At 52.5% G+C, this 57,671-nt stretch carries 47 protein-coding genes (2 of these 47 running past the window's edge); 16 read left to right on the forward strand and 31 right to left on the reverse strand.

Going from position 1 to position 57,671, the window contains the following annotated elements; translation table 11 throughout:
- From DES37_RS06460 to DES37_RS06480, 5 genes are all read right to left on the reverse strand, one after another.
- On the reverse strand, positions 1-549 hold the 5' portion of the coding sequence (locus tag DES37_RS06460; RefSeq protein WP_110025259.1) for a GntR family transcriptional regulator. 144 nt of this gene lie to the left of the window's left edge; the window shows 549 of its 693 coding nt (coding positions 1-549); its start codon is at positions 547-549; the stop codon falls past the left edge of the window.
- A 55-nt stretch (positions 550-604) separates the two neighbouring features.
- Positions 605-4,228, reverse strand: a complete 3,624-nt coding sequence (gene uca, locus DES37_RS06465) for an urea carboxylase (protein ID WP_110025260.1) — start codon at positions 4,226-4,228, stop codon at positions 605-607.
- Positions 4,229-4,237: 9 nt separating this feature from the next.
- Positions 4,238-6,052 (reverse strand): allophanate hydrolase, encoded by a 1,815-nt coding sequence (gene atzF / locus DES37_RS06470; protein ID WP_110025261.1) that lies wholly within the window; start codon positions 6,050-6,052, stop codon positions 4,238-4,240.
- A gap of 340 nt (positions 6,053-6,392) precedes the next feature.
- Positions 6,393-7,496, reverse strand: coding sequence for a cobalamin-independent methionine synthase II family protein (locus tag DES37_RS06475; RefSeq protein WP_110025262.1), 1,104 nt, complete (start codon positions 7,494-7,496; stop codon positions 6,393-6,395).
- A 140-nt stretch (positions 7,497-7,636) separates the two neighbouring features.
- Complete coding sequence (locus DES37_RS06480) at positions 7,637-8,056, reverse strand: rhodanese-like domain-containing protein (protein WP_110025263.1); 420 nt, start codon at positions 8,054-8,056, stop codon at positions 7,637-7,639.
- A gap of 68 nt (positions 8,057-8,124) precedes the next feature.
- Between DES37_RS06480 and ftrA the strand changes: the two genes are divergently transcribed.
- From ftrA to ydfZ, 3 genes are all read left to right on the forward strand, one after another.
- Positions 8,125-9,138, forward strand: a complete 1,014-nt coding sequence (gene ftrA, locus DES37_RS06485; RefSeq protein WP_110025264.1) for a transcriptional regulator FtrA — start codon at positions 8,125-8,127, stop codon at positions 9,136-9,138.
- A 546-nt stretch (positions 9,139-9,684) separates the two neighbouring features.
- Positions 9,685-9,834: a hypothetical protein gene (locus tag DES37_RS25615; protein WP_160173983.1), complete on the forward strand. Its 150-nt coding sequence runs from the start codon at positions 9,685-9,687 to the stop codon at positions 9,832-9,834.
- A gap of 534 nt (positions 9,835-10,368) precedes the next feature.
- On the forward strand, positions 10,369-10,572 hold the full coding sequence (gene ydfZ / locus DES37_RS06490; protein ID WP_036113392.1) for a putative selenium delivery protein YdfZ: 204 nt from the start codon (positions 10,369-10,371) through the stop codon (positions 10,570-10,572).
- A gap of 227 nt (positions 10,573-10,799) precedes the next feature.
- Here ydfZ and DES37_RS06495 read toward each other — a convergent pair whose 3' ends face one another.
- The 19 genes from DES37_RS06495 to guaD all read right to left on the reverse strand — a co-directional run bounded on the left by DES37_RS06495 (position 10,800) and on the right by guaD (position 34,077).
- Positions 10,800-11,441 carry a glutathione S-transferase family protein gene (locus tag DES37_RS06495; RefSeq protein WP_110025265.1) on the reverse strand — a complete coding sequence of 214 codons (642 nt, stop codon included), beginning with the start codon at positions 11,439-11,441 and terminating at the stop codon, positions 10,800-10,802.
- A 211-nt stretch (positions 11,442-11,652) separates the two neighbouring features.
- A complete protein-coding gene (locus DES37_RS06500) occupies positions 11,653-11,871 on the reverse strand; it encodes a hypothetical protein (protein WP_110025266.1) in 219 nt (72 codons plus the stop codon).
- Positions 11,872-11,897: 26 nt separating this feature from the next.
- Positions 11,898-15,287, reverse strand: a complete 3,390-nt coding sequence (locus tag DES37_RS06505; RefSeq protein WP_110025267.1) for an ImcF-related family protein — start codon at positions 15,285-15,287, stop codon at positions 11,898-11,900.
- Positions 15,280-16,398, reverse strand: a complete 1,119-nt coding sequence (locus tag DES37_RS06510; protein WP_110025268.1) for a hypothetical protein — start codon at positions 16,396-16,398, stop codon at positions 15,280-15,282. Before DES37_RS06510 ends, DES37_RS06505 begins: the two co-directional genes overlap by 8 nt.
- Entirely contained in the window at positions 16,395-16,652 is a 258-nt protein-coding gene (locus DES37_RS06515) for a PAAR domain-containing protein (RefSeq protein ID WP_064593479.1), read from the reverse strand. Before DES37_RS06515 ends, DES37_RS06510 begins: the two co-directional genes overlap by 4 nt.
- 51 nt (positions 16,653-16,703) lie before the next feature.
- Complete coding sequence (locus DES37_RS06520; protein ID WP_110025269.1) at positions 16,704-19,025, reverse strand: T6SS phospholipase effector Tle1-like catalytic domain-containing protein; 2,322 nt, start codon at positions 19,023-19,025, stop codon at positions 16,704-16,706.
- Positions 19,013-19,516 (reverse strand): Tli1a family immunity protein, encoded by a 504-nt coding sequence (gene tli1a / locus DES37_RS06525; protein ID WP_110025270.1) that lies wholly within the window; start codon positions 19,514-19,516, stop codon positions 19,013-19,015. Before tli1a (DES37_RS06525) ends, DES37_RS06520 begins: the two co-directional genes overlap by 13 nt.
- A gap of 68 nt (positions 19,517-19,584) precedes the next feature.
- The gene (gene tli1a / locus DES37_RS06530; protein WP_110025271.1) at positions 19,585-20,118 is read right to left on the reverse strand and encodes a Tli1a family immunity protein; all 534 of its coding nucleotides are present in this window, start codon (positions 20,116-20,118) and stop codon (positions 19,585-19,587) included.
- Between the two features lie 69 nt (positions 20,119-20,187).
- Positions 20,188-20,724: a Tli1a family immunity protein gene (gene tli1a, locus DES37_RS06535; RefSeq protein ID WP_110025272.1), complete on the reverse strand. Its 537-nt coding sequence runs from the start codon at positions 20,722-20,724 to the stop codon at positions 20,188-20,190.
- A gap of 69 nt (positions 20,725-20,793) precedes the next feature.
- Entirely contained in the window at positions 20,794-21,324 is a 531-nt protein-coding gene (tli1a, locus tag DES37_RS06540; protein WP_110025273.1) for a Tli1a family immunity protein, read from the reverse strand.
- A 69-nt stretch (positions 21,325-21,393) separates the two neighbouring features.
- Entirely contained in the window at positions 21,394-21,939 is a 546-nt protein-coding gene (tli1a, locus tag DES37_RS06545) for a Tli1a family immunity protein (protein WP_110025274.1), read from the reverse strand.
- 69 nt (positions 21,940-22,008) lie between these two features.
- Complete coding sequence (tli1a, locus tag DES37_RS06550) at positions 22,009-22,542, reverse strand: Tli1a family immunity protein (protein ID WP_110025275.1); 534 nt, start codon at positions 22,540-22,542, stop codon at positions 22,009-22,011.
- A 43-nt stretch (positions 22,543-22,585) separates the two neighbouring features.
- Complete coding sequence (tla1, locus tag DES37_RS06555) at positions 22,586-23,377, reverse strand: toxin Tle1 chaperone Tla1 (RefSeq protein ID WP_170123739.1); 792 nt, start codon at positions 23,375-23,377, stop codon at positions 22,586-22,588.
- Positions 23,370-25,769 (reverse strand): type VI secretion system Vgr family protein, encoded by a 2,400-nt coding sequence (locus DES37_RS06560; RefSeq protein WP_110025277.1) that lies wholly within the window; start codon positions 25,767-25,769, stop codon positions 23,370-23,372. Before DES37_RS06560 ends, tla1 begins: the two co-directional genes overlap by 8 nt.
- A gap of 335 nt (positions 25,770-26,104) precedes the next feature.
- Positions 26,105-28,141 carry a peptidyl-dipeptidase Dcp gene (dcp, locus tag DES37_RS06565; protein WP_110025278.1) on the reverse strand — a complete coding sequence of 679 codons (2,037 nt, stop codon included), beginning with the start codon at positions 28,139-28,141 and terminating at the stop codon, positions 26,105-26,107.
- A 37-nt stretch (positions 28,142-28,178) separates the two neighbouring features.
- The gene (gene xdhC / locus DES37_RS06570; protein ID WP_110025279.1) at positions 28,179-28,955 is read right to left on the reverse strand and encodes a xanthine dehydrogenase accessory protein XdhC; all 777 of its coding nucleotides are present in this window, start codon (positions 28,953-28,955) and stop codon (positions 28,179-28,181) included.
- The gene (xdhB, locus tag DES37_RS06575) at positions 28,939-31,308 is read right to left on the reverse strand and encodes a xanthine dehydrogenase molybdopterin binding subunit (protein ID WP_110025280.1); all 2,370 of its coding nucleotides are present in this window, start codon (positions 31,306-31,308) and stop codon (positions 28,939-28,941) included. Before xdhB ends, xdhC begins: the two co-directional genes overlap by 17 nt.
- Entirely contained in the window at positions 31,298-32,749 is a 1,452-nt protein-coding gene (xdhA, locus tag DES37_RS06580) for a xanthine dehydrogenase small subunit (protein ID WP_110025281.1), read from the reverse strand. Before xdhA ends, xdhB begins: the two co-directional genes overlap by 11 nt.
- Positions 32,746-34,077, reverse strand: coding sequence for a guanine deaminase (gene guaD / locus DES37_RS06585; RefSeq protein ID WP_110025282.1), 1,332 nt, complete (start codon positions 34,075-34,077; stop codon positions 32,746-32,748). The genes xdhA and guaD overlap by 4 nt, the downstream gene beginning before the upstream one ends.
- A 534-nt stretch (positions 34,078-34,611) precedes the next feature.
- Here guaD and ydfG point away from each other — a divergent pair.
- Both ydfG and DES37_RS06595 read left to right on the forward strand, forming a co-directional pair.
- Positions 34,612-35,361, forward strand: a complete 750-nt coding sequence (gene ydfG / locus DES37_RS06590) for a bifunctional NADP-dependent 3-hydroxy acid dehydrogenase/3-hydroxypropionate dehydrogenase YdfG (RefSeq protein ID WP_036113424.1) — start codon at positions 34,612-34,614, stop codon at positions 35,359-35,361.
- A gap of 88 nt (positions 35,362-35,449) precedes the next feature.
- Positions 35,450-36,139: a GntR family transcriptional regulator gene (locus tag DES37_RS06595; protein ID WP_036113427.1), complete on the forward strand. Its 690-nt coding sequence runs from the start codon at positions 35,450-35,452 to the stop codon at positions 36,137-36,139.
- Positions 36,140-36,278: 139 nt separating this feature from the next.
- On the opposite strand, the gene DES37_RS06600 is transcribed toward DES37_RS06595, so the two are convergent.
- Complete coding sequence (locus DES37_RS06600) at positions 36,279-37,745, reverse strand: mannitol dehydrogenase family protein (protein WP_110025325.1); 1,467 nt, start codon at positions 37,743-37,745, stop codon at positions 36,279-36,281.
- Positions 37,746-38,128: 383 nt separating this feature from the next.
- Here DES37_RS06600 and DES37_RS06605 point away from each other — a divergent pair, with 383 nt between their 5' ends.
- The gene (locus DES37_RS06605; RefSeq protein ID WP_110025283.1) at positions 38,129-38,473 is read left to right on the forward strand and encodes a DUF1283 family protein; all 345 of its coding nucleotides are present in this window, start codon (positions 38,129-38,131) and stop codon (positions 38,471-38,473) included.
- A 53-nt stretch (positions 38,474-38,526) separates the two neighbouring features.
- Positions 38,527-39,087 (forward strand): spermidine N1-acetyltransferase, encoded by a 561-nt coding sequence (gene speG / locus DES37_RS06610; protein ID WP_110025284.1) that lies wholly within the window; start codon positions 38,527-38,529, stop codon positions 39,085-39,087.
- Positions 39,088-39,120: 33 nt separating this feature from the next.
- On the opposite strand, the gene DES37_RS06615 is transcribed toward speG, so the two are convergent.
- Positions 39,121-39,831: a YnfC family lipoprotein gene (locus DES37_RS06615; RefSeq protein WP_072006993.1), complete on the reverse strand. Its 711-nt coding sequence runs from the start codon at positions 39,829-39,831 to the stop codon at positions 39,121-39,123.
- Positions 39,832-39,942: 111 nt separating this feature from the next.
- On the opposite strand from DES37_RS06615, the gene DES37_RS06620 reads away from it, so the two are divergent.
- The 6 genes from DES37_RS06620 to clcB all read left to right on the forward strand — a co-directional run bounded on the left by DES37_RS06620 (position 39,943) and on the right by clcB (position 46,569).
- Positions 39,943-40,230 (forward strand): DUF1161 domain-containing protein, encoded by a 288-nt coding sequence (locus DES37_RS06620; protein ID WP_036113439.1) that lies wholly within the window; start codon positions 39,943-39,945, stop codon positions 40,228-40,230.
- Between the two features lie 299 nt (positions 40,231-40,529).
- Positions 40,530-42,965 (forward strand): selenate/tellurate reductase subunit YnfE, encoded by a 2,436-nt coding sequence (gene ynfE, locus DES37_RS06625; protein ID WP_110025285.1) that lies wholly within the window; start codon positions 40,530-40,532, stop codon positions 42,963-42,965.
- Between the two features lie 12 nt (positions 42,966-42,977).
- The gene (locus DES37_RS06630) at positions 42,978-43,595 is read left to right on the forward strand and encodes a DMSO/selenate family reductase complex B subunit (RefSeq protein ID WP_036113445.1); all 618 of its coding nucleotides are present in this window, start codon (positions 42,978-42,980) and stop codon (positions 43,593-43,595) included.
- Between the two features lies 1 nt (position 43,596).
- Positions 43,597-44,454 (forward strand): DmsC/YnfH family molybdoenzyme membrane anchor subunit, encoded by an 858-nt coding sequence (locus tag DES37_RS06635; protein WP_110025286.1) that lies wholly within the window; start codon positions 43,597-43,599, stop codon positions 44,452-44,454.
- A gap of 51 nt (positions 44,455-44,505) precedes the next feature.
- Entirely contained in the window at positions 44,506-45,117 is a 612-nt protein-coding gene (gene dmsD, locus DES37_RS06640) for a Tat proofreading chaperone DmsD (protein WP_110025287.1), read from the forward strand.
- Between the two features lie 165 nt (positions 45,118-45,282).
- Positions 45,283-46,569, forward strand: a complete 1,287-nt coding sequence (gene clcB, locus DES37_RS06645) for a voltage-gated ClC-type chloride channel ClcB (protein ID WP_110025288.1) — start codon at positions 45,283-45,285, stop codon at positions 46,567-46,569.
- Here clcB and bioD read toward each other — a convergent pair.
- The 3 genes from bioD to DES37_RS06660 form a co-directional block, all read right to left on the reverse strand.
- On the reverse strand, positions 46,519-47,217 hold the full coding sequence (gene bioD / locus DES37_RS06650) for a dethiobiotin synthase (RefSeq protein WP_036113475.1): 699 nt from the start codon (positions 47,215-47,217) through the stop codon (positions 46,519-46,521). The two genes, clcB and bioD, sit on opposite strands and share 51 nt — an antisense overlap.
- 245 nt (positions 47,218-47,462) lie before the next feature.
- Positions 47,463-48,683, reverse strand: a complete 1,221-nt coding sequence (mlc, locus tag DES37_RS06655; protein WP_036113482.1) for a sugar metabolism global transcriptional regulator Mlc — start codon at positions 48,681-48,683, stop codon at positions 47,463-47,465.
- Positions 48,684-48,825: 142 nt separating this feature from the next.
- The gene (locus tag DES37_RS06660) at positions 48,826-49,722 is read right to left on the reverse strand and encodes a LysR family transcriptional regulator (RefSeq protein WP_110025289.1); all 897 of its coding nucleotides are present in this window, start codon (positions 49,720-49,722) and stop codon (positions 48,826-48,828) included.
- Positions 49,723-49,846: 124 nt separating this feature from the next.
- On the opposite strand from DES37_RS06660, the gene DES37_RS06665 reads away from it, so the two are divergent.
- A complete protein-coding gene (locus DES37_RS06665; protein ID WP_245930002.1) occupies positions 49,847-51,103 on the forward strand; it encodes an MFS transporter in 1,257 nt (418 codons plus the stop codon).
- A gap of 210 nt (positions 51,104-51,313) precedes the next feature.
- Entirely contained in the window at positions 51,314-52,792 is a 1,479-nt protein-coding gene (locus tag DES37_RS06670) for a carboxypeptidase M32 (RefSeq protein ID WP_110025291.1), read from the forward strand.
- Between the two features lie 201 nt (positions 52,793-52,993).
- On the opposite strand, the gene DES37_RS06675 is transcribed toward DES37_RS06670, so the two are convergent.
- Together DES37_RS06675 and DES37_RS06680 are read right to left on the reverse strand one after the other, a co-directional pair.
- Positions 52,994-53,470 (reverse strand): GNAT family N-acetyltransferase, encoded by a 477-nt coding sequence (locus tag DES37_RS06675; protein WP_110025292.1) that lies wholly within the window; start codon positions 53,468-53,470, stop codon positions 52,994-52,996.
- Between the two features lie 218 nt (positions 53,471-53,688).
- Complete coding sequence (locus DES37_RS06680) at positions 53,689-54,891, reverse strand: ROK family protein (RefSeq protein ID WP_110025293.1); 1,203 nt, start codon at positions 54,889-54,891, stop codon at positions 53,689-53,691.
- Positions 54,892-55,005: 114 nt separating this feature from the next.
- Here DES37_RS06680 and DES37_RS06685 point away from each other — a divergent pair, with 114 nt between their 5' ends.
- A protein-coding gene (locus tag DES37_RS06685; RefSeq protein ID WP_110025294.1) for a DUF5107 domain-containing protein crosses the window boundary here: on the forward strand, positions 55,006-57,671 show its 5' portion. The gene runs 610 nt beyond the window's last position; only the first 2,666 of its 3,276 coding nucleotides appear in the window; the start codon lies at positions 55,006-55,008; the stop codon falls past the right edge of the window.

Here is a 57,671-nt window from a genome sequence, read left to right on the forward strand (position 1 = left end):
CTCAGCGTAAGTTGCCTCCACACGGGGTGTCTTGGTGAAGTCCATACGCCGGACTATGCGAATCTTCTCTGTGACATCCCGGTGTACCCGGGCCATCTCCGGGTTCCCGGCGGCCATGACCAGATCCATATGGAACTGCTCGTCATAGCGAGCCACTTCCTGGCCGTCAGGGAGTGGCGGGGAATCCGTCCAGAATGTTTTCAGTGCCAGCAGAATATCTGGCTGGCTACCGGGCGGCAGTGCGCATAAACGCTTCACTGCCTCCAGTTCCAGCACGACTCGCAGGTCGTAAAGCGATTCCAGGTAATCAAAATCAATGTGTTTTACCTGCCAGCCACTGCGCGGCTGGACTGCGACATACCCTTCCTGCTCCAGTGCGTACAAAGCCTGGCGGACCGGTGTGCGGCTCGCGCCCATCCGCGCAGCGATTTCACTTTCGCTGAAGCGGTCACCGGGAAGCAGGCGGAAATCAAAAATATCCTGCTTCAGTTGGTGATAAATCCGTTCCGCCTGCCCCTGGGTTCGCGGGGCTTTGTTGATAGTTGTCATGTGGGTACAGTTCTCTTTTTTACCGCGGTGCCACCAGTGCCCGCGGCGTCTTCACTTAACTGGCGTTATCCAGCCAGAGTAATGCATCGCCTGGTGCCACAGGCCGCCCTTGCTGGCAACTGATACGGATAACTTCGCCGTCACAAGGTGCTTCCACCATCAGTTCCATCTTCATGGCTTCCACCACAATCAGCGGTTCACCCTGTTTCACTTTCTGGCCCGGTTCGACCAGAATTTTCCAGATATTGCCATTGAGGTCTGCGCTCACCAGGTGGCCGTCAACTTCCTCATCATCCACTGGGACGGCCAGGGTTTCCGCCACTGTTTCGTCTTCCATCTGGTTTTGCCAGTGCACCACTTCAGAGGCGAAAGCCGCCTGCTGGCGAGTGCGGAAATCCGCGATATCCACGGCGTTATCCGCCAGGAACCGGGTGTATTCAGCAAAATCAAAGGTGCTCTCTTCTACTCGCACGGTGGCAAGGCCTTCACGGAAGGCATCGCGGAATTCGGTAAGCTCGGTTTCGCTTACCGGGTAGAAGCGCACCTGGTCGAAGAATTTCAGTAACCAGGGCTCATCACCAAACTGACTGTTTTTGAGGAACTTGTTCCAGATAGGCACGGTACGCCCGACCAGTTGATAGCCCCCCGGGGAATCCATGCCGTAGATGCACATATACATGCCACCGATCCCCACAGTGCCCTCAGCCGTCCAGGTACGTGCAGGGTTATATTTGGAACTCAACAGGCGGTGGCGCGGGTCTACAGGTACTGCGCAAGGGGCTCCGAGGTAAACATCCCCCAGGCCAAGCACCAGGTAGCTGGCGTCAAAAATAATGTTTTTGACTTCATCGCGGTGCGCCAGACCGTTGGCGCGCTGAATAAAGTCCACGTTATTTGGCAACCAGGGAGCCTGCTGGCGAACTGTTTGCTGATAGCGCTCAACCGCACCCAGCGTGGCGCTGTCTTCGAAGGCCATAGGCAGATAAACAATACGCGACGGAATACGCAGTTTACTGACATCGCCCAGTTGCGCTTCCAGCTCCAGTAGCAAGGCCATTAGCTGGCTTTGTGATATGCGCTGGGCGTCGTAACGCACCTGCAGTGAACGCACTCCTGGTGAAAGCTCTTCGATACCCGGCTGGCCGCTGGCGCGCAGGGCTTCCATCAGCAAGTGCACCCGCAGGCGCAAAGCCAGGTCGAGAACGTTGTCGCCATACTCAATCAGGATGTAGTTATCACCGGCCTGGCGCCAGACGGCTGCCGGGATATCGCCCTGTGCCGGTTGTTCAGCAAGGATTGCCGCACTGCTGGTTTTCCCCGGGCTGATTGCCGGGTGCCGGTCCGGCAAGGTGCTGGCGGCACACAAATTAGTGACTGCCACCTGGCGGGCGATGTCCAGAGACTGGGCATGTTCAAAATTGATGGCGTGAAAGCGAATTTTATCGCCGGGTTTCACCTGACCCACTTTCCACAACTCAGCCCGGGCGATGGTGACCGGGCACACAAACCCACCAAGGCTTGGTCCGTCCCGGGTGAGGATCACCGGGAAGTCGCCGGTGAAGTTAATCGCGCCAATGGCATATTCGCAGTCATGTACGTTGGAAGGATGCAGTCCAGCCTCACCGCCATCGGCACGCGTCCATTCTGGTTTGGGGCCCATCAGGCGGACACCCAGCCGGTTGGAGTTGTAATGGACTTCCCACTCACTGCTGAAAAAGGTTTCCATCGATTCCGGTGTAAAGAAATCGGGTGCACCATGAGGGCCATACAGCACGCCGATATCCCACACGGTATCGTACTCGGGAATAAGCGCAGGCTCCGGAACCTGAGGTAAACCGATGGGCGCAGGCGTTGTACATGCCGGTAAATCCGGCTGGGAAATCGCCAGCGTATCTGCAACGCGCAGGGTGCGCCCGCCATGGCCACCAAACTGGCCCAGGGCAAATGTTGAACGGCTGCCCAGATAAACCGGCACATCCAGGCCATTACGCACAGCCAGATAGGTACGGCACCCTGTGCTGGCGCGGCCCAGTGACAGAACCTGGCCTGCTTTCACCACGATGGGTTGCCATAAAGCAACGGGTTTGTCATCCAGCGTCGCCGGGCAATTTGCTCCGGTAAGGGCAATGACTGCATCACAATGGAAACGCAGCGTTGGCCCCAACAAAGTAAATTCCAGACCTGCGGCTGACGGGTGGTTACCCACAATACGGTTGGCTAACTGGAAAGCGTAATCATCCATTGGGCCTGACGGCGGAACACCAATATCCCAGTAGCCAGTCCTTCCCGGGTAATCCTGTACACTGCTCCAGGTGCCAGGTTGCAGCACTTCAATAACATGCGGCTGCCACTCAACGCTGTCCAGCAAACGGGTCCACATCACACCGGCAGTAAACTCCGGCAGAGTAATAATCTGGCGCAGCCAGTCCAGGTTGGTGGCGATACCCTGTAACCGGGTCGCGTCCAGCGCGTTCTGGAGTTTTGCCAGCGCCTGGTGGCGATCTGCCCCATGCACAATGATTTTGGCGATCATCGGGTCATAGAAGGCACTGACTTCGCTACCCGAAGATACCCAGCCATCAACCCGAATCCCTTCAGGGAAAAAGACATCTGTCAGCACGCCCGGTGAGGGCTGGAAGTTTTTTAAGGCATCTTCTGCATAGACACGGACTTCAATAGCCGCGCCTTGCGGTGCCCGGGCCATAGCCTGCCAGTCTGGCGCTTTCCCCGCAGCCAGCGTAACCATCGCGTCTACCAGATCCACCCCGGTAACCATTTCAGTTATTGGGTGTTCTACCTGCAGACGGGTGTTTACTTCCAGGAACCAGAAAGCATCAGTAGCAGCATCGTAGATAAACTCAACCGTACCGGCACTGCGGTAATTAACCTGCTGGCCCAGAGCAACAGCGGCGGCATGCAATGCTTCCCGGGTGCGTTGCGGCAGGTTCGGGGCGGGTGTTTCTTCAACCACTTTTTGGTTACGGCGTTGCAGCGAGCAATCGCGCTCGCCCAGCGCTACAACATGGCCTTTACCATCGCCAAAGATTTGCACTTCAATATGGCGTGCCTTTGCAATAAAACGCTCCAGAAACACGCCGTCATCACCAAAAAATTGCGCCCCCATGCGTTTCACGCTGGCCCAGGTTTCGCTCAGGGCTTCAGGGGTTTCACAGCAACTCAGGCCAATCCCGCCGCCACCTGCGGTAGTTTTGAGCATAACCGGGTAGCCAATCTCTTGTGCGGCGACCAGGGCACTGTCGAGGGTTTGTAGCAGGCCGGTACCGGGAGTCATGGGCAAACCCGCAGCCTGTGCCAGTTCACGTGCCCGGTGTTTCAGGCCGAAGTCGGCAATTTGTTGTGCTGTCGGGCCGATAAATACCAGGCCTGCTTCGTCGCAGGCAGTGGCGAATTCTGCCCGCTCAGACAAGAAGCCATAGCCCGGGAAAATAGCCTGCGCACCGGTTGCTTTTGCCGCTGCCACTATTTTGTCAATGTTCAGGTAGGTATCACTGGCTTTCTCGCCAGTCAACGCGACAGCTTCGTCCGCTTCATGCACATGCGGCGCATTGCGGTCAGCTTCGGAATACACAGCAACACTGCGTACGCCCATCTTTTTTAATGTGCGGATCGCCCGGCAGGCGATCTCACCCCGATTCGCTATCAGTACCGTGTTAAACATGCGTCCTCCTCAGGCACGATTTTGGTGAGCAAGCCAGGCTTTCCAGCCACCCCATTGCGTAATATCTGTGGCGGCGCCAAGCGCCTGAGGCTCACAGATAAACCCTTTCACGACCCGGCCATCTGCAAGCGTGACACTGCCGATGCCCAGCGGGGCCGGAACTTCAGCCACAAACTCGCCAAAACGCGCCAGCGGCACATCCCATAACTCAACAATAATGGCGTTGCCCTGCTCTGCCCGCGCCAGCCCGGGCTTAGCCGGAACCTGGCCTGCCAGCGCATACAGGCGGTAATCACCCGCAGTGACAGTCTCTTCAACAAACACCGCATCGCGGGTGGTGAGTTGGTGGTTAAGCGGCATACCACGCAGGTGTGCGCCAACAACGGCCAGGCGCACATAGCTGCCCGGCAAGGTGGGCGCAATGGGTGCTGCAGCCGTTAATGGGCGGCCAGTTGCGCCGAGAGTGAGCGCCTGTTGTTGCTGCCACTGGCGGGCGAATGCAACCAGTGCAAGGTCATACCAGGCAGGCGCGATAAGCGTGATGCCGAAGGGTAAACCGTCCTGACGGAACCCGGCGGGTACGGCCAGCGCACTCAGGTCTGCCAGGTTGGTGAAATTGGTGTAAGTACCAAACTGCGAGTTGTAATGAACCGGCTCTTCAGCCATTTCCGCCAGCGTGTGAATGGTTGGTGAAGTGGGTACCACCAGCGCGTCCACTGTTGCTAATACTTGCTGGATTTTGCGTGCCAGCTCTGCTCGGGTGTATTCCGCCTGCCAGGCGTCACAGGCGGTGTAGTCTTTGCCATTTGCCACAATCTGGCGCACGGTTGGGTCCATAGTTTCTGGCCCCTGGTCTAACATGCTCCCTACCGCAACGGTGCGTTCTGCCACCCAGGCACCGTAATAGAGTTGCTCTGCAAGTTGGCGGAACAGCGTAAAATCAATGGGAACCAGTTCCACACCCTGGGCAACCAGTTGTTCCAGGGCCTGTTGCCAGGCCTGTTCACTTTGGCTGTCGCCATAAAACTCACACTGTTCAGGAACGGCAAGACGCGGAGCCGGGCTCAGTTGTGCCGGGGCTGTTCCCGGGTGCGCCCGGGAGTAGGCATCAGCGGCATCATAACCGCCCGCGGCCTGTGCCACTTGCCAGGCATCATCAACAGTCAGAGCAAATACAGAAATGGTGTCATTCAGGCGGCAGGCTGGCACTACCCCCTGCGCGGAGAACCAGCCTTTGGTGGGCTTCAGGCCGACAATATTATTGAAACCGGCTGGTACCCGGCCAGAACCGGCGGTGTCGGTACCCAGCGAAAATGCCGCCAGCCCACGCGCCACAACGGATGCTGAACCTGAGCTGGAGCCCCCGCTGACATAGTCCGGGTTAAATGTGTTCACCACCGCGCCAAAAGGTGAACGGGTACCCACCAGCCCGGTGGCGAACTGGTCCAGATTGGTTTTGCCAATCACCACTGCACCCGCACGCTTCAGGCGGGCAACAACCGTGGCATCAACTTCAGGGTGGTAAAGGAATGCCGGGCAAGCTGCAGTGGTTGGCATCCCCGCTACATCAATATTGTCTTTTACCGCAAATGGCACGCCAAACAGTGGCATATCAACCAGTGTCTTTGAGCCATCCGCCAGTGCATCCAGTAAAACTGCGCACTGGCTAAGAATGTCCTGTTCGCTGGCAAGGTAGATCCAGGCGTTATCCGCCTTATCAAACTGGCTTACATAGCGTGTAAGAAGATCACTGATGACTTGCGGGTTTTGCGCGTACTGCGCCCGCCATTCCGCCAGTGTTTGCCCGTATTCAACTGTACTCATTCCTGGAATCCCATCTGGTATACAAGATGGAATCCCAGTTGCAAATGCAATGCCAGGTATTAATTATTCATTTAATACAAACAGATAGATAAATTCACATTCATTATCTGGTTGAAACACGGTCTGGCGGTGAACAAAACGCACCTGAATTGAACAAACGCAGGGCATGAACGCCCTGGCGCTGTGCACCACGCAGTAAACCATAAGCAAACTGGCTGACCAGCTACCTGAGTATTGATATTTGCTTTGACTGAGAGTGGAACAGGAAAAGATACAGCCCGACATGCGGGCCGTAGTTAATGAAGCTGTATCGTGTGAAGCTGACTGGCAGGAATATGTATTACCAGACCTGGCTGGCAACACGGGTCACCAGGTTTACTTTTTCCCACTGCTGGGCAGAAGTCAGGTTGTTGCCTTCTTCCGTAGAAGCGAAACCACACTGCGGGCTCAGGCAAATTTGCTCTTTAGCAACATATTGCGCCGCCTCTTCAATACGGGCCTTAATTGCCTGTGGATTTTCCAGCTCACCATTTTTGGTGGTAATCAGCCCCAGCACAACCTGCTGGTGGCCGGGTTTAATAAAGCGCAATGGCGCGAAATCACCGGAGCGGTCGTTATCGTATTCAAGGAAGAAGGCATCAACATTAACGCTGCCGAACAGCACTTCTGCCACCGGCTCATAACCGCCTTCGGAAATCCAGGTTGAGCGGAAATTTCCCCGGCAGACATGCAGGCCAACCTTTAAATCAGCCGGTTTATCTGCCAGGGCTGTATTCAGGACTCGGGCATAGATGCGCGCCAGTTCATCAGGGTCATCACCGCGAGCGCGGATCTGGCTGCGCTGTTCATCAGAACATAAATACGCCCACACGGTGTCATCAAGTTGCAGGTAGCGGCAGCCTGCGGCATAAAAAGCAGCAATGGCATCACGCCATGTGGTTGCCAGGTCGTCAAAATAAGCATCCAGCTCTGGGTAAACTGTGCGGTCGATTACGTCACGCCCACCACGGAAATGCAGCACGCTTGGGCTGGGAATAGTCATTTTCGCGACCGCGTTGCCACTGATACTTTTCAGGTAACGGAAATCTTCCAGCATTGGGTGGTCGCCAAAGCCTAATTTGCCGGTGACCCGAATACCATGGGCTTTGGTTTGCACACCGTTGAACTGGATACCGTGGTCAGACTCAAAGCGTTCCACACCCTGTAACCCGTCGAAAAAGTCAAAATGCCACCACGCCCGGCGAAACTCCCCATCCGTAACCACGTGTAACCCACAAGCGCATTGCTGCTCCACCACCAGGCGGATAGCTTCATCTTCGCACTGGCGTAATGCTTCTGTGCTGAGAGTCCCTGCGGCAAAAGCTTCGCGAGCCTGCTTAATGGAATCAGGGCGTAAAAAACTGCCTACTACCTCGGCACGAAAGGGAGCTTCTGGGCGTTGCATTGTCTTCTCCTTGTCACAGAAAAGTTTCTTCCCGTGATAATTGTTATTGTTAATTACAGCCATCTGGATGGCTACATGCCCAAAATAATGTCACGCACCTGGATGCACGACAAACGAGAAAATTTCACGCGCCATGAAAATTATTCATGTTCAGCCGAACCGGGCGCTGGCGCAAATGCAAATCCTTCATCTGCCCAGCCAGTGAGGCCGCCAATCATCAATTTAACCGGGTGGCCCAGCGCCGCCAGTTTCATCGCTGCCTGGTCTGCCCCATTGCAGTGGGGCCCGGCACAGTAAACAACAAACAGTGTGCCTTCCGGCCAGCGCGCCATCACTTCAGGCCGAATATCGCGATGGGGCAAATGAACGGCCCCGGGTATATGCCGCCGGGCAAACTGCGCTTCCCCGCCGACAACATGTAACAGTACGAACCCCGGGTCGTCTTCCTGAGAAAGCGCACTGTGTACATCCGCACAATCTGTCTCAAACTGTAGTTTCTGGTGAAACCAGGCCTGAGCCTGGCTGGCTGGTGCGGCCGGATATTGGGTAACGGGATTCATTCATTTACTCCTGTGATGTATGGTATGCACAGATTGCACTGTCCCATTAATTCAGGCCACGCCACTTCATGCCAAATAACGCACTGAATATGACAAAATCCTCACCCCAACAACCGTTGGTTGTTGTACTGGCTTACCAGGGGCTGTGTACCTTTGAGTTTTCTGTCGCAACCGAAGTCTTCGGCCTGCCCCGCCCAGAAATGGGGGAAAACTGGTACCGCTTCGCAGTGGCTGCGCTGGATGAAGGTCCGTTAAGTGCCACAGGCGGCATTCGCATTATGGTGGATGGTGGCCTTGAGCTGTTAGCGCAGGCCGATACCATTATTATTCCAGGCTGGCGCGGTACTGATACCCCGGTGCCACCAGCACTGCTCAATGCCCTGCGCCAGGCTGCAAGCCGTGGATGCCGCCTGGTTTCAATTTGCTCCGGGGTGTTTGTGCTTGCGGCTACCGGCCTGTTGAATGGTGCACAAGCCACCACTCACTGGCGTTATGCCGCTCAATTACAGGCCCGCTACCCGGCAATACGGGTTAATGAACATGTGCTGTATATAGATGAAGGCCAGTGTCTGACTTCGGCCGGGAGTGCTGCAGGGATCGATTTATGCCTGCACCTGGTGCGTAAAGATTACGGCCCACAAGCAGCCAACCTGGTGGCTCAGCGCCTGGTTGTCCCCCCGCACCGCGATGGCGGGCAGGCGCAGTTTATTCCCGCACCGGTAGCCAAAGAATATGAAAGCAGCCGACTGGGTGATTTGTTCGACTATTTGCGCCAGCATCTGCACTGTTCACATAGTGTTGAAGCGCTTGCCAACCGCTGCGGCATGAGTTCACGCACGTTGCTCAGGCGCTTTGCGGATGCCACCGGCACCACGCCTGCGCGCTGGCTATTACAACAACGGCTGCAAAAAGCCAGGCAACTGCTGGAAGAGAGTGATAAACCGGTTGAATACATTGCTCAGGTCGTGGGTTTTGGCACCGCCAGTGTGATGCGGCGCTACTTTCAACAATACCTGAATGTTTCCCCACGCCATTACCGAAAAACCTTTACCGTTCACGATAAACAGGTTCACAAAGCCTAAGGTTTGTTTAACTTTCAGCCGATATAGTAGGTAATACGGTGTTCAGGCACCGTAAGTTCAAACTCACACCGGCTGGAGGCGCATTATGTCCATTGAACTGAGTTATGTATTTGCCGCTGTCGTGCTGTTTGTTGGTGCAGGTTTACTCGCCGCCTGCCTCAGCCACAAATGGAATGACTAATGCAATCTGAATTGTCTCACTGTACTTAGCCGCCCTTTACATTATGTGTAAAGGGCGTTTTTTATTGCCTGCCACTTCACCTACCGGGTAAGAAAAATAGAGGGTATAACGCATTACTCCTGGTACTGAACCTGGTTACTCACTTCGTGGTAAGCCGCCATAATTATCAATTAGTAATATTGGCGAGTTTTAGTTAAAAACACTGTAAATCAGAAAAATAAACTTAAAATTCAAAAACAAAGTATAAATATTTTATTTGATCATCATCACATATTTACCCGGCATTACTGACCATAATTTGCTCACTGACTGCTGTTTAATCCAGCTAACAATATGCCAGCATCATTGCCAAAGAGGAAATCAACATGGGTAGAATAAATAAGGTATTTTATATTTACGATGTTGCCCTGATTTGCATTTCTGTTGTTTGGGTAGCAATGTTATTCGAATCTTCTACGGTTCACCAGTTTATCTACGCCATGGTAAAGCACATTGATTCATGGTTGATAGCCTGAGTAATAAGTTAATAAAATTCGCCACACCAGGTTTTTAATTTACATAAATAAGCAGTTTTATTGTGCAGTGAATTATTGAATTTATTTCTGGCAAACAGAACAACACCAGTAATTATTGTATTTACCTATACTGTGTCTTTTTATTTATTTCCGGCTTTCAGAAATAACTAAAGAGGAATGGCTGACGGGTTATTTGGCTGCCTGAGCAGGCTATCAATATACCCGGTACACCATGCTTTAATTATGTACGATTCATCTTGAGTGTAGCTTTATCCCCTGCAGCGCCTTGCCAGGGGATTTTTTTTACTGCACCTGAAGACTCACGCAAAATTAATGCTTCCCCGTATTCAACAAAATGACTCTGCAGGCCAAAGGCTGCCCCAGCCATGCTAACTATCACGTAATAAAACTTTTGACCCAGGTCAATAAACGCCCAATTTTGTGATTGATGTCGCGTTTTAAGGCGCTCAGAATAGTGGTTGCCGATATATACCGATATCCGTTTTTATCGCGTTTTTAGAGGAGAAAACCACAATGATGACCTATGACCGTAACCGCAACGTAATTACAACTGGCAGCCGTGTAATGATTAATGGCACTGGCCTTACGGGTGTGATTAAAGCGATTCATGCCGATGGGCTGAGTGCTCGTGATTTACGCCGCCAGGCAACGGTAGAAGTGGATGGCGCAGACGGGCAGTTCGCACCTGTTGAACTGATTCGCCTCGGCATGCACTAATTTGTGGTGAATACTGTTGTGGCACAGGCTGCTACAACAGTATTCATGTGACAAAGCGCAGAAACTGGCAATGCGCCCCTTGCTCTCTTTTCTCTGTTATTGCAGGATTCCGCTTTTTACGAGGCATTGAGTTAAATGAGAAAATCCACACTGGTTTTGATTGCCGTCGCTATTGCTGTTTATGCATGGCAATACCTGAAATAACCGAACCCGCTTCTTCCTTTTTTCTACACTGCCCTGAGTTCTTCATACGACACCCGCACATGGTCCAGCCAGGCCTTGCGCTGGTGTAGCCGCTGGTAACAGTCTTCAATTGCCGGAAACACCGGGCGTTCAATGGCAATATCATAGTAACGGTACAGTATGTGGCCGAACTGTATATCAGCAAGGCTGAACTGGTCACCTGCCAGCCACGCGTGGTGTTGCAGTTGTTTTTCCGCGATTGCCATAAAGTGATGTAAGGTTTTTAGTGCCGCAGCAATAGCGGCTTCATCACGCTGAGCCGCAGGGGTACGAACCACTCGCCAGAACACTGGGGCAGTAAAATTGAGGGCAATATTTAGCTTTGCCCACTCTGCCCACTTATCAACCTGCGCCCTTTCGCGGTTGCTGTGCGGCCAGAAATCCTGGGAACCATATTCACAAGCCAGGTAGCGCAGTATGGCGCCGGTTTCCCACAGTGGGTCATTATTGCCATCTTTCACAACAGGCACCGTGCCATTCGGGTTCATCGCCAAAAAATCTGCGGTATCGTTGCCACCAAAGCGATGGCCAATGTCAATACGGTTTACTTGCAGACCAAGTTCACCAATACACCACATTAACGCCTGGACATTCGACGACGTTTTTCTTCCCCATACCGTTAGCATTTTTGCTCCTTAATGATGACTATTGCACAGCGAAAATATGATCAATGACAAATATTTTTACTTTTTGTAACACCTCTTAAGCTTGCCTTAATGTTCAGCACGTAGAGTTAATTGTGTAGCGCGAAGGAATGCTGCCATAAGCAATCTCAGTATTATTTGCGGGAAATGACGATGTCGGCATTTCCCGTTTTCTTTTCTGGTGTTCTGCGGTTCACTCACGCACCACCAGCGCAGCCTGAATCGCATCCGCCAGCCCGGCGATATCCCGGCTCACCAATGCCAGGTTAGGCACTGTACCTGGTGCTGTCGAATTGCCAGTTTCCCCAGAAACTGCGCTTGTTGCCTGCACCAGTTCCAGTGCGGCCTGCACGGCCAGTAACCGCTGCTGCTCTGCCTGCGTTGGCCGTGGACCAAAATAGTTGTCTAACACAGTGCCTCCCGTTTCTGGCTGTGGTTTTACATAACCGGGTCAACAATAAAGATATTTTCAGGTAACTGAAAGCTTCTTAAGGCTAACAGTGCCAGGGGCCCTTTGCCCACTTGCGAACGCAGCACCCACTGTAATTTCACGCCGTCCGGGGCAATAAATGTCACCAGCCAGCGGCTGTTATCCAGTTGTTCATATTGCCCCGTTTCCAGCCAGCGGAGTAACCCCCAGCCACTGGGGTAATCGCCATATAACCGGTTTCCCGCCCCGGCGCGGTGCCATGTCAGTAAGGTACCGGGTTTGTAAGTTTCACCAGGCCAGCGAAATAGCTGCCAGTCTGCCTGCTGGTTAAAATAGCGCAGCTTTTGCCCGTCAATATTAAGTTGCGTTTCCACCACCCCGGGCGATGGCCTTGCCTGGAGTTCAAACTGAACGCCCTGGCCGCCATCAATAAACAGAATATCGGCTATCTCATTAAGCTGGTTAATTGCGGCTAAAAAATCCGGATTAATGCGAACTGCCCGGGAATGCACCGGGTTAAGTACCCAGCGTCGGCTTTCAAGTTTCACAATGCCACCGAGTTCATCGGCCACAAAACGTGCCAGACGCCCGGAATCTTTACGAATAAAGTCCGCCAGCGCGGGCAATGAGGCTTCACCCTGAGCGGTGGTGAAAGGATAACGGCCAGAAAATGTGGCCTGCCATTCTGCCCGTACCGTGCGTTGCCATTGATTATTTAACCCGGCGGCAGAGGGCTGCAAAATACTGTTCCATGCATCATTCATTGGCCCGACAAAAATAGCTTCACCAAACCCCTGCCATTCTTGCCCAAGGCTTGCAGCAAGCAAGTTGCTGTACTGGCGTGTTTCAGTGAAGTCGTGCGGTTGCCCCTGAAACAGGGTTTGCGCCAGCAACTGCATATTCTCCTGAGGGTTGTGCGTATTGATTATTTGCTGCAAGTGCAGCCTGATTCTGGTCACCTGAGTTAGCCACGCCTGTAAACTCAGTGGCTGATTCCCCGTGTCGCCATAAGCCCGGGAATTAATGCCCATCACCTGCAATATGGGCCTGAAGTGTTGTTCGGCACCGCCTGAAGGTAACTGCCGAAGTGTATCAATAGCCACAGGCTCCTGGCCGCCCAGTTTTTCCATTGTGGCCTGAATCAGTGCATCTGGCAGCGAGCGGTTGATTTGCCCGGTTTGCCCCTGAAAAGCGAGGGTATTCAGTAACGCAATCAACGGGGACTGGCGCACATCACTTATCAGTGTTAGCTGGTCGGTTACTTCTGATACCGTTCTGGCAGGCTGGCGTTGCAGGTTATTAAGAAAGTGCTGCCAGGCGCCGGCGAAATCAGCGAAGTAACGTGCCGACAGGCTGGCCTTAAGCGCATCTGCAGATACCGCGCCTGCGCTGGCAGAAGTGTTGTTGTCGCTTAGCACCCAGTCAATTTCTTCCTGCCGGGCCGTTGCTGCACGCGCAATGGCCTGCTGAATACTGCCCTCCCACGCCTGGCGGGTAAATACACCTGGCACGACTTCATTGGAGACAAACACACGCCGGGCATCCGTTCCCTGCGCCATGGTTTCCAGTGTCTGGTCGGGGTAATTGGCGCGGGCATTGCTGATAATCTGGTTATAGAGGTTTTGTTCCGCACTCTGGTGCGCTAACTGCTGCAATAATGCTTCACGAACTTTGGCAACCAGAGTGGTGTCCGGAGAGATTTTCCACTGAGGCCATTGTGCTAAATTCGCCATATAAAAGGCCCACAGATCCGGGGCCAGTGTTTCCCACAGCGCAGGAGATATCCCTGCCGGCGCACCCGAGAAGGATTTCAGTGTCCGGGTATAAAACTGGGTGTCGGCTTTTTCTGGCATCGCCATCATCAACCAGGCTTTAAGCTGGTTGTAACTCTGCCCGGCAAGTGCGGTTCTCCGCGCACTTTCTGGCGGAATTTGGATAAATGCCTGTAAAGGCTCACGTAACTGGCTGGCGGACTGGTCGCGGACCTGCCTGTTGTAGGCCGTGATGTACACAGGCATCAATGCATCCAGTATGCGCGGATTAACATTAAACCCGCCAGGCAGGTACCACGGCGCAAAACGGCTGTTTTTATTCTGGAGCCATTCGATATGGTTACCCAGTGCGTGTAATGCCACCAGTTGCTGGTCGGGTGTGGTTGCCTGAGACTCCAGGGTCTGAATACGTTGTGCTGTGGCCGCCACCGCATGGTAATTCACCATAAACGAAACCAGCAAGCCAACTCCCCAGAGCGCCAGCAGGCCCACCAGCCCGGCCGCCACACCCGTGAACCAAACATTCCCGGGGCGCAGCCCTTTGGTATGGCGGCTTGCCGAAATAAGCCCGGCAAGCCGGGGTGGTAACACCAGCGCATGAGTGAATCCCGCCGTAGAGTTGCCCTTCACACCACTACCTTCTGATACTGACTCATTACAGGTGACCAGGCTGAACATCAACCCGCGGAGTGGAACCCGTGGCTGGGCAGCGTACAACCAGGGTTGCAACTGCTGTTCCCAGTGCGCAATGCCGCCATCCTGCAGTTGCTGGCTAAGGCGCAACAGGAAATCATGGTCCTGGTTTTCAGATACCTGAAGCATTCCCTGAGCACGCAGTACCGGGACCAGATTTTCCAGACGGGTGCGGACTTCTTGTGCGGTTGCCCGTGCCGTGAAGTAAGCGCCGACAGGTTGCTCCTCTCGCCCGAGCTGTGACCATTTGCTGGCACACAGCTGCCATAACCAGACCGGAGGCTGGTAGCGCAGAACCCGGCCAATGTCTTCCAGCATACGCAAATCATTGTCACTGGCCTGTGGTGATAATTGCGCCTCCACACCCAGCACACGCACAATGCCATCCAGTGGCCGCAAGCGCCACAACCGTTGCACAGCGGCAAGGGGCGCCTCATACCCATGCGCACTGCCATCTCCGCCATAGATAAAAACGAGGTGCTCACTTTCAAGCCAGGTTTCCGCCACCAGCCCCGGCAACAATTGTTCCACCGCGTTGTTATCACCGACCACCAACACCAGGCGAACAGAAGAACGCCACCACAGGCGGTGGCGCATTTTGAGCCGGTGGCGAATTTGTTCAGCAAGACGCGCACCGGCTCCGGTGGCTGCACTGAGTGGCGCAGGCTGAAGGCGAGCAGCCTGCCTGATGCGAACCAGCTGCCTGAGTTGCATGCCAAACCATGCCAGAACCATTAGCGATAACAATACCAGCAGTAGCAACCCACTGCGCACCACCACAGAAATGATCACGCTGGTTTCCTGCGAGGCATCGGTGGCGAAATACCAGTACAACACAGCGTATAAAAACACCACCAATACTGCCAGAGCGCCCCCAACCGCCACGGTATACCAGCCAGAATGGCTGCGCTGATTTGCCTTGCCCTTATCCATGATATTTTACTATTCCCAAAGTGAGTTGGTACTGCGGGTCGGTGGCAATCCAGCCACATGAGGTTTGTTGGTGCAGCGCCAGTAATGCAGCGAGTGAGACAGCAATCAGTGGTTCATTTTCCCCGGTTCGCCCCCAATATGGGTCCTGCACATGCCGGGAAAGGTTCCAGCCGCAATGCGCAAAATCCGGGGGTATGGCTGGTGAAAACAACACGCAGTGTTCCGGTGGGTGCGTTAACCCGCTTTGTTGCTGAGCCTGCTGGCATACCTGGCTTGCGGTATGTTCCCCTGGAGAAAACACCTCACCGCGCGCCAGGGTTACTGGCCCTTTGGCGGTGACTTTCCAGAGCAATGCAGATTCACCCGCAGGCTCTGAGCCGCCGCCTGCGGGCACTGAAAGGCAACCGGCGACAAGGAACCATTGCTGATTCTCTTCTGCTGTTAATGCGAAATGGGCAGCCAGCTCTGCCAGAGTGTTCGCCCCTTGCCAGGGTTCTGGGCGCACGGGAAGGCAGAGTGACGGAAATAACAGGCTCACTTCTGCTGAAAATGCCTGCCAGGCAGTTTCACTCCCCTGCCAGTAGCACGATATGGGTGGCCAGTACACCTGACCACTACACTGGGTATGCCACTGGCGCGCAAGCATCTGCGCCAGTTGGGTTTCCCGTTCACCAGGCCGGGAGGAAAACAGCAGGCCATTCGTTATTGTGGTGCTGCAGCCGCTTGCCAGGCCAGGTGGCTGGTTCAGGAAACCTTGCCAGTCTGCCGGTGATATCCCGGCCGGGCCAATCAGTACGACATCCTGCAGCGCAAAAGTTTGTGTGTGGTGTTGCCACCAGGCAGCATATTCCTGGTCTGTGCGATACTGCCAGTCCGCCTGTAAATGTAATGAAGTGCGGTAATACAGTTGGCGGGAAAGCCAGCACAGCAGAACAAGCGCACTGGCAAAGCATGCGGTAACCACTAACAATGTTGGGCTGCGTTTTTCTCCTGCCAGCACCAGGCTTAGAGTGACAGACAGCAATACCAGCGCCATACCAGCCAGCGCCCAGCGGCGGTTTCGGGGTGGAGAGGCAGCCCGGAGTGCGGGGGCAAACTGAAACGCCCTCATTGTGCACACCGGCAATCTGGAGATGAGCTGACCAGGGTGCAACCACAGGCACACCGGTGGCCATGTAATGCTATTGGTACGCCATTTAATGTGGACAGTGTGCTGCCTTCAGCAATCACCGTCAGACCATGCCGGTTACACATTACCGGGTCGCCCACACAGGCAATCCCTTTGCCAAAACAGAGGTTATGCCCGGCCAACACTCTGCCGCCATACTCGAGTAATGTGTCATCCTGGCGAACAATATGCCGCATATTCTTCCCTTGTTATCTGTTGTTCAGTCCGTTTCTGGGCAGCCGCAGAAGCTACCCGATAAATTTCGCGCCAGCACCAGTAATATGCCCGGCAACAGCCTGCATCCTGGCGTCGTGCTCCTCCTGCATCAGCCGGGCATGCCACTGTGCCGCCAGTTCATCCGGGTGGTCATCCACAGCGAGCAACGCGGTGTCTTCAATCACGGTGTATTCGCCGGTCGCCAGGTCTTTTATTTGGTGCCGGTCGGCAACCTGGCCGCGGTTATCCCAGGAAATCACGGTATATTCCACCGCCCGGCCCGGTTCACCCGCGCCAACTACGCGCCCGTCCTGGTAAATCAGGCGTAAGTGCTTGTTAGCGCGCTGCCCAAAGAACAGCATCCGGTAGCGGAAATAGTCACCCCATGGCTCCCGGCTGCCCAGTTCACTTTGCATAAACCAGGCCCGGGAGTCATGAATGTGCTCGTCATACAGCGCCAGTAATTCGGCCCCCGGCATCTCACGGGTTCCGCTGCCCAGTTCATCAGTAAACAGTTGGTGGTACAGCCCGTCACCGGCGGCTTTCATTTGGTCGTACTCCGCTTTTTCATCTTCTCCTTTGAGCATAAATACTGGGTATTTCAGTACGCCATCCAGCATGAACTGCCGGGTTTTACTCCGGTAAGTGCCATTCATAACCCGGTACCACCCGCGGTAATCGTGCTCAAATTCCCGTGCGGCTTCGCGCAACTGGTGCTGTGACTGGGTGGGTTCCCATTTATTGCCCGGCTCCATCTGCCTCTGCCAGCCAGCCTCTTGCCGGTTCACCCGGTTACGCGCCTTGCGCCTTTGCTGCTCGCGTTCTGCCTGTGCCTGCTGAGCCAGTTTTGCCTGCTCCGCATTATGTTGAGGCGCCAGTAGGAAAAAGGGTTGTACCAGCAGGCTGTTACGGGCATAGCGCCCAATGCGCCAGGCGGTTATCCAGCCCAACTGGTTGTTCAATACGTTTTCCAGCACTCGCGGCAGGCGGTAAGGTTGCCAGGCATCTGCATGATCACTGGCAGGTGGGGGGGTATCGGGTAAGGCAGCGGTTTCCAGCAAGGTTGCGCGCCAGAGATTAAAGCGGCGGATGGTTGAAGTCTGAATATCAAACTCAATAAAAGTTTGTTGATTCATATCGTGAGAAGGTTGAATAGAACGAATAAGCGGTGTTATCACTTCCGGTAGTACAGCCAGAGGCGCACCGGCAGCAAAAGCCGCCCGGTATAAATCATGCAGAACAATTTGCGATAACAGCTCGCCATCTCCGCCGCGCGCTTTTCCCTGGTCGCCGGGTGGGTAGCCTCCGCCAACATCGGAATGCATTCCGGGGTAAACCACTTCACGGGTGGCCTGTGGGTAACTGCCATCCGCCCGGCGCACTGAATCCAGCGGGAAGCTCTGGCGTTGCTCATGGGCTGCCACAAAGTGGTCACAGCGCCGCACATAGCCTGGGTAGCGCACTTCATCGGGCAATTGCAGGGTGTTATTCGCCCAGCCCATATGCCCGGTAGCGCCCGGCACCAGGTCTGCCAGGCCTACCGATGCCACGGTATCCAGCAACCCGAGGTAATGCACCCGTACCGGCAGCCCCAGCAATGCCATTTCTGGCGTTTCACCTTCTGCCGGGGGAGTAAACAGCTCTGCCAGCCAGTTAACAAAGGTGCGCGCACTGGCGGCCCCGCGGGAAAAACCGTACACAAACAGCTTAATTGCCAGTGGTTTCGGGCGCACCAGCGCCACCCGCTCACGCAGTGGTGCCAGCAGGTTAGTTATGGCAATACGCCGGTTAACTTCGCCGGTTATTGGCCAGTGGGCGCGCATCTGCGCTAACTGGTTACGGGCAACGTCATCATTCAGGCGATCGCGCCCGGGTGTCAGGGTGTACATCAGCGCATCCACCAGGCGCAACAGCGCCCAGTTAATGCGGTCTTCCCCGCCCCGGGCAAAGGCCAGGCCGGCAGAGCTGTAATCAAACTCGTTGATTTCCGGAAATGGCGTACCCACACCGGGCATGTAGTAACGGAAATAGCCAGAAGATTCAGCATCATGGTATGTGGCATGATACAGGCGGGCAATATTGGACGGGCTGGGGGGCTGTGCTACCTGAGTATCGTGATACTCATTGTTTCCGGTGCCATCAAAAAACAGGCTGATATGCAGGCTCTGGCAGCACACCGGCATTGCCCGCATTCCCTGCTGCTGGTTAACGGCCTGGCGGTGGTGCTGTTCTTCCTGCACTTGTAGCAAGTAATTGCCATTAACGGTCTGTGGCAGTAATGCCAGCCGCCCTGTTTCCGGAAAAGCTGGTGGCGCCCAGCAGGGCTGCGCACCCTGGTGGTTTAATTTGGGCATTGGGCAGGCTCCGGCATATTTAACGGCTCTTTAATCGGGTAATCCGGTGTGCCATAACCCATACATACCGTGGTCACTTTTACCTGGTTACAGGGCAAAAAGTGCACCGTCATACCACAACGCTGTTCCCCATATTCCGGTACCGGCACCACAGCGCTATGGCGGCGGTATTGTGCTGCATGCCGGGCATAGGCTTCTTCTTCATATCCGAACCCCTCCTTTTTAAGAGGAATGATGGCTCGGGGATTGGGATCCACCTCCCACTCAACCAGTGCTTCCATTCCCGGTATCCATTTGCGGGGTAACAGTACACAGCAATACCCGCCTCCCAACCCTGGCGCCGAATAGCCATTCACACCGAATCGGTTAATTACCTGGCCGGCGACATGATTTTTTGCCCGCAAATCCCCGGCGGTATAATCGCCATAACCGGCTCCTGCACACCCGGCCAGTAGCCATAACGGCACCAGCCACACTATTTTTTTATTCATCTCCTGCTCCTGTTGTTGTTCACTGCCCTGTTTGTTCCCTTGGGATAAATCCCGTTCCTGCCCGTGGTTTATCCGTTATGCACCGCGGTATTAACTGCTGCGGCCACCGGGCAGTTTTCCGGCTCCGGCATATTTAACGGCTCTTTAATTGGGTAATCCGGTGTGCCATAACCCATACATACCGTGGTCACTTTTACCTGGTTACAGGGCAAAAAATGCACCGTCATACCACAACGCTGTTCCCCATATTCCGGTACCGCCACCACAGCGCTATGGCGGCGAAAACTGGCTCTGACTTCCGTTGCCCATTTATCAAACTTCTCTCTGTCGGTATAGCCAGGAAACGGTGAGGCTGTTTTTGGATCCACCTCCCACTCAACCAGCACCTCCATTCCCGGGATCCATTTGCGGGGCAACAGCACACAGCAATACCCACCTCCCAGACCGGGTGCCGAATAGCCATTCACACCGAATCGGTTAATTACCTGACCGGCGACATGGTTTTTTGCCCGCAAATCCCCGGCGGTATAATCGCCATAACCGGCCCCGGCACACCCGGCCAGTAGCCATAACGGCACCAGCCACACTGCTTTTTTATTCATCTGCTGCTCCTGCTGTTGTTCACTGCCCTGTTTGTTCCCTGTGGGATAAATCCCGTTCCTGCCCGTTGCTTATCCATTACGCACTGCGCTATTAACTGCTGCGGCCACCGGGCAGTTTTCCGGCTCCGTCAAATTACGGGGTTCTTTAATCGGGTAATCCGGTGTGCCATAACCCATACATACCGTGGTCACTTTTACCTGGTTACAGGGCAAAAAGTGCACCGTCATACCACAACGCTTTTCCCCATATTCCGGTACCGCCACCACTGCACTGTGGCGGCGGTATTGTGCTGCATGCCGGGCATAGGCTTCTTCTTCATATCCGAACCCCTCCTTTTTAAGAGGAATGATGGCCCGGGGGTTCGGATCCACCTCCCACTCAACCAGTGCTTCCATTCCCGGGATCCATTTGCGGGGCAACAGCACACAGCAATACCCACCTCCCAGACCGGGTGCCGAATAGCCATTCACACCGAATCGGTTAATTACCTGACCGGCGACATGGTTTTTTGCCCGCAAATCCCCGGCGGTATACTCGCCATAACCGGCCCCGGCACACCCGGCCAGTAACCATAACGGCACCAGCCACACTGCTTTTTTATTCATCTGCTGCTCCTGCTGTTGTTCACTGCCCTGTTTGTTCCCTGTGGGATAAATCCCGTTCCTGCCCGTGGTTTATCCATTACGCACTGCGCTATTAACCGCTGTGGCCACCGGGCAGTTTTCCGGCTCCGGCATATTTAACGGCTCTTTAATTGGGTAATCCGGTGTGCCATAACCCATACACACTGTGGTCACTTTTACCTGGTTACAGGGCAAAAAATGCACCGTCATACCACAACGCTTTTCCCCATATTCCGGTACCGCCACCACTGCACTGTGGCGGCGGTATTGTGCTGCATGCCGGGCATAGGCCTCGCGAAAAAGATCTGTTCCCAAAGGGGGTAATATTACATAAGGATCCGGATCCACCTCCCACTCAACCAGTACCTCCATTCCCGGCATCCATTTACGGGGCAACAGCACGCAGCAATACCCGCCTCCCAAACCGGGTGCCGAATAACCATTCACACCGAATCTGTTAATTCCCTGGCCGGCGACATGATTTTTTGCCCGCAAATCCCCGGCGGTATACTCGCCATAACCGGCTCCGGCACACCCGGCCAGTAACCATAACGGCACCAGCCACACTGCTTTTTTATTCATCTCCTGCTCCTGCTGTTGTTCACTGCCCTGTTTGTTCCCTGTGGGATAAATCCCGTTCCTGCCCGTGGTTTATCCATTACGCACTGCGTTATTAACCGCTGCGGCCACCGGGCAGTTTTCCGGCTCCGGCATATTACGGGGTTCTTTAATCGGGTAATCTGGTGTGCCATAACCCATACATACCGTGGTCACTTTTACCTGGTTACAGGGCAAAAAGTGCACCGTCATACCACAACGCTGTTCCCCATATTCCGGTACCGGTACCACCGCGCTATGGCGACGAAAACTGGCTTTTAGTTCTTTTTCCCATGCAAGATATTTTTCCCATTCCTCGAAACCCGGAATCGGGGTGTCAGATACGGGGGTAACCTCCCACTCAACCAGTGCTTCCATTCCCGGTATCCATTTACGGGGCAACAGCACACAGCAATACCCACCGCCATCGCCATAAGCTGCAATATTGGGGCCGCCATAACCATTAACTTTCACAAAGTTGATAACGTTCGGTGTGTGGTTTATGCCCCGCAAATCCCCGGCGGTATACTCGCCATAACCGGCTCCGGCACACCCGGCCAGTAGCCATAACGGCACCAGCCACACTGCTTTTTTATTCATCTCCTGCTCCTGTTGTTGTTCACTGCCCTGTTTGTTCCCTGTGGGATAAATCCCGTTCCTGCCCGTGGTTTATCCATTACGCACTGCGCTATTAACCGCTGTGGCCACCGGGCAGTTTTCCGGCTCCGGCATATTTAACGGCTCTTTAATTGGGTAATCTGGTGTGCCATAACCCATACACACTGTGGTCACTTTTACCTGGTTACAGGGCAAAAAGTGCACCGTCATACCACAACGCTGTTCCCCATATTCCGGTACCGGCACCACCGCGCTATGGCGGCGGTATTGTGCTGCATGCCGGGCATAGGCTTCTTCTTCATATCCGAACCCTTCCTTTTTAAGAGGAATGATGGCCCGTGGATTGGGATCCACCTCCCACTCAACCAGTGCTTCCATTCCCGGGATCCATTTGCGGGGCAACAGCACGCAGCAACTGTTTCCTGTCATCCGCCCGCCATAGCCGTTAACCGTGAACCAGTTAATTCCTTCACTGGCAGAGTGGTTAAACCCCCGCAAATCCCCGGCGGTATACTCGCCATAACCGGCCCCGGCACACCCGGCCAGTAGCCATAACGGCACCAGCCACACTGCTTTTTTATTCATCTGCTGCTCCTTTGTTTATTCCCTTGCAGCGCTATCCCCGGCTTTATTCAGCGGCATGCGCCTTTCCGGGGTTATGAACGGTGGTATCGAGATAGTCTTCCAGTGTGCCGCTGGCTGAACGGGCTGCGGCAAATGCTGCCTCCAGGCAGCGGCCAAACAACGCCTCTGGTGTAAGCCCGGTGCCGGTATATATTCGTGCTGCGATATCGGCATCACTGATGCAGCCAATCGCATCTATTTGCTTATCGGTGAACTGCAATTCATGGGGCAGGAAAACCGCATCTGAATGGGGCCGGAATTTTCCGGCTCGCCAGGTTTGCTGGTTATCGCGATCCAGCCAGCCCCAAAAATAGCCAAGCTGGTTGAACGCGTTTTGTTGCCCGGGAGTCAGGACATGATTAAAGAGTTCAGGGAATATGCGTGGGTCGTAAAAACGGAAGATACCGCTCTGGTTGCCCCAGAAAAATTGCGTCAGGGAGCACAGTTGTTGTTGCAAAACCGAGAAAGCGAGTGGCGATACCAGCAATAATAAACGGTGCCTGCCCGCGTAGTAGCGCATCAGTTCACCGAGCCATTGCTGATGTTGCCACGCATTATTATGCAGGCGCACCAGCACCGGGCCCTGGTCCTGCAGGGCTGATTCAGGCAACCCGGCGAATAAAGATGACCACTGCGCCTGCGGCGACAATGCAGGTAAAGTTGCCAGACAGGGTAGCGTATCGCCGGATAAATCAATGATGGCATCAATATGCGGCACGCCAACACTGCTTTGTAAATACTGCACCTGCGCCTGCCACTGGTCTGCCAGTGCCTGAGGTAATACTGTGTTATCCACGAAGAACCACTCCTGTCGCCTGCTCTTGCGCACGTTGAAGGCAACCTTCACATACTGCTGCGGGTATAGCTGCCGCAGAGGCTGGCATGCCTGCTGATGAAGAAGAAAACGTCTCTGGCGGAAGCCAGCAATGAGCACCTTTGAGAAGGAGTGGCCCTTTGCTGCAAATCTCAATATTGCCCTGAGCCGATAAATGAATGGCGGCCCCGCCACAGGACAGGGTTATACCTTTTGTGGCAGTGAGTGTAAGTTGCCCCTGAACAGACCGGGCGGAGATATCCTGTAACGCAGACAGCGAGAGGGTGTCATTATGAGATTCCACCGCAAGAGGGCCCTTTGCCGACACCAGGCGCATTCCCTCCTGGTGTGCCAGCAACGATATTGACTTAGCAGCGTTAACAGCATGGCGCGCTGAGGTGGCTATTTGCACCTCGCCCTGGCTTTGCAAATGCAGGCTTTTGCCCGTATGTAATAAGGCAGAGGCCGGAGTAACGGCAGCGATACCCTGTGGAGCACTCAGCACAACAACTGGCGAACTTAAACCTGCCGCACCTTCAACCAGGTGTTCCAGCCCGGCAGTATCTGGCGAGAAATTTTGGTGAACCGGCGCAATACTGCCCCAGCGCGTTAAATCAAGCAGCGCGCCTTTAAGCAGGCTGATTGCCGCCTGCATTTCCCGCTGCTCACCCCGTGCAGATGGCTGGGCATCTGCACTGATCAATACGCCATTTTTTGCCCGAATGGCGCCCCACAAATCGGTACGGAGTTCAAACCCTTCCCCCCTGACCTGGCGCTCGCTGTTCACCAAATGCCCTAAATTGAGCTGGCTTTTTCCGCCGTACTCAGTGGAAACTTTGATATGTTCCTGGTTTCTGGCATCTTCCAGGCGGATTTTGTTATTCGCTGGTGTGCGCAGTACATTGCGCCGGTAATTTCGGATGGTAACCAGGTCCGGATGGCTGCTGTTATGCAACGCCCCGGCGATATAAGGCCGGTCCGGGTTGCCGTTTTCAAATGCGATGGCCACCTCGGTGCCCGCCAGTAAAGGCAAATGGAAACCAAATGTCTCCCCCGCATAGGGCCGGGCCTGGCGAACCCACAGGCTTTCGCTCCCCTCGGGCCAGGTAGCGCGGTCAAACAGCAGTTTGACCCGGTAACGGCCATGCTTATCTATATGGCCATAGATATCATTTTTTGTGGTACTGGTGACACGAGCCGGCACGGTGCCGGACATCTGCGGGTGAGGAATGAGTTGGGGGCGAAAGCAGTAGTCGTGAGTATATGGCAGTGCGGTGAAATGTGCTGTGAAACAGCTGTCCCGGCGTGCTGAACAGCTTATGCTGGTAACCAGCATGCCTGGCGACAAACTACCGCCTTCCTGAGCCGGGTCCGCCAGGTTAACAACCTTACCCGGTACCAGCACCGCACAATTACTGTTCCCTGCCATGCCCGCTTTGCCATTGAGGTAACGCTCGTGGTGTAACCGGGCATAAAACACTCCGGTTTCAACTGGCAACGGGCGGGTAAACCTGTCGCCGGGTTCGCTGTAATGGCTCCCCCAATGATATGCCTCGCCATACGTTGTGCTGTCGCCACGGGTAATATCCACCTGAACATGCATATCGGCCCCGGCATTCAGGTAGTGATAATCCTGAACACTGACTTTCTGTGTCACAACCTGGTAATAGCGCTCTATTCCCCATACTGCGTCAACGCCATTATCATTATGCCCTGATGGTGGAATATCGGGCAAAACCAGGCCTTTTTCATAGCCATGAGAGCTGTCAAAAAATTCAATTACATCAATTTTCAGGCGAGTATCTGGCGTGAAACGGAACCAAATCCCCACTTCACTTAACAGGCGGGAAATAAAGCGCAGATCACTTTCACCAAACTGCATAACCTGTTCACGGCGCGGGTATTTATGCTTAAGCGAAAAGAGAAAGTCCTGGCCGCGCATATTATGGCGCTCACGCAGAATACTTTCGACAATCTGTGGTACAGACATATCCTGAAAAATAGCATTATTGTTTGCGTTGCTCAGTAAAGCCATTCTTGGTTGCAGCACCAGCGCGTAGTGCGCTTCATCTCTTGATGACCCCAGGGACTCAAAACCTGTGACCACACCATGAATAGTCCTGGCAGGTTCGAGCTTACATCGCCCCCAGGGCTGTGCTACAGGAGCGTGGAGTGTCAGCCCGGCGGGTTTCAGCAGAAAATCCGCCTGGTCTAATGCCTTATCGGCACAAGTAAACTCAATGCGGTAATGAAATGGCTGGCTGAGCGTTTCTTTGCCTTCAAAGGCCAGAACGTCCAGTAATGATGTGCACCCGCGGACATAAATAACATGGTGATTGTGGTTAAAAAAAACGGTATTTTTTTGCGTGACCATCTGTCTTCCCTTCAGTTATACGCATCCTTTACCCATTTTCTTGCTATTAAAAAGTGGGCATAGCCAAAATACCGCAACAGTATTCACTGCTGTCACAAAATTTCATACCGATAATTAATTTATGTGAAGTGGAAAGAGCAAATATTCCCAAAAAAATTAGTTATTCATGAGATGAATATAATTCAGAGAAGATTTATTTAATTACCCAATAAAATAAACTTAATTAAGCATTAACAAAATAACTAACAGCAGGCACTTAATGCAGGGATTACATAAATAATGTTAAAGCTGTTATTGGGATTATTCAGGCCCTTACAACAAGGGCCTGTTGATGATTACACAAGGCCGCGATGTTTCAGCATGGGTTCACTCTGTGGTGCGTGCCCGCGCCACTGGCGGTACAGTTCAGCAAGGTCACTACTGTTACCCCGTGAAAGAATGGCATCGCGGAAACGTTGCCCGTTTTCCGGGGTTAACCCACCCTGCTCGCCAAACCAGCAGAAGCCGTCATCAGCCAACATTTGTGTCCATAAGTAGGCGTAGTACCCGGCGGCATAACCCCCTCCCCAAATATGAGCGAAATAGCTTGAGCGGTAACGGGGCGGAACCGCCTGCAGATGAATATGTGACGTCGCCAGAGCCGCCGCTTCAAATGCAGCGACATCAGCCACCTGCTCACCTTCTGCCAGGCTATGCCAGTGCATATCCAGCAGTGCGGCAGCCAGCAACTCAGTCATGTCGTAGCCTTTATTAAACAGTGCGGCATTCAGCATGCGCTGGCGCAAGGCTTCTGGCATGGGCTCGCCGGTTTCCCAGTGGCGGGCATAATGGCTGAACACTTCCGGGTAGCTGGCCCAGTGTTCGTTGATTTGCGACGGGAATTCAACAAAATCCCGTGGGGTATTTGTACCAGACAGGCTTGCATAGCGCTGGCTGGCAAATAACCCATGCAGCGTGTGGCCAAATTCATGGAACAGCGTGATGACATCATCCCAACCAATAAGCGCCGGTTGCCCCGCTGCGGGTTTGGCGTAATTACACACGTTATAAATCACCGGTTTTGTGCCCAACAATGTGGACTGCTCGGTGAAGTTACCCATCCACGCGCCACCGGCTTTGCTGTCACGGGCGAAAAAATCACCGTAGAACAGTGCCAGCCCGGTGCCGTCTTTGTCGTGGATTTCCCATACCCGCACATCCGGGTGGTAAACCGGGATGTCCAGGCGGGGGGTGAAGGTAATGCCAAACAGGCGGCTGGCTGCCCAGAACACACCGTCCTGCAGCACGCGGTCTAACAGGAAATAAGGCCGAATCGCAGCTTCATCCAGTTGCCAAGTGTCCTGGCGTACCTGTTCTGCATAGAAGGCCCAGTCCCAGGGTTTTACTGCGAAATCACCGTTTTCGTCATCCACTTTTTTCTGGATAGCGGCAAGTTCAGCCTGTGCCCGCTGCTTTGCCGCCGGTACCAGGTTATTCATAAACTGCAATGCGGCTGCCGGGTGCTGTGCCATCTGGTCGGCCATTTTCCAACTGGCGTAATCCGCGAAACCCAGTAATGCAGCCTGCTCCTGGCGTACTGCTGCCAGTTGCAAAATGATAGCCCGGGTATCATTTTCATCATTCTGTTCAGCACGCGACCAGGCTTTGTGGAATAACGCTTCACGGGTGGCCCGGTTCTGCAGTTCAGCCAGTGCGGGTTGCTGTGTGGTATTCAGTAACGGAATCAGCCACTGGTTACCCAGGCCTTTATCTGCCGCAGCCTGGCGGGCGCTTTCCTGTTCAGCGGGTGATAACCCGGCCAGTGCCTCGATGTTATCCACCACCAGGCCACCGGCTTTATCCGCGGCCAGCAGGCGGCGGTTAAACTGGCTGGAAAGCTGTGCTGCCTGCAAGTTCAGCGCGCTCAGGCGTGCCTGTTTGCCTGGTGGCAAGGTTGCGCCCGACAGCGTAAAACGTTGCCAGGTGACTTCCAGCAGGCGGGCTGATTCTGCGTCAAGATCCAGAGCCTCACGGTGCTGGTACAGGGAATCGACCCGTGCAAACAGTTGCCCATTGAGCCAAATTTCATCCGCCAGTACAGCCAGTTCACCTGAAAAGGCTTCTTCCAGTTGTTGAATAACCGGGTTGGTATCGGCACTCGCCATGGCAAAGAAGACAGCGGTGACCCGGTTAAGCACCTGCCCGCTTTTTTCCAGCGCCAGGCAGGTATTTGCGAATGTTGCCGCCTCAGAGCACTCAAGAATGGCCGCCAGTTCAGCACGTTTACGTTTCACAGCTTCATCAAACGCTTCTCGGTAGTGCTCAACACGAATTTCGGCAAAGTTCGGGGCGCCATAAGGGAGCGATGATGGCGTTAAAAAAGGATTGTCCACTGGTTCTCCTTGTTATCAGTGATGTTCTTCCCCAAGCTTAGGCATCTTGCTGCCAGACAGCAATCAATTCTCCGGCAATGGAAACGGCTATTTCGGCAGGCAGCTTTCCTTTGACATCCGGTAACCCAACCGGGCAGCGCATTTTCGCCAGTTGCTGAGCGGCAATCCCCTTACCTTCCAGCCGGTAATCAAAGCGCTGGCGTTTAGTGCGTGACCCAATCAGCCCAAAGTAGCGGTAATCGTCGCGGCGCAGAATGGTTTCTGCCAGCGCTAAATCGCGCGGGTGATGGTGGGTCATAACCACAAAATAACTGCCCGCTGCCGCACACCGGACTTCGTCATTCGGGTCATCCACCTGGCGGCAGATAACCCCTGATGGCGCGGCTGCGAACATTCCCGGGCGCTCATCCACCCAGGTGACCTGGCAGGGCAACGTACTTAGCAGGTTCACCAGCGCCTGCCCAACATGCCCTGCGCCGAAGACAACCACCGACGGGCGCGGGGACAATAGCGGTTCGAATAATACGCTTGCCATGCCACCACAACACTGGCCAGTACGGGCCCCCAGCGCAATATGCTCCAGGTGGGGCATGGTTTGCTGTGCCTGGAGCATTGTGCGGGCCTGGGCGATACACTGGAACTCCAGGTTTCCGCCACCAATTGTCAGCCAGGTTTCCCCGGCGGTAACCACCATTTTGGTGCCATCGCCCCGGGGAACGGAGCCTTTTTCATTCAGAACGGTCAGTAATACACAAGGTGTACCGGCTGTGCGCAGTTGTTGCAAAATATCAATCCAGTCATCGGGTTGGTTCATTGCAGGCCTCCTGCATTGCCATTACGCCCCACAACACCCGCTCCGGGGTGGCGGGTGCATCCAAAGACGGATGAAGCCGGTACTCAGCCACACTGGCGATGGCATCCTGCAGTGCACTCCATACCGCGATCCCCAGCATAAACGGAGGTTCACCCACGGCTTTGGAGCGGAATACTGTTTGCTGCGGATTCGGGTGGTTTTCCAGCAGGTTGACTCTTAAATCAGGCGGAATATCGCTGATTGCCGGGATTTTGTAACTCATGGGGCCATCAGTCAGCAAACGCCCGTTTTTATCCCAACACAGCTCTTCGGTTGTCAGCCATCCGGCGCCCTGAATAAAGCCCCCTTCAATTTGGCCGATATCCAGCGCCGGGTTCAGTGAATCCCCCACATCATGCAGAATGTCCGCGCGTAACAAACGGTATTCCCCGGTAAGGGTATCCACCAGCACCTCGGCACAGGCCATACCCCAGGAGAAGTAATAAAACGGCGAACCTTTGCCTGCTGCCCGGTCGTAATGAATGCCCGGTACTTTATAGAAGCCGGTTGCAGAGAGTGGCACCTGGTTTAGCCAGCCGAGGGTTGCCACTTCGGCAAAAGCGTAGTGTTTTCCCGGAACCTGCACCACACCATTATTAAACACCACTTCGCCTGCTGTGCACCGATGCAGGCCGCACAGCATGTCAGTCAGGCGTTGTTTCAGGGTTTGGGCTGCAATTTCCGCAGCTTTACCGTTCAGGTCAGCCCCGGATGAAGCGGCGGTAGGCGATGTATTGGGAACTTTCCCGGTGCTGGCGGGTGTTACCTGAATGGCACTCAGGGGGATTTGCAGCACCTGCGCCACCACCTGAGCGACTTTGGTATTCAGCCCCTGGCCCATTTCGGTACCGCCATGGTTAAGCTGTACCGTGCCATCGGTGTAAATCAGGATAAGCGCCCCGGCCTGGTTAAGGAAACTTGAGGTAAAAGAGATGCCAAACTTGACTGGCGTCATCGCCAGCCCGCGTTTCAGTACCGGGTTAGTGCGGTTAAAGGTGGCGATATCTGCCCGGCGCTCGGCATACCGGGCACTGTCAACCAGTTGGCTTGTCAGAACATCAGCCAGGTTATGGGTGACCTGCTGCCCATAATGGGTGGTATCACGCCCTGGTGCTCCATAGAAATTACGCTGGCGCACAACAAGTGGATCCAGACCGCATTCACGGGCGATTCTGTCCATGATTTGTTCTATTGCCACCATGCCCTGTGGCCCGCCGAAACCCCGATAGGCCGTATTGGAGGCCAGATTGGTCCGGCAACGGTAACCGGTTATGCGGGCATCGCCCAGGTAGTAAGCATTGTCGGCGTGGAACATCGCCCTGTCGCAAATTGATCCGGACAGATCAAGGGAATAACCACAGTTGGCGGCAAGATCGATATGCACGCCATGCAGGATACCCTCAGTAGTGAAGCCAACATCGTAACGGACAAAAAACGGGTGGCGCTTCCCCGTTATACGCATATCGTCACGCCGTGAAAGGCGCATTTTTACCGGCTTCCCTGTCAGGCTGGCGGCCAGAGCAGTATGGCAGGCAATACCTGCAGCCTGAGTTTCTTTGCCACCAAACCCCCCGCCCATGCGGCGCATATCCACGGTCACTTTATTCATGCTGACACCCAATACCGATGCCACCAGCTTCTGCACTTCGGTAGGGTGCTGAGTGGAAGACCACACCTGTACCTGGTTATCTTCGCCAGGCTGTACCACCGCGATTTGCCCTTCCAGGTAAAAATGCTCCTGGCCGCCAATATGGAACTGCCCCTGAATACGCCGGGGTGCCGTATCAAGCGCTTTTGCAGCATCGCCTCGTTGGTGGACATGGGGTGCTTCAACATACCGTTCGCGGGCCAGTGCTTCTTCTACATCCAGCACGGCATCAAGTGGCTGGTAGCGAACCACTGCCGCAAGTGCGCCTGCTCTGGCGGCTTCCTGAGTTTCAGCAGCAACCGTCAGTACCACCTGGCCATGATATTCCACGGTATCTTTGGCAAACAGAGGGTCGCCCGGTGCCAGCGGGCCGATATCCAGCTCACCGGGTACATCCTGCCAGCAGAACACTCTGACCACACCTGGCACCTGGTAACAGGCGTCTGTATCAACGGAAAGAATACGGGCATGAGCGTGTTCACTGAGCACCGGGCATAAATAGAGCATACCCGGTAAGACCAGGCGGTCATCCACATAAGTGGCTTTACCACTTACCTGGTTATCCGCACTTTCATGTTTTTGACTACGCCCGGCGCCCTGGTCGAATGCTTTGAGAAATTGTGTTTTAAGTGCCTGTTCATCCAGGCTGACTGGGTTACCCGACATACTGACTCACCTCCACCAGGTCTGAACCTTGTAGCTGGCTCATGAAATAACGGCGCAATAAATTTTTCGCGACCTGTAAGCGGTAGCCGCTGGTACCGCGAAAATCTGATAACGGGGAGAAATCCTTATCCAGCGCTGAGCAGGCCGCCGCTAATGTGGTTTCTGATAACGGCTTGCCACACAGTGCCGCCTCACAGGCCAGTGCTCTGGCGGGCACGGCCGCCATACCGCCAAATGCCACCCGGGCTGAGGTGATCACTTCCTGTTGATGGTGCAGGTTAAATGCGCCAAATACTGTCGAGATATCGTCTTCACGCCGTTTCGACACCTTCCATGCCTGAAATGAAGGTGACACTGTCACTCTTGGAATATGAATGGCACGAATAAATTCACCAGGCGCCAGTGCGGTTTTGCGGTAATCGAGGAAAAAATCATCCAGTGACAGTTCACGCTGTTGTTCGCCGCACTGCAAAGTCAGGCTGGCCCCCAGAGCCAGTAGCATCGGGGCACCATCGCCAATTGGCGAAGCGTTTGCCAGGTTACCGGCAAGCGTTGCCTGGTTACGCACCTGGCAGGAAGCAAAGCGTGTGAGCATCTCACTGAATGCCGGAATGTCCCCCTGTAGTTCACGGCCGATGTCCGCCAGGCGGGCTGTTGCCCCCAGAGTTATCATGGTATCCGTCACGGTAATGGTGCTGAGTTCTTTCACATGATTAAGGCTAATCAGCAAGGGTAGCGGGCGGTAAAACTGGGTGATTTGCAATGCCAGGTCTGTTCCGCCTGCCAGTAAATGAGCCTGCGGGTATTGCTGGTACAGGCGGGCAAGGTCTGCAATATTTTTTGGTATCAGGCAATGGTGGCCGTCACCAGCCAATTCGCTGGTAGCGCTCTGTTCTTCAGCAGTAATTTGTGCCAGTTGTTGCGCGATGGCGGCTGAATCTGCCTGAAACTGGTCGTTATCCGGTGACTGGCACAGAGCGTGAGCCGCCTCAATAATTGGCCGGTAACCCGTACAGCGGCACAGATTCCCCCCCAGATGTTGCTCAATCGCGTGGCGGTCTGCTCCGGGGGCATTTTTCTGCAGAGCAAACATCGACATCACAATTCCTGGCGTGCAAAAACCGCACTGGGAACCATGGTGGTCAGCCAGGGTTTGCTGAGCGGGGTGTAACTGCTGCCCGCGCGCCAGGTCTTCTACGGTTATGAGTTGCCGGCCCTGTAACTGGCTTACCAGCATCAGGCAGCTATTTGCTGTTTTCCATACCATTTTGCCTTGTTGCGCTTCGCCAACCACTACCGTGCAGGCGCCGCAGTCACCAGATGCGCACCCTTCTTTGGTACCCGGGCAACCGGCCGGGCCACGCAGCCAGTTCAGTACCGTGGTGTCGGGGTCAATATCTCGCAACGTGGTACGTTTACGGTTATGTAAAAAAGTAATCATGCTGCCACCTCACACTCATCTCTGGACCATACTGCCCGGCCGTTTACCCAGGTTTGCCAGATATTGCGGTCATCCCCCAGCGTCATCAGCACAAATAACCGTTCGTAAATATCCCGGCAGTGGCTGTCGCGCAGGCGCTGCAATGGAGTGGCTTGCGGGTCAAGCACAACGAAATCTGCTTCTTTGCCAGGCATAAAATTGCCAATACAGTTGTCCAGATCCAGTGCATACGCCCCGCCCAGAGTGGCGTAGTAAAATGCTTCGCACGCACTGAGGCGAAATGACTGCAACTGGGCTACTTTGTAGGCTTCCCCCAGCGTGCGTAACATACTGAATGTGGTTCCTGCGCCCACATCGGTTCCCATACCAATACGCACACGTTGTTGCTGGCAACGCTGCAAGTTAAACAGGCCACTGCCTAAAAACAGATTAGATGTGGGGCAAAAAGCCACGGCAGATTCAGTACGCTGCAGGCAGTTCCATTCGTCGTCGTCAAGATGGATGGCATGAGCAAATACGCTACGACGCCCGGTGAGGTGGTAGCTGTCATAAACGCCGAGGTAATTTTTCTGTTCGGGCCACAGGCTTTTCACCCACTCCACTTCCTGGGTGTTTTCACTTAAATGTGTCTGTAGCCAGGTATCCGGAAATTCTGTACGCAGGCGTTCAACCACCGCCAGCAATTCAGGTGAAGAAGTGGGTGCGAAACGCGGAGTGAGCGCATAGTTAAGCCGCCCTTTTTTATGCCAGCGTGTTATCAGTTCGCGGGTTTGTTGTTCGCTCTGTTCAGGTGTTTCTGTCAGGTAGTCAGGCGCATTACGGTCCATCATAACTTTGCCCGCTATCATGCGCATGCCCAGTTGCCAGGCAACACTAAATAATGCATCCACGGATTGTGGGTGGACCGTGCCAAATACCAGTGCCGTGGTGGTGCCGTTACTGAGTAATTGATTCAGGAAAAAAGCCGACATCTGAATGGCATGGGCTTCATTTTCAAACTGGCGCTCAGCGGGAAAGGTATAGGTTTCCAGCCAGCTAAGTAATTGCTCCCCCCAGGCACCTATCATTTCTGTTTGTGGGTAATGCAGGTGGGTATCGACAAACCCGGGCACAATCAGTTTCCCGCGGTAATCAGCCACATCATCGGTGCTGCGCAGCAATTTCCTGCCTTCAGACCAGTTGTACAGGCCCACAATATGCCCGTCTTCTATTAATAACAGGCCGTCTTCCAGGTAACGGGCATGCTCAGCGATGGCGGCAGGATCGTCTGAGGGCTGGGTAATATCGAAAAATTGCCCCCGGACAGCCTGAGTATAGTTAACAGCCATAATCAGCCTCTTTAATGAGGGTTACCCCTCTTTTATTATGCAGATGAATTAAATAACCATATCGTCACAGGTAACCTGCAATCAGAGTGCCAATTTTATTTTTATAAATTTCATTTATTATTCATTAACTTACATATTTTTATTTCATTTGCGCAACTGAAGGCTATTTTCCCCAGGCGCAAACGGTTGCATATTAAAGCAACCGTTTGCCATTTGTTATTTTAGTTTACCAGGCCTGTTCGCCGCACTTTTTCGTGCATCTTCTCTGCACTTTAATGGTTCAGTTGCACCATGAGTGAACACCGGAATGCTGTTGTTATCCGGGCAGAGTTCTCAAGCTTATGTTTCGCGTGCTAAGGTATAGTTTCTGTTTCAGGCAGTTGTGTGAGCTTTGCTGGTTACCGAACAATCACTTGCTGTTCAACATGCACCGTGTGTGCAGACAAATCACGATGCTGTATACCGCCAGGGCTGTACCACCGCTGCCTGTTCTGCCATGGGCAAAACCACGCAAAAATGTAGAGGAACATACAGATGCTTATTCTGGTAACAGGCGCAACAGCCGGGTTTGGTGAAGCAATTACTCGTCGTTTTGTGGCTAACGGGCATAAAGTTATTGCTACCGGGCGCCGGGCTGAGCGTTTAAAAGCATTGCAGGACGCCCTCGGCGACAGCGTGCTGACCATTCAACTTGATGTGCGTAATCGTGCAGCGATTGAATCCGCCATCAGCTCGTTGCCAGCCGAATGGCGCGACATTGATGTGCTGGTAAATAATGCCGGGCTGGCCCTGGGTTTAGAGCCTGCACATAAAGCCAGCGCGGATGACTGGGAAACCATGATTGATACCAATACCAAAGGCCTGGTATATATGACACGCGCAGTGTTGCCGGGCATGGTTGAACGTAACCGTGGGCATGTCATCAATATTGGTTCCACTGCCGGTAGCTGGCCTTATGCAGGTGGCAATGTTTATGGGGCGACCAAAGCGTTTGTTCGCCAGTTCAGTCTTAACCTGCGGACCGACCTGAACGGCACTGGGGTGCGGGTAACCGATATTGAACCAGGCCTGGTTGGTGGCACGGAATTTTCCAATGTTCGCTTCAAAGGTGATGACGATAAAGCGGATAAAACCTACCAGAATACGCAAGCCCTGACCCCGGAAGATGTCACCGAGGCAGTCTGGTGGGTTGCCACCCTGCCTGCACATGTCAATATCAATACACTTGAGATGATGCCTGTCAGCCAGACTTTTGGTGGGTTAACAGTCCATCGCTCAGCCTGATTTTCCCCACCCGGCTTGCCAGCCGGGTATGGGCGAACCGCCAAAAACAGGGTAAAATCATTGGGTTTACTCTAACAAAAGACAAACCATGGCCGCTGAAACGCATCTCAACCCAACCCAACCCGTCAATCAGCAGATATACCGCATTTTGCGGCGCGATATTGTGCACTGCCTGATCCCGCCCGGCACCCCGCTTTCAGAAAAAGAAGTGTCGCTGCGTTTTGATGTTTCGCGCCAGCCGGTACGTGAGGCGTTTATCAAACTGGCAGAAAATGGACTGATCCAGATCCGCCCTCAGCGTGGGAGTTACGTCAACAAAATCTCCCTGAACCAGGTACGTAGTGGCGGTTTTGTCCGTGAAGCGATAGAGCGCGCCGTTGTGCGCCGTGCCGCCACACTGGTGACCGATGCACAGCTTTACCAGTTAGAGCAAAACCTCAACCAGCAGCGCACAGCAATTGACCGCCACCAGCTGAATGACTTTTTCCAACTGGATGACGATTTTCACCAAATTCTTTGTGATGTTGCCCAGTGCCGCCTGGCATGGGAAACCATTGAGAATATTAAAGCAGCAATGGACCGGGTGCGGTTTATGAGCCTTGACCACGTTACGCCTCATGAGATGTTGCTGGAGCAACACTGGGCGATATTCCGGGCGCTGGAAAAGCATGATGAACAACTGGCTGACGAAACCATGCATCAGCACCTGGCTGAGATTAGTGCTTCTGTTTTGCTAATTCGCCAGGAAAACCGCGACTGGTTTACTGAAGAGCAATAAGTCCGTGGAGTGCCTGGCTGGCGTTATTTGAAGATAATTTACTGGCCAGCTGCCTTCCTCTTCCTCCGGGCGTAAAAAAACCCGCCGCAGCGGGTTTGGTCGGTAATACATAAATCACACTGCAGTAACAGGCAGGCAATCAGGCATTCGCCTGAGCCCAGGCAGCAACCGTCGCTTTTGCGCCATGCGCCAGCAATGAACGCCAGGCCTGGGTAACCGCTTCCACAAAAGCCGGGTCCTGGGGTAAATCGGTACCAAAAATCGCGCTTATCCCCAGCAAAGCTTTAACCCGGGAATCATCTTCCGCCGAAGCGGCAGTCGCTTCACGGATAACAGGCAACAGCGGGTCCATTACCTCGATGGGCTGGCCTTGTTCATCTACCTCACCGACATAGCGCATCCACCCGGCAACACCTAATGCCAGCAGTGAGAAGTCACTGCTATGCGCACGATGCCAGCGAACTGAATCCAGCATACGTTGCGGTAATTTCTGGCTGCCATCCATCGCAATTTGCCAGGTACGATGGCGCAGTGCCGGGTTGGTGTAACGCTCAATCAATAAATCAGCATAACGCGCCAGGTCCACGCCCTGAACCTGCAGTGTCGGTGCCTGTTCACGCAGCATCAGCGCATGTGCAGCACGGCGATAGTTATCATCACCCATACAGTCGTTAATATGCTGGTAACCGGCAAGGTAACCCAGATAAGCCAGGAATGAGTGGCTGCCGTTGAGCATGCGTAATTTCATTTCTTCAAATGGGATAACGTCATTGACCAGCTGCGCCCCGGCTTTTTCCCATTCCGGGCGGCCTGCGACGAAGTTATCTTCAATCACCCACTGGCGGAAAGGTTCGCAGGCAACCCCGGCCGGGTCAGCAACCCCGGTAATCTGTTCAATTTTAGCCAGTGTATCTGCTGTCACGGCAGGCACAATACGGTCAACCATGGTGCACGGGAAAGTGACGTGCTGCTCAATCCAGCTTGCCAGCGCAGCATCAACCTGGCGGGCATATGCCAGCACAACTTTGCGGGTAACATGGCCATTTTCTGGCATGTTATCGCATGACATCACGCTGAATGGCGCCAGGCCGCGCGCTTTGCGCAATGCCAGCGCGGCAACAATCACACCAGCAGCCGATTTCGGTTGTTGCGGGTGGCGTAAATCTTCGGCAATCAGAGGGTTGTCCAGGTTAAGCTCACCTGTTGCCGGGGAGTGGCAGTACCCTTTTTCTGTGATGGTCAGGGAGACAATCGCCACCTGAGGTTCACACATGGCTTCCAGAACCGCGTCCAGGCCATCAACGGAAACGTGCATGGCACGTTTTACTACGCCCACTACACGCGCCTGCCAGTTATCGGCGGACATTTCAGCGACGGTATACAGGTTATCCTGGCGGTGTAAATCAGCGATTTGCTGTTCACCGCCAATCAGATTAACTTCGCAATAACCCCAGTCGCTTTGGTGCTCAGCGGCAAGAATATCGGCATAAACACCCTGATGGGCGCGGTGAAACGCACCAAAACCCAGGTGAACAATGCGGGTCTTAAGGGCGCTTCTGTCATAGGCCGGGCAGGTAGCTTTTGCTGCTAATAACGTCTTTTCCATTATTAAACTCATCATTAAGCGGATTGAACCAGGATGGCTTTATCCTGGCAGACTCGGTTTTGTGCTTTTATGATGTACGACATGTTTCCCCTACTACAAGACTAGAATGGTAGTTAATTGTGATATACATCACAAAATAAAATGAAATTGCGTTTCAGTGCCAGAAAACCTTGTCTGGTTCAGGTGGGTAACAGCCTGTGATAAAACCTGACCCTGTCTTCGGGTTATCATTAACCTGTATGTAATTGCAACGAGATATACCTGTAGTGTTGAGCTGGCATCACAATGTTATATACTCGTGATAATTTACGAGACAGGTGCCCGGGCCTTCCTGTACGTAAATACAAAACAAGGATCCGGTGATTTGTGAATAAGGAGTCTCTATGAGTAAAGCAGGACAATTGTTAACGTCATTACTGCCTGTCGCCCTGCTGGCCAGTGCTGTAGCATTTTCAGCACCGGCGTTATCGCAAACAGATAAACTGATTATTGAGTCAGGTGACAGTGCACAGAGCCGCCAAAACGCGGCAATGGATAAAGAACAATGGAATGATACGCGGTCTTTGCGTAACAAGGTTAACAACCGGGTTGAAAAAGAATGGGATAAGGAAGATGCGGCATTCGACGCTCGTGACCGTTGCCTGAAAAGTTCCAATGTTAATGCGTACTGGGAGCCGAACACACTGCGCTGCCTGGACCGTAACACTGGCCGTCAGATAGCTCAATAATCTCTCCCGCTCCCGCCTGCCGGGAGCACATCTCAAATACAGGGAATTAAAACATGTCAGGGTTTGATGAAATAAAACTGCGCCCACTGGAGCGCGAAGATTTGCGCTTTGTCCACCAGCTCGATAACAACGCCAGCGTTATGCGTTACTGGTTTGAAGAGCCTTATGAAGCTTTTGTCGAGTTATCGGACTTGTACGACAAGCATATTCATGACCAAAGTGAACGCCGTTTTGTTGTGGAATGCCAGGGGCAAAAAGCAGGCCTGGTTGAGCTGGTGGAGATTAATCATGTCCACCGCCGCGCGGAATTCCAGATAATTATCTCCCCAGAATTTCAGGGTAAAGGCCTGGCTGCCCGGGCAGCAAAACTGGCAATGGATTACGGGTTTACCGTTCTCAACTTATATAAACTCTACCTGATTGTTGATAAAGAAAACGCCAAAGCCATTCACATCTACAAAAAGCTGGGCTTTATTGTGGAAGGTGAACTGGTAGATGAGTTTTTTATTAACGGCGAATACCGCAACACCATCAGAATGTATATTCTGCAGCACCAGTATATGGCTCTGCATAAAGCCCCCTCCAGCGGCATGGTGAAGCCCACTGCGCAGTAAGTGCGCTGGCTGCCTGAGCGCAGCCAGTACCTGTCAGTAATATTCAATTTCGTACTTTACGGTATACCGGGTTGGCGTTTCGGGTTTTGCCGTAACGCTGTTACTTTCAATTTCACAGGTTGTCGGGTTATTGTGGCTGTCGTAGTCGCAGGTTTGTACTGTCTGGCTCACCTTCTTACCGTTTACCCAGGTCTCTGTGTGGTAATCAAGCAGCTTGCGCGTGTCTTTTTCCGGTATGTTGCGGATTTCCAGGGTCTGGTCACCTCTTTTCGTTACCCGCCCCAGAGGAAAACCGTTCGCCGCGTAACTGTAGGTGATGAGCAAGTCTTTGCTGGTCACTCCCGTCACGAAATCATTGTCATTAGTCTGATATGTCACCCCGGCTTCCGGAATAGACTCCAGTTGGCATTTTCCCTGCAGCCGAATCAGCTTATTCTGGGTAATTGCATCAATATAGTAGTTAGCATCGAGCACTAATGAAGAATCGGTGTTACGTGACACATCATGCATATCCATTGTGTTAAAACACCCTTCCTGCGATAACGTGGCATGGAAGCGCCGCTCAACTTTCCCATCTTCATTGAGCAATGTTTCGGTCAGGGTTTTTACCGGGCCGCGCACGGGGTCAAAATCGAATTCATTAGAGTAACTGGCCATTTCAGGCGTCAGTGCCTGCGGGGGCTGATTGTCATCGCAACCTGCGAGGAGAATCGCCATAAAACTCACTGGAATGACGTATCGCACATAGTTCCTTAGCAAATCAGAATTAACCTGTTTAAATGATATAAAGCAATACAGTACTTTACCTATTATCTGCCAGACTGAGGTATCACACAAATTCAGGAGGTAATACCTATGAAAGCCGTTTTATGGCCTACAGCATTGTTACTGTGTTTTAGCTTCTCTGCCCTGGCTGCGCCGGCATCCTGCGAACGGGTCAAAGCCGATATTGAACAACGAATCATCCATAATGGCGTGGACCCGGATAACTTCTCGCTTTCGATTGTAGCCAATGACCAGGCAGAACAACCGGGTGCGCAGGTTGTTGGCCATTGTGCAAACGATACGTTTAAGATTCTGTACCAAAAAGGCGATAGCGCCGATAACAGCACCGACAGCGAAATGCACACACCATCACCCTGATGCATTTCTGCCCTGGCGTGGCCTGACTCTGAGCCACGCCCGTTATTCCCCCCTGCCAGCACCCCATCTGTTTTATCACACAAAACCCGCTGATATTTGATTCGAAATAATATTTTACGCCCTCCACCCTGCCACACTGCATATTGAAAATTATTAGCCTGGTAACTAAAAACGGCTGAAGCGTTCCCCTGGTACAGAAAGCCCGTAGTAGTCCACAGGCATTACCACACAGCCAGTTACGCTTTCACCCGTGCTTTTCACGTTGTAGTTACCTATTTTCTGTGTTGATGGAGCGAGTTATGTCGAGCGATGAACATAGCGGTATCAGCCGCAGAACGCTGGTCAAATCTGGCGTATTAAGTGGGCTGGCACTGGCCGCCGGTGGAGTGAGCCTGCCATTCGGTTTGCGCCCTGCCACTGCGGCCGTGAAACAGGGTATGGCACCCGCCGGAGAAAAAGTGGTTTGGGGTGCCTGCTCAGTTAACTGTGGCAGCCGTTGCGCACTGCGCCTGCACGTCACTGATGATGAAGTCACCTGGGTCGAAACGGATAATACCGGGCTTGATATTTATGGTGATCACCAGGTACGCGCCTGCCTGCGGGGCCGCTCAATTCGCCGCAGAATGAACCATCCGGACAGGCTGAATTACCCAATGAAACGGGTCGGTAAACGCGGTGAAGGTAAATTCGAGCGTATCTCGTGGGATGAGGCGCTGGATACCATTACCTCTGACCTGAAACGGGTAGTGAAAACCTGGGGCAATGAAGCTGTCTATATCAATTACAGCTCTGGCATTGTTGGCGGCAACGTCACACGCTCGTCACCTTCTGCATCCCTCGTCAGCCGTCTGATGAATTGCTACGGCGGTTTCCTCAACCAGTATGGCACCTACAGCACCGCACAAATTGCCTGTGCCATGCCTTACACCTATGGCAGCAACCTGGGTAACAGCACTTCGGATATACAAAATAGCAAACTGGTTGTGATGTTTGGCAATAACCCGGCAGAAACCCGCATGAGTGGCGGCGGGATCACTTATTTCCTTGAGCAGGCTCGGGCAATATCCAATGCCAGAATGATAGTCATTGACCCCCGCTACACCGATACCGCGGCAGGCCGTGAAGATGAGTGGGTTCCTATTCGACCGGGTACGGACGCCGCTCTGGTATCAGGAATGGCCTGGGTTCTGATTACCGAGAATTTAGTTGACCAGGCATTTTTAGATGACTATTGCGTTGGCTATGACGAGAAAACACTCCCGGCAGATGCCCCTGCGAATGGCCATTATAAAGCCTGGATATTAGGCGCCGGAGAGGATAAAACGCCGAAAACGCCACAGTGGGCATCGGCTATTACGGGTATTCCTGCCGACAAAATTACCCAGCTTGCCCGGGAAATAGGCAGTACTAAACCCGCTTATATTTGCCAGGGCTGGGGGCCGCAGCGCCAGGCTAATGGGGAACTGACATCCCGCGCAATAGCGATGCTCCCCATTCTGACCGGCAATGTTGGCATTAATGGTGGTAACAGTGGTGCGCGTGAATCAACCTGGACCATTACCATTGAGCGTATGCCAGTACTGGATAACCCGGTTAAAACGGCGATTTCCTGCTTCACATGGACAGATGCCATTACACGCGGGCCGGAAATGACAGCACTGCGCGATGGGGTGCGCGGCAAAGAAAAACTCGATGTACCTATTAAATTTATCTGGAACTATGCAGGCAATGCACTGGTGAACCAGCATGCCCAGATAAACCGCACCCATGATATTTTGCAGGACGACAAACAGTGCGAAATGATTGTGGTTATCGACAACTTTTTAACGGCTTCAGCGAAATATGCCGATATTCTGCTGCCAGACCTGATGACCGTTGAGCAGGAAGATATTATTCCCAATGATTATGCGGGTAACATGGGCTACCTGATATTTATCCAGCCAGCAACTTCCGCAAAATTTGAACGTAAACCCATTTACTGGATAACCAGTGAAATTGCCCGCAGGCTCGGCCCGGATATTTACCAGAAATTTACTGAAGGCCGGACCCAGCGTGAATGGTTGCAGTACCTGTACAGCAAAATGATCGCCCGGGATCCCAAACTTCCGCAATATGAAGCACTGCGTGAAATGGGTATTTATAAGCGCAAAGACCCGGACGGGCATTTTGTTGCCTATAAAGACTTCCGCGATGACCCGCTGGGGCATCCATTAAAAACGCCCTCCGGGAAAATTGAAATTTATTCTTCACGGCTGGCAGACATTGCCAAAAAGTGGGAAATCAAACCCGACGAGGTCATCAGCCCGCTGCCTGTTTATGCCAGCACTTTTGAAGGCTGGGATTCATCAGAGCGGCACCAGTGGCCTTTACAGCTGTTTGGATTTCATTACAAAGCGCGCACCCACTCTTCTTATGGCAATGTTGACGTGCTGCAGGCAGCCTGCCGCCAGGAAGTGTGGATCAACCCGGTTGATGCCCAACAACGCGGCATTCAACAAGGGGATATGGTGCGGGTATTTAATGAACGTGGTGAGCTGCGCATTCCCGCTAAAGTGACACCACGCATTATGCCCGGCGTAACAGCGATGGGCCAGGGAGCATGGCATGATGCCAATATGAACGGAGACAGAATTGATCACGGAGCCTGTGTCAATACATTAACCACGCAGCGCCCGTCTCCCCTGGCAAAAGGCAACCCGCAACATACCAACCTCGTTGAAATAGAGAAGGTATAAGGAGCCTTGCTGATGTCCACACAATATGGTTTTTTTATCGATTCCAGCCGCTGTACTGGTTGTAAAACCTGTGAGCTTGCCTGCAAGGATTACAAGAATTTAACGCCGGACGTCAGTTTTCGGCGCATCTATGAATACGCTGGTGGTAACTGGCAGGAAGATAACGGCGTCTGGCGGCAAAATGTTTTTGCCTATTACCTCTCTATTGCCTGTAACCATTGCGCAGACCCAGCCTGCACCAAAGTGTGCCCAAGCGGAGCCATGCATAAACGGGAAGACGGGTTTGTAGTGGTTAACGAAGATGTGTGTATTGGATGCCGCTATTGCCATATGGCATGCCCTTACGGCGCACCACAATACAATGCGGCAAAAGGCCATATGACAAAATGCGATGGTTGTTATTCCCGCGTCGCTAAAGGTGAAAAACCGATTTGCGTCGAATCCTGCCCGTTACGGGCGCTGGATTTTGGCCCGGTTGATGAGTTACGTAAGCAGCATGGTGAGCTGGCGGCAGTTGCTCCACTTCCTGCCGCCCATTTCACGCAACCATCCATTGTGATAAAACCCAATGCCAATTGCCGCCCAACGGGTGATCGTCTCGGCTATCTGGCTAACCCGGAGGAGGTGTAATATGGGCAGTGGCTGGCAAGAGTGGCCCCTGGTGTTGTTCACTGTGCTGGGCCAGAGTGTGGTTGGTGGGTTGATTGTCACCGGCCTTGGCTGGATAGCCTTCGATAATAATCCAGCGGCGCAACGCCGGGTTGTGCGAAGTATGTTTTTTCTGTGGGTGATAATGGGCCTGGCGTTTGTTGCCTCGGTATTGCACCTTGGCTCGCCCTGGCGTGCGCTAAATTCCCTTAACCGTTTGGGCCAGTCTGCACTGAGTAACGAAATCGCCAGCGGTTCGCTGTTTTTCGCTATAGGCGGTTTCTGGTGGTTACTGAGTTTTCTGCATAAATTGCCAGAAGCCGTGGCAAAATTTGTTCTGCTGCTGAGCATGGTGGCTGGGCTGTTTTTTGTCTGGGCAATGACAAGGGTTTACCAGATTGATACCGTTCCCACCTGGCATACTGGCTATACCACACTCAGCTTTTTCCTCACAGTGGCGCTGACCGGTCCAGTGCTGGGCGCTGTTTTACTTCGCCAGGCCAATGTGTCATTCAGCGGCAGCCGCTTCGCCACACTCAGTATTATCGCTCTGCTGGTTGTGTTTGTTGCGTCTTTCGCGCAGGCAGTGTCTCTTGCCGGGATCCACAGTTCAGTACAACAGGCCACTAATTTGCTGCCTCACTATGCTCAATGGCAAACAGCACGCATGGTATTGTTGGTATCCGGTCTTGGGTGCTGGGCCTGCCCACTGGTGCGGCGCAAAAATCCATCGTTACCCGCCTTGCTCAGCGGATGGGTGCTGGTTATTCTCGGTGAATTGATTGGCCGGGGTTTGTTTTATGGCCTGCATATGACTGTTGGTATGGCTGTGGCAAGCTGAACTTCCTGCGGGCGAGGACGCCCGCTTATTCACTGTTAATTGAGGTGTAACATGTCCCGCCTGGAGAATATTGCCCTGACAGGACGCGCACTGGGCGCGCTGTTTTATTTTTCCCCACAAACACCACAAGCGCACCCGTTAGTTGCCGCTTTTACATCCGGGAGCTGGCTACAGGAATGGCCCTGGGCAGGCGAAAGGCTGAACAGAATTGCAGAGAACATGCAGCTCGCTGCACCGCACGCCAGTAAACTGGATGAAACCTGGCAGCGGTTATTCATTGGGCCAGACGCCCTGCCTGCTCCGCCCTGGGGTTCCGTCTGGCTTGATAAAGAGAATGTCTTGTTTGGCGACTCTTTGCTGGCTTTACGTGGCTGGATGCAACACCTGGGTATACAGCATGAAACCAACCAGAATGAACCGGAAGACCATATTGGCACCCTTCTTATGTTGGCAGCATGGCTGGCGGAAAATGGCCAGGAGCAGGCAACTAACGAACTGCTGGCCTGGCACATTCTGCCCTGGGTACCCCGATTTCTCGATGTGCTTGAGGAAAGTGAACCTGGTGACTTTTACTCTGCGCTATGCCAGCTCACTCGGGTCACACTCCATCACTGGCAGTCAGGCTCACCGGTTCCTGTTGCCGAAAAACCGCTGTGGCGCTGAGTGCACTTATTCTGGCAGACCTTACGGGTCTGCCAGTTAACTTAGCTCGCCATTAAAGTGACAGCGTCACCTATTGTTATATTTCGTTTCAATATAACCTTATAACCACAATGCTAAGAACTGGCAGATAGTTAAAATAAAGGTTCACTTTGGGGAATCTTTGCCATGCACCGTCTTCACCCTTTTCCGGAAATTCGCAGTATGTTGCGCCGCCTGCTGCTGGCTGTTGCCACCGGTATTGCCGCAGCACTCGCGGTCTGGTTATTTCGCCAGACATTATTGTTTCTGGAAAATGCGGTTTTAGGAAGTAATGATGGCAGCCTGGTTGCAGCAGCCGATGCCTTACCCCTGTGGCGACGTATTGTGACACCTGCCATGGGAGGGTTGCTGGCAGGCCTGGTACTGTGGTTATGGCAGCGCCATTCTGTCCAGCATCCTCATGGCCCTGATGACTACATGGAAGCCATTGAAAGTGGCGATGGCCAGCTTGATACACAACGCAGCCTGGTTAAATCCGGGGCCTCATTGATTGTGGTTTCTACCGGCAGCGCAATTGGCCGGGAAGGTGCCATGATATTACTTGCCTCACTTGCTGCCGCCAAACTGTGCCGCTACCTGACACCGCGCGAAGAGTGGAAACTGTGGCTTGCCTGTGGTGCTGCAGCCGGGATGGCAAGCGCCTATCACGCCCCGCTTGCCGGAAGCCTGTTTATTGCCGAAGTGTTGTTTGGCACCTTAATGCTGGCCTCGCTGGGGCCTGTGGTGATTGCAGCGGTAACGGCCCAACTGGTGACACTCCTGCTCAGTAACGGCAAAACCACACTTTACCAGGTGATACCTCTCGCCGCGCCATCACCTTCTCAGTACCTGGAAATGGCGCTGCTTGGCGTGGTTATAGGGTGCTGGGGAGCATTATTGCTCAGGCTGATGTGTGCCAGCCGTAAAGGGTTTCAAAAAATAGCGCCCTTACCACTCAGGTTAATGGCTGGCGGCGCAATAGTAGGTTGCCTTTCTGCATTTACCCCTATGGTCTGGGGGAATGGTTACAGCGTAGTGCAGGCATTTTTGAGCCAGCCTCCGCTGTTCGGGTTTATTGGCCTGATTTTGCTGTGTAAGTTGCTGGCCGTGCTGGCGAGCAGTTGCTCCGGCGCGCCGGGCGGTGTTTTCACACCCACCTTATTTATTGGTGTGGCAACAGGGTTGTGTGCCGGGCGTTTGTGGGGAATGCTGCATGGTGTAAATACCGAAAGCGTGCTGTACTTCGGCCTGACAGGAATGGCGGCATTGCTTGCCGCCACCACCCATGCGCCTATTATGGCAGCATTGATGGTATGCGAAATGACGGGCGAGTACACGTTGTTACCCGCCCTGCTACTGGCAAGTGTTATTGCTTCCGTTCTGTCACGCTGGCTGTGGCCGGACTCGATTTACCGTAAGGCCCAGTACGGATAGATCAAGATACCGGGCCAAATCCCGCTGTTCCGCCCGCGGTAAATAGGGAACTTCCCCCACCAGCGGCGCCGGGATTTTTTTACTCAGAACATCAATAATTTCTGCATAGTGCGCCAGGCATGGGTTAATGCGGTTAGCCACCCAGCCAAGCAACGGCAGACCATCACTGGCGACCGCCTGGGCCGTGAGCAATGCGTGGTTGATGCACCCTTCCTGGATACCCACCACCATCAGTACCGGCAATTGTTCCTGCACCACCCATTCGGAAAGTGGCCGCAGGTCGTTCATCAGGCTGCGCCAGCCCCCGGTCCCTTCAACAACTACGTGCTGAACCTGGCCGGATAATTTCGCCAGGCCATCAGATAACAGGCTGTAGTTAATAGGGAAACTGTGAGCAACGCTACTTTCCTCTTCGCTCAGAGCGACAGGATTGACGGCATCATAAGGTAATTCAAGCGATGAGACCGACTGCAGCACCAGCGCATCCCGGTTACGTAACCCTTCCGGTGTCTCCTGACTGCCTTTGGCTACAGGTTTATACCCTGCAGCAGTATGTCCCGCTGACACCAACGCCTGAAGTAACGCACGGGACACCACTGTTTTACCAACAGCTGTATCAGTACCCGTGACAAAAAAACGCTTCAGCATGGCTGACTCCACCGATATTGTAAGGGAAGAAAGGCCCTTCGTACTTCAAGTTGCCAGATGTGCCGAATACGGTTCAGGAAAGGCGATTGCGACCACAACCAAACCTGCGTACAACAGGCCTGTTCTGCAACTTAAATTATTTGGGGATAGTTAATGGAATAAATAATTCAGTGCAGAAATTCTAAAAGAATCCGCAGGTGGTCAGTTTGAGGTAGCGCAATTTTTAGTGTAGTTACGGTAAATTGTTACCCCTGTAACAGACGGATGAGTAAAGATCCGTTATACATCGCGTCTTTTACCAGGGCAGCCCCGGCCATTGTGCCACGGTTATTGAACTGGGTAGACTCTACCCGGATATGGCGGCTGTAGGCAGGTAACGACTGTTGGTGAATGCAATTGGTCATTGCCGGGTAGAGAATAGCTGCAGCGCGGTTCAGCGGCGAGCCAATCAGTATTTTTTGTGGGTTAAATAAATTCACCATAATTGCCAGGATACGCCCAACATTGGTGCCCACGCCGGTGATAATATCTTTTGCCAGTAAATCCCCTTTCAGTGCCGCATCGCACAGGGATTCAACGGATAACGGCTGGTCATGCAACATACTGCTCATCGACTGGCTCAGGCGTTGCTGTGCCAGCTCCAGAACGCTGTCGGTACTGGCAATGGTTTCCAGGCAACCGTGATTTCCGCAATAGCAACGTTTCCCCCACGGGTCGACCTGGGTGTGCCCAATCTCCACCAGACTGCTGCTGCCAGCATGTAGCAACCGCCCGTCGGTTATCACACCGGCACCCACATTGTGGTCGATAACCACCTGAATAATATCCCGGGCTCCGCGTGATGCGCCAAACAATGACTCAGCCATAGTCCATGCGCTGATATCATGCTGAATATACACGGGTACACCAGTATGATTTTCCAGCGTACTGCCAAGTGGCATTTCTTTTACATCAGAATAAAATGGCATGCTGTGCACGATGCCATTTTCCGTATCAATAATACCCGGCAAAGTGATAGCAATCGCCGTTAACCGCTCCAGGCGGGACTGATTGCGGGTGAAAAATGCATCCACTTCTTTGACCAGACGCTCCAGAAATGGCACCTCGCCGGACTCCGCAAACGGTATGTTCTCTTCGACCACACCTTTGCCGCTCAGATCACGCAACGCCAGGCTGACTTCCCCGCGAGAAATACGCACAGACAAATAATGCCAGGCTTCGGTTTCTACCTGCAGACCAATTGCGGGGCGGCCGCGGCTACCGGGCTCCTGAATTTCAGTCTCCTGAACCAGATGCACTTCCAACAGCTCACGCACGATTTTAGTGATACTGGCAGGCGCCAGTTGCGCCAGACGTGAAAGGTCAATGCGGGAAACCGGGCCGAGTTGATCAATCAGGCGATAAACGGCACCTGCATTGGTCTGCTTAATTTGATCTATATGGCCTGGCTGGCTGTCAACCACCACGGACGGCTCCCTTTATTTTCGCGCTTCGAAATAATCTTCAGCGCTATGGTGAAGCACTTCAGCACTCGCCGTCAAATATTTACCCAGCCTTGTGAATTAACGCACATTTTTACTCCCGTACTGGCGAATTATTAACCCTTTTTTAGCCTTTGATTGATGACAACAACAGCTTTTTGAAATGCTGTGCCGCTGAGCTCTGCTCATGATGACGTGACCAGACCAGCCACATTTCCGAAACGGCATCATGAGCATCAAGGGGAACCCAGACCATCTCTTTCAGTTGTACCCGGCGAAATGAAGCCGGCAAAATCGACACCCCGAGACCTGCGGAAACCAGGCCAATTATCGTCATTGCTTCCCCCACTTCCTGGGTGATTTGCGGAGTCAGATCATAACGGCGCAATAACCCAAGGATTTCATCGTACAGGCCAGTCCCCACATGAGGATCAAAAAATACGAAGGGTTCTTTAGCCAGTTCGCTTAATGGGATAACTGGATGGCGGGCAAGGTGATGGTCCATAGGAAGCATCGCCAGCAATGGCTCCCGCAGAATGACCTGCCATTCGAGGGTATCCGGCAATGTGGTATTACGCATCAGGCCAAGATCCAGCGCCCCTTCACTCAAGGGTGCAATTTGTGCGCGAGTATTGATTTCAAGGGTTTGCATATGCACACCAGGATACTGGCGGCGAAACGCGGATAACGAAGCGGAAACAGATTTGATAAACGGCGCAGAAGAAGTAAAGCCCAGGCGTAGCTCACCAATTTCCCCCAGGTGCAAACGCTCTGCCCGGGTTGCGGCCGCTTCAACCTGGATAAGAATTTGCCGCGCATCTGCCAGAAATTGTTTCCCCGCAGCAGTAAGGCTGACACTCCGGTTAGTGCGGGCCAGCAAGCGTGCACCAATCTGCTGCTCCAAAATCTGGATTTGCTGGCTCAGTGGTGGCTGGGAAATATTCAGCCGCGCAGCAGCCCGCCCAAAATGGCACTCTTCCGCAACCGCAATAAAATAGCGTAAATGGCGTAATTCGATATTCATATTTTATAAATATTATTTGAGATTATTAATATATTAGACAGAATAATCGAAAATTCCTACCCTACACCAAGTGGTTACCCCGTCCCATTGAATGCGGGGGAAGAGAGAAAAATTAGGGATTCGTGTGAGCCGTACAACCATCGTCACCTCTGCACCGGACAGAGTTATTGACGGTAACCCCTCTGAAGCACCGGTAAGTTCTGAGTTTATCAAACGTGGTACTCCCCAGTTTATGCGTGTGACCCTTGCCCTGTTTACCGCAGGCCTGGCCACTTTCGCATTGCTCTATTGTGTACAACCGATTTTGCCGATTTTATCCCATGAATTTGGCATTTCAGCTGCCAGCGCCAGTATTTCACTGTCTATGTCCACCGGTTTGCTGGCAATTGGTTTGCTGTTTACCGGACCACTTTCAGACGCCATTGGGCGCAAACCCATTATGGTTGCAGCGCTCCTGCTGGCGGCGGCTTGTACCATCCTTGCAACGGTTATGCCCACCTGGCAAGGGATCCTGATTATGCGCGCACTGACAGGCCTGGCGCTCAGTGGTGTTGCCGCAGTAGGGATGACTTACCTCAGTGAGGAAATACACCCAAGCGTAGTGGCATTTTCCATGGGGCTGTATATTAGCGGGAACTCAATTGGTGGCATGAGTGGCCGCCTGATTACCGGTGTGGTAACGGACTTATTCTCCTGGCGTATCGCCATGGGTTTCATTGGTTGTTTTGCGCTGGCTTCCGCTTTTATGTTCTGGCGCATTTTGCCTGCTTCACGTCACTTTCGCCCTGCTTCATTGCGCCCGAAAACGCTGCTGATTAACTTCCGCCTGCACTGGCGGGATGATGGCCTGCCGCTGCTGTTTGCCACAGGTTTTTTATTAATGGGCGCGTTTGTCACATTATTTAACTATATTGGCTACCGTCTGATGTCTGCGCCCTGGTTCCTGAGCCAGGCCGTGGTTGGGTTGTTGTCTGTGGTTTACCTGACCGGGACCTGGAGCTCCCCCAGAGCGGGAGCGATGACCAATAAATATGGCCGTGGGCCAGTCATGATTTTATTCACAGCAATTATGCTGTGTGGCGTGCTTATCACGTTATTCAATAATCTGTGGGCAATATTTGTTGGCATGCTGTTGTTCTCGGCCGGGTTCTTTGCCGCTCACGCGGTTGCCAGCGGCTGGATTGGGCAACGCGCCCGCCGGGCCAAAGGCCAGGCATCATCATTGTACCTGTTCAGTTATTATCTGGGTTCCAGCCTGGCAGGCACCTTAGGTGGTGTTTTCTGGCATAACGCCGGTTGGCCGGGTGTTGCCAGCTTTATCGCCCTGTTACTTTGCCTGGCACTGTGTACCGGGGCCCGGTTACATTTCAAAGCACACTAGAACAATAAGCCTCTTATTTATGGCATGCCTAACCAGGCAGCCTGGATAAGAGGCGGTAAATATATACCGTTTGTACGCCATGCCTGAAATCCTCAGGCTATTTTCCTTGTCAACGTTTTACTGCCATCTGCAGAGCCTTATTCACTTGCATGCAATATTTGTGTTATTGATGCGTTATCTGATTCGTTAATCTGAAAATAAGGTCTGAGAATGCCCAACGCATACCAGCAACTTACTCATCGCTTCCAGCGGCTATCCCGCTTTGCACACCTCGGTGCTATTGCCGGCTGGGATATGCAGGCCATGATGCCACCGAAAGGTGCCGCCGCCCGCGGTGAAGCCCTGGCAGAGCTTCGTTTATTGCGCCACCAGTTACTGACCGAACCTGTTGTGGGTGACTGGATCGCCGAAGCAAAAACATTACCCCTAAGTAGTAGCGAGCAGGCTAACCTGCACGAAATAACCCGGCAATACACACTGGCTACCGTGTTACCCGGGAATCTGGTTGAAGCGCAGTCACTTGCCGGTAGCCGCTGCGAACACGCCTGGCGCACCTTACGGGCCAGTAATGACTGGGCCAGTTTTGAGCCACTGTTAAAAGAAGTGGTCAGCCTGGCCCGGGAAGAAGCTACGTTGCGCGCGGAAGCAACTGGTGTGTCTCGTTACGATGCATTACTGAATCTGTACGAACCAGGTATGAACAGCGCCAAACTCGATACGTTGTTTGGATCAGTAAAAACCTGGCTGCCAGACCTGATTCAGGAAATTATGGCGCGCCAGGCCCGTTACCCTCTGGTTACCCCGCAAGGCCCGTTTTCCACTTCGTTACAACGGGAAACAGGCCTGGATGTAATGAAAGTGTTGGGCTTTGATTTTGAGGCTGGCCGGCTGGACATCAGTGCGCATCCGTTCTGTGGCGGTGTGCCGGATGATGTACGAATCACCACAAGATACAGCGAAGATGACTTGTTCAGTGCCCTGTTTGGGGTGATCCATGAAACCGGTCATGCACGCTATGAGCAAAATTTGCCTCGTGAATGGCGGGGGCAGCCGGTTGCTGAAGCGCGTTCTATGGGTATCCATGAGTCGCAAAGCCTTTTTTTTGAAATGCAGGTTGGCCGCCACCCTCTGTTTTTAAAACAGCTGCGCACCCTGGTTTTACAGCATTTTCCTCAACAACCAGCGCTTGAAGAAGATAATTTCATTGCCTGGAACCACCGTGTTACTCCCGGGTTGATTCGCGTTGATGCCGATGAGGTGACTTACCCGGCACATGTTATTTTGCGCTACGAGATAGAACGCGCGTTGGTGGAAGGTAATATTGAGGTCGGTGACATTCCTGATTTGTGGAATGAGAAAATGCAGGCATCACTGGGGCTTTCCACTCAGAATAATTACCGTGACGGTTGTATGCAGGATATTCACTGGACTGATGGTAGTTTTGGGTACTTTCCTACCTACACATTAGGTGCTATGTACGCAGCGCAGTTTATGGCGACAATCCGCCAGAAAATGGATACAGATGAGATTATCCACACAGGTGATCTGACACCTGTATTTAACTGGCTGAATAGTAACATTTGGAATAAAGGTAGCCTGCTGGCAACAGATGAATTAGTAAAACAAGCGACGGGTGAGTCACTTAACCCTGACCATTTCCGCCAACACTTGATTACGCGTTATTTATAACTACCATACCGGAGGTGCTTAATTGCACCTCAGATTGATGAAAAAGAAGGAAAAAGCGTGGTTTTTCCTTCTTTTTAGTTAGCAGCCGAAAATCAATAAATTGATTTTCCTGGTTTTTTATTGGGTTACATCCTCTCGTACTGTGCGGACATGAGGTTTGTCATCAGGCTCACCTCTTCTTATTTTCTTTTCGGCAAAGCCTCAATTCTTAATATTCTTGCTCATGTTGATTCCCGTCACTCCAAAACCGACTGCCTCATAGACATGCCGGGCACGCTCGTTGTCGCCAGCCACGCGAAGCCTGATCTCTGCAAACCCCTGCGTCTGCATCTCATGCTCAAATTCCCAAAGCGTATGTTTCCCCAACCCCTGCCCCTGGCAAGTGTCGAAGATGTAAAAATCATAAATGTAAACAGAGCGCATAATGGCATCAGGTTTATACCACAAGTACCCAATATGCTTTTCTGAATCACCTGAGTGAGAAATTAAACATACCAACACATGGCCCGGCGTTTTTACTCCGCCAGGCAGGCTTTCAGCTATTTCTTTCCTGGCTCTGGCAAGAGCGTCATCAGGAGTAAGTTTATAATTTTCTGTAATCTCGCGAGTGTAATCAGTAATAAAGTATTCCAGATAGCCCGGATACTCATCCTCCCACATTGGGCGAAATGTAATCATCAGTTAACCTTGGGTAAATAACTATTTCATTCGCTATAAGACCAACAAAGATAAACCTTTTTTTTCACTTTGTCAGTACACCAGTTTTAGGTAGCCCACGGTAATAAAACACACTAGCTGAAACCTGTTCGCCTTGATAACATATTACTAAAGCCCCCCTGCTGATTGCCACTGAACATGCTCTATGTTACCAGTCCATATCCCGCTAAAAAATCGAACTAGCACTGAAATGAAGATAAATTCTCCTCAACATATAACCAGGCAATTCCCATGATTTGTTCCTGCCGGGTCAAACGCCCAAACTGAATATTTGTTTCATTTCTTTTAACATTATTTTTGGGATCAAAAGGATTGCCATTCACATGCCGGGTAATCATTTCCAGCCATTCATTGCCAAACTGGCAACTTGCGCCATAAAACCAAATCTGGTTAATATTTAATATATTAAGAAAATTATACAAGCTGAGCCCTATGGCATTTGCACCATCCTCAATAATCCCCCTGACCACTGGATCTTTATTACGCCATAGTTCAGTCAATATATCTGTATTGATATTTTCAACCTCACCAGACGATAAGCCACAACTACGCTTCATACTTATTCTTACCTGTTTTTTAATTGCGCTAAGTGAGGCTACTGTTTCAAGGCAACCATAACGACCACAACTACAGGCTTTTCCATCCGGATCTACTATAGTATGACCTATTTGGCCACTTCCATACAGACTACCGCGATAGATAGTATTATTAATAATAAATGATGAGCCAATACCATAATCGACATTAATTACACAAATATCTTTATTTTCATTATGACCTTGCCATTTTTCGGCTAATGCCAGCATCACACAGTCATTATCAACTATGACCGGGCATTTTAACCTGTTTTCAAGAATATATTTAACTTCAACAGATTCTCGCCATGGAGCCTGAGGCATATATTGTGAAACACCAGTTTCAGGGTCTACCTGCCCATGCATTGCAATAGCAAGCCTGACCTTTTTATTGGGGAATTTTTTCTGGCAATCTATGTACCTCTGCGCAATTACATCTAACAATACTGCCGGGCCGGGCATTGACACCCATTCACAGGTCAACTCACTGACAGGTACTATCTGATGATCAACTAACTGACTTTCAATTGTGGTTGGTGTCACGTTAAGACACAGTGTCATAGGGTTCGTTTCCGGGAGGAGATAACTACCACTACTAATTCCCCGGTTGCTCAGGTTCTTATCTGAATGAGAAAGCTGCCCCTCAACGATAAGTTCTTCCAATATATTGGTAACGGCTGGAATTGACAGGCCAGTGTTTTTTGCCACCTGCGACTTTGTGACTCTTTTTTCTCTCCAGACCAGAGACATAATGAGCTCTTTATTGAGTTGCCGCATTCTGAAGTTATTAAGCCCAACATGAATCATTCAGTAAACTCCCTTTAGTATAATCCGTGATCATTCAGGATTACGTACTAAAAAATTGTGTCTAGAGTGCAATTATACGATAGATAACTTACATTTTTTAGTGGAGAGTTAAAAATGTACAGCAAAGTCAGTGTCAAGCAAGAAACGATTACATTGCCTACATGGACTACTGATACAGAAGATCCTAACCCAATGTTTCTTGAAAAAAGGGTTTATCAGGGATCATCTGGTGCCGTATATCCTTATGGTGTGATTGATACGATCACCGGCAATTATGAAGAAAAAGAATATCAGGCTATCTGGATCGAAAATGACTTTATTCGGGTAATGCTCCTGCCTGAATTAGGAGGGCGTATTCATCGTGCCTATGACAAAGTGATGCAACGTGACTTTGTTTACTATAACGAAGTTATCAAACCTGCTTTGGTTGGTTTGGTAGGCCCCTGGATTTCTGGCGGTATTGAATTTAACTGGCCGCAACACCACAGGCCAACAACGTTTATGCCTGTAGATGTAAATATCCAGCAGCATGACAGTGGTGCAGCAACTGTTTGGCTGGGTGAACTTGAGCCCATGCGTGGCTTACAGGTTATGACCGGTTTTAAGTTATATCCTGAAAAAGCGCTTATCGAAATCACTGGTAAGATATTTAACCCAAACTCGACACCGCGCCATTTCTTATGGTGGGCAAATCCTGCAGTTAAAGGTGGTGACGGCCACCAGAGTGTCTTTCCCCCGGATGTAACTGCTGTGTTTGACCATGGGCGCAGGGCTGTTTCCTCTTTCCCAATAGCACATGGTGAATATTACAAAGTTGATTATTCAGCTGGTGTGGACATCTCCCGCTATAAAAATATCCCGGTACCAACGTCCTATATGGCCGATAAGTCTGACTATGACTTTGTTGGCGCCTGGCATCATGGTGAGAATGGTGGTCTGTTACATATTGCTGACCATCATGTATCACCCGGAAAGAAACAATGGACCTGGGGATATGGCGACTTTGGCCAGGCATGGGATCGTAATCTGACCGATAAAAACGGCCCTTATATTGAATTAATGACCGGTGTATTTACCGATAACCAACCTGATTTTACCTGGCTTGCACCTTTTGAAGAGAAAGTATTTGTGCAGAATTTTCTGCCTTACAGCCAGTTGGGAACATTACAGAATGCCAGCACATCTGCCGCTATTAAACTTGAACGGGATAGTACCTCCATACAAATTGGGGTATATGCCATTGAGCCTTTACACCATGTAAAACTGGAGCTTCGGGGTGATAAACAAGTTTTGTGGAGCACCCCTCTGACGCTGGAACCAGCACAGGCATGGTTACAAAAGGTCAGTGAATTATATCCGGAACGCCTGACACTGGCACTGGTAGGCGAAGACGGCCAGGATATTCTTTCTTACCTTGAACATATTCCCAAAGAGACGCCACTCCCTTCACCAGCAACTGCCCCTGCACTCCCTGCAGAGTTGAAAAATTGTGATGAGCTGTTCTTCATTGGTCAGCATCTTGAACAGTACCTCAATGCCAGCCGTTCTCCTTACGATTACTACCTGCGGGCACTGGATATTGACCCGTATGATTATCGCTGCAATGTTGCCCTGGCAACACTGGAATATAACCGGGCTAACTGGAAAGAAGCTGAAAGCTATGCAAAAAGTGCACTACAACGCGCGCACAAACTGAACAAAAACCCGCAATCAGGTGAAGCCAGCCATATTCTGGCTTGTGCTCAGGAGAAGCAAGGGCGGCTGAAAGAGGCATATGACAATTATTTCAAATCCAGTTGGAGCGCCGACTGCCGTGATACAGCATTTTATCACCTGGCCCGCCTTGAACTCATTGCTGGTAATAAATCTAAAGCCCTTAGTTTCTGCAAGCAAAGCCTGCGCTTTAACGGCTCTAATAACCTGGCAATGGCACTTTGCGCCCTTCTTCAGGCACAAACCGGGAAACAGGAATCCGCGCTGCAATATATTGACAGCAATCTGGTCGACTACCCACTGAGTTATGCGTTGCATTATGCCCATTACGCAATTACACAGAGCCCGGCGTCTCTGAATACGCTGGCGACAATTGCCAATGACCGCGGGACTAATTCCTCGGTTCTCGCAGGCTGGCTGGTGACTCTGGGTATGTCAACAGAAGCGTTGTCTATTCTGACGTTGCTGGATAACCAGGAAACCCTGCCATTACTCTGGCGTGCCGCACTAACACGAAACAAAGATGAACAGCACCAGCTTATTACCCGGGCAAAAAACAATTTTGCATTAAAAGTACGTTTCCCCAACCTTATTGAAGAAGTCAACATGCTGCATAACCTGCAGGATTACGGCTTTGCTCAATATTTACTGGGCTGTTTCCACTACAGTAAAAAGCGTTATGACGAAGCGGTAAGTTGCTGGTCATTCGCTGTTGAAAAAATGCCCGACTTTGCACCAGTCCACCGTTTGTTAGGCATATGGGCATGGAATAAACGCGGCGACTTTAAACAGGCAGAAGCTTCGTTGCAGCGGGCCATCGTTCTGGAACCCAACAATGCACGTCTGCTATTTGAACGCGATTATCTTTACAAGATTACCGGTCAAACCCCCACATTGCGATTACAGGCACTCAACGGGAAAATTGATGTTGCCTTGATGCGTGATGACCTTACAGCTGAGCTGTTGAATATGTGGAATATTCAGGGCGAGATAGCTCTTGCTGCAAAAACGCTGGCAGAGAGAGACTTTCACCCCTGGGAAGGGGGTGAAGGCCGAATAACCGGGCA

The organism is Mangrovibacter plantisponsor, assembly GCF_003182475.1.
Classification (GTDB): Bacteria; Pseudomonadota; Gammaproteobacteria; order Enterobacterales; family Enterobacteriaceae; genus Mangrovibacter; species Mangrovibacter plantisponsor.

What these genes read in the sequence shown, in the direction of transcription:
- uca (WP_110025260.1), bottom strand. Translation starts at nt 4,228, where the DNA reads ATGTTTAACACGGTACTGATAGCGAATCGGGGTGAGATCGCCTGCCGG.
- atzF (WP_110025261.1), bottom strand. Translation starts at nt 6,052, where the DNA reads ATGAGTACAGTTGAATACGGGCAAACACTGGCGGAATGGCGGGCGCAG.
- DES37_RS06475 (WP_110025262.1), bottom strand. Translation starts at nt 7,496, where the DNA reads ATGCAACGCCCAGAAGCTCCCTTTCGTGCCGAGGTAGTAGGCAGTTTT.
- DES37_RS06480 (WP_110025263.1), bottom strand. Translation starts at nt 8,056, where the DNA reads ATGAATCCCGTTACCCAATATCCGGCCGCACCAGCCAGCCAGGCTCAG.
- ftrA (WP_110025264.1), top strand. Translation starts at nt 8,125, where the DNA reads ATGCCAAATAACGCACTGAATATGACAAAATCCTCACCCCAACAACCG.
- DES37_RS25615 (WP_160173983.1), top strand. Translation starts at nt 9,685, where the DNA reads ATGGGTAGAATAAATAAGGTATTTTATATTTACGATGTTGCCCTGATT.
- ydfZ (WP_036113392.1), top strand. Translation starts at nt 10,369, where the DNA reads ATGATGACCTATGACCGTAACCGCAACGTAATTACAACTGGCAGCCGT.
- DES37_RS06495 (WP_110025265.1), bottom strand. Translation starts at nt 11,441, where the DNA reads ATGCTAACGGTATGGGGAAGAAAAACGTCGTCGAATGTCCAGGCGTTA.
- DES37_RS06505 (WP_110025267.1), bottom strand. Translation starts at nt 15,287, where the DNA reads ATGGATAAGGGCAAGGCAAATCAGCGCAGCCATTCTGGCTGGTATACC.
- DES37_RS06510 (WP_110025268.1), bottom strand. Translation starts at nt 16,398, where the DNA reads ATGAGGGCGTTTCAGTTTGCCCCCGCACTCCGGGCTGCCTCTCCACCC.
- DES37_RS06515 (WP_064593479.1), bottom strand. Translation starts at nt 16,652, where the DNA reads ATGCGGCATATTGTTCGCCAGGATGACACATTACTCGAGTATGGCGGC.
- DES37_RS06520 (WP_110025269.1), bottom strand. Translation starts at nt 19,025, where the DNA reads ATGCCCAAATTAAACCACCAGGGTGCGCAGCCCTGCTGGGCGCCACCA.
- tli1a (WP_110025270.1), bottom strand. Translation starts at nt 19,516, where the DNA reads ATGAATAAAAAAATAGTGTGGCTGGTGCCGTTATGGCTACTGGCCGGG.
- tli1a (WP_110025271.1), bottom strand. Translation starts at nt 20,118, where the DNA reads ATGAATAAAAAAGCAGTGTGGCTGGTGCCGTTATGGCTACTGGCCGGG.
- tli1a (WP_110025272.1), bottom strand. Translation starts at nt 20,724, where the DNA reads ATGAATAAAAAAGCAGTGTGGCTGGTGCCGTTATGGTTACTGGCCGGG.
- tli1a (WP_110025273.1), bottom strand. Translation starts at nt 21,324, where the DNA reads ATGAATAAAAAAGCAGTGTGGCTGGTGCCGTTATGGTTACTGGCCGGG.
- tli1a (WP_110025274.1), bottom strand. Translation starts at nt 21,939, where the DNA reads ATGAATAAAAAAGCAGTGTGGCTGGTGCCGTTATGGCTACTGGCCGGG.
- tli1a (WP_110025275.1), bottom strand. Translation starts at nt 22,542, where the DNA reads ATGAATAAAAAAGCAGTGTGGCTGGTGCCGTTATGGCTACTGGCCGGG.
- DES37_RS06560 (WP_110025277.1), bottom strand. Translation starts at nt 25,769, where the DNA reads ATGGTCACGCAAAAAAATACCGTTTTTTTTAACCACAATCACCATGTT.
- xdhC (WP_110025279.1), bottom strand. Translation starts at nt 28,955, where the DNA reads ATGAACCAACCCGATGACTGGATTGATATTTTGCAACAACTGCGCACA.
- xdhB (WP_110025280.1), bottom strand. Translation starts at nt 31,308, where the DNA reads ATGTCGGGTAACCCAGTCAGCCTGGATGAACAGGCACTTAAAACACAA.
- xdhA (WP_110025281.1), bottom strand. Translation starts at nt 32,749, where the DNA reads ATGATTACTTTTTTACATAACCGTAAACGTACCACGTTGCGAGATATT.
- guaD (WP_110025282.1), bottom strand. Translation starts at nt 34,077, where the DNA reads ATGGCTGTTAACTATACTCAGGCTGTCCGGGGGCAATTTTTCGATATT.
- ydfG (WP_036113424.1), top strand. Translation starts at nt 34,612, where the DNA reads ATGCTTATTCTGGTAACAGGCGCAACAGCCGGGTTTGGTGAAGCAATT.
- DES37_RS06595 (WP_036113427.1), top strand. Translation starts at nt 35,450, where the DNA reads ATGGCCGCTGAAACGCATCTCAACCCAACCCAACCCGTCAATCAGCAG.
- DES37_RS06600 (WP_110025325.1), bottom strand. Translation starts at nt 37,745, where the DNA reads ATGGAAAAGACGTTATTAGCAGCAAAAGCTACCTGCCCGGCCTATGAC.
- DES37_RS06605 (WP_110025283.1), top strand. Translation starts at nt 38,129, where the DNA reads ATGAGTAAAGCAGGACAATTGTTAACGTCATTACTGCCTGTCGCCCTG.
- speG (WP_110025284.1), top strand. Translation starts at nt 38,527, where the DNA reads ATGTCAGGGTTTGATGAAATAAAACTGCGCCCACTGGAGCGCGAAGAT.
- DES37_RS06620 (WP_036113439.1), top strand. Translation starts at nt 39,943, where the DNA reads ATGAAAGCCGTTTTATGGCCTACAGCATTGTTACTGTGTTTTAGCTTC.
- ynfE (WP_110025285.1), top strand. Translation starts at nt 40,530, where the DNA reads ATGTCGAGCGATGAACATAGCGGTATCAGCCGCAGAACGCTGGTCAAA.
- DES37_RS06630 (WP_036113445.1), top strand. Translation starts at nt 42,978, where the DNA reads ATGTCCACACAATATGGTTTTTTTATCGATTCCAGCCGCTGTACTGGT.
- DES37_RS06635 (WP_110025286.1), top strand. Translation starts at nt 43,597, where the DNA reads ATGGGCAGTGGCTGGCAAGAGTGGCCCCTGGTGTTGTTCACTGTGCTG.
- dmsD (WP_110025287.1), top strand. Translation starts at nt 44,506, where the DNA reads ATGTCCCGCCTGGAGAATATTGCCCTGACAGGACGCGCACTGGGCGCG.
- clcB (WP_110025288.1), top strand. Translation starts at nt 45,283, where the DNA reads ATGCACCGTCTTCACCCTTTTCCGGAAATTCGCAGTATGTTGCGCCGC.
- bioD (WP_036113475.1), bottom strand. Translation starts at nt 47,217, where the DNA reads ATGCTGAAGCGTTTTTTTGTCACGGGTACTGATACAGCTGTTGGTAAA.
- DES37_RS06660 (WP_110025289.1), bottom strand. Translation starts at nt 49,722, where the DNA reads ATGAATATCGAATTACGCCATTTACGCTATTTTATTGCGGTTGCGGAA.
- DES37_RS06670 (WP_110025291.1), top strand. Translation starts at nt 51,314, where the DNA reads ATGCCCAACGCATACCAGCAACTTACTCATCGCTTCCAGCGGCTATCC.
- DES37_RS06675 (WP_110025292.1), bottom strand. Translation starts at nt 53,470, where the DNA reads ATGATTACATTTCGCCCAATGTGGGAGGATGAGTATCCGGGCTATCTG.
- DES37_RS06680 (WP_110025293.1), bottom strand. Translation starts at nt 54,891, where the DNA reads ATGATTCATGTTGGGCTTAATAACTTCAGAATGCGGCAACTCAATAAA.